The sequence below is a fragment of the Bacillus sp. V2I10 genome, assembly GCF_030817055.1.
In the GTDB taxonomy this organism is placed as follows: domain Bacteria; phylum Bacillota; class Bacilli; order Bacillales; family Bacillaceae; genus Bacillus_P.
The window spans coordinates 861,290-918,960 of sequence record NZ_JAUSYV010000001.1 but is presented as its reverse complement, the minus strand read 5'-3'; the positions used below and the strand labels follow the sequence as shown (position 1 = coordinate 918,960).

Genomic DNA, 57,671 nt, shown 5'->3' with positions numbered 1-57,671 from the left:
AGCTGCTTCTTCCAATTCTTTTGGAAAGTTGATAAAGAACTGGCGCATCATGAAAATGAACGTCGCATTAATCATGGCCGGAACGATCATTCCCTGATACGAATTCAGCCACCCGAACTCTTTTAAAATCAAGTAGTTTGGAATCATCGTGACTTGAGCGGGAATCATCAGCACGGCAAGAATCGTAATGAACAGCGCCTTTTTGCCGGGAAAGCTGAGTCTTGCAAGAGCGTACCCTGCCATAGAATTGAACAAAAGATTTAATACCGTACCTATAACAGCGATTAAAACACTGTTAAACATCCATCTTGGGAAAAGCTCCTGCTCTATAAAAATTTGCTTATAGTTATCAAACGTAAAGTTTTTCGGAATAAAGCTTAGGGTGCCGCTGACAATTTCCTGCAGCGTTTTGAACGAAGAGGAAAGAGCCCATAAAAACGGCACAAGTGTTGTAACAGCATAGAGTATTAGAATCGCGTATACAATCGCTTTTCCAATTCCAAATTTCTTTTTCATCTTTCCATCCTCCTTTTAGTAAAGTGACTCTTCTTTTGAAAATTTCCGCTGCAGCAATGTCGCCACAAGAATAACAATGGCAAGCAGAAGAACAAGAGCCGCTGCGTATCCCATCGTTCCGAGATTTTTAAACGCATACTGATAGACTAAAAGAACAACAGTTAAGGTTGAATTATCCGGTCCTCCTGATCCCGCTGAGAAAATGTAGGATTGATCAAACAGCTGGAACGTTCCGATTAAGCCCATAATCGCTACAAATGATGTTACCGGGCGCAATTGCGGTACCGTAATTTTCAAGAATTTCTGAATGGTATTTGCCCCGTCAAGCTCAGCAGCTTCGTAAAGAGAGTCCGGAATATCCTGCAGAGCAGCTAAATAGATAACCATGAAGAACGGTGCTGTCGACCAAATGTTCATAATCATAATCGCATTGAGCGCGATATTCGGGTCTCCAAGGAAGTTGTAAGTCGGCAAGCCAAGTGTGTCTAATACGTTGTTGATTAATCCATTTTTGTTGTACATCCACATAAAAATCAGGGTTAATACAGCAGACGATGTCAGGGTAGGCAGAAAGTAAACAATTCTAAAGAATGTTTGACCCTTTAAGCCTGCATTTAATGTTGCGGCAAGAATTAACGCGAGAATCGTCTGACACGGAACTACAATCACCACATATTTAAATGTGTTCCACAAAGCGATCTGCGCCCGGGTGTCATCTAGTATTCTCGTAAAGTTATCAAAAGCTACGAAATCGTAGCTTGCCGTTCCCAGCAGCTGTACTTTATGAAACGAAAGAAAGACAATATAAAAAATGGGACCGATGATAAATAATAGTAAGACAAACAATGCAGGCGACATGAAAAAGTAGCCTTGTCCAGCCTCTCTTAATGTTCGTTTGGAAAATAGATTTTTCATTTTGCTATCCAAGCCCCCCACTTTAAGTAAATCCTGCACGAACTCTTTCTGACGAAGTGATAAAGACTTCGTCAGAAAGAACCAGTGCAGATTTTAAAGAAGAAAAGGGAAACATGCATTTCCCTTTTCTCAGCCTCTTTTTCTTATTTCGAGTCAATCTCGCTGTTTGCCTGTTTTTCCGCTTCTTTTAATGCTTCTTCAAGCGGACGGTCTCCAAGGAAAGCACTCATAAATTGGTTGTTGAAATTATTCACGATAATAGGAAGGTTAGACCCTTCTGACCATACAGTTGCATAGGAAGCGCCTGCTACAAGCGGTCCGCGCAGCTCATCTTTGTCATAGCCAAGCTTTTCTGCAACTGATTTACGCGTCGGCAGAGCATAGCCTTTGCTGGTCCATGTCTCCATGCCTTCTTTTCCAGTCAAGTATGAAAGCAATTCCCATGAAGCTTCTTTCTTTTCAGAAGCAGCATTCATTACATAAGCAACACTGTATGCCATTGTAGATTTCTCACCGCCTATCTCCGGCAGCTCGGCAATTCCGTACTCAACATCAGGGAATGTATCAGCTAAGAATGGAATGGCCCAGTTGCCTTCAATCACCATAGCAGCTTTTTGCTGGCCGAAAATTTCTCCGCCCCAAGTTGCGCCTACTTCTTTAGCTTCAACGGCAGATTTATCGACGTTGTGCATATCAATAACCGGTTTTAATGCTTGTACTACTTCATCAGATGCAAAATTCGCTTTATCCTCTTTTACCACATCGCCTCCAAGTGATTCTGCAACCCAGTATTGGCGTGCAAGCTCAGGCGCAACGCCAAATCCGTATTGCCCGTCTTTCGTTAGTTTCTTTGAAGCCTCTCGGAACTCTTCCCACGTCTTAGGAACCTCTACGCCAGCATCAGCTAGCATTTTTTTATTGTAAAAGAGTGCTAAAGTTGAATAGTCTTTTGGAAAACCGTAAGTTTTGTCCTCAGAAACAAACGCTTCCAATAATGGCTTCTCGAAGTCTTCAACATCAAAATCTTCTGTTACATACTCATCTAAAGGCTCAATAACGCCAGTTTCAATCAGACCAGGAGCTTCAAATGCATCCAGATAAAAAACATCTGGTCCTTCTCCGCCGATCAAACGCGTTTTAATAACATCCATATATTGCTCTGTAATAACCTCGAGCTTGACATCAATTTTCGGATGCTTCGCTTCAAAGTCTTCAATCGTCTGCTTTAGCAGCTTTTCTTCAGTCGGATTTCCGCCCCATCCAGCCAGTGTCACTTCCACTTTCTCTCCGTCTGCGCCCTCTTTTGAAGTCTCGTCTGAACTGCATCCTGCTAAAGCCCCAGCAAATAACATAGAAGCAACTCCGAACCTCGTTAACCATTTTCTTGATTTCATTGCCATTTCCCCTTCCATTGCTTTTTTATGATCTAAAGGAAGCTGCCTTCCAAAAGATTGAAGTAAACCAGCTTATTTTTGAACAAGTGTACCGGATGATTTCAAAGCATATCCTGTAGTATTTTTTAGAACTTCCACAGTAAATGACACTCCGCTTCGTATGACTGCGATAGATAATTGTCCTTCTCCAATAGAGATATTTTGAACTTCCAGTGCATTCATGCCATCAAGTAAAACCGGTGAGAGTCTGATTTCCTTCTTTAAGCTGTCTGGAAATAACCCCAGCATCGACTGGATAAAGACGAGCGGTGTTCCGGCTGCCCATGCTTGAGGTGAACAGGCGACAGGATATTTCACAGCTTTGCCGGCCAAGCTGTCGTATCCGCAGAAAAGTTCAGGCAGACGGTCATATTCAAAATGGGATGCAGCGTTAATGAGCCCGTTCATCACCTTGCCTGCTTCTTGCTGATAGCCCGTTTTGCTCATTCCAAGAAGAGAGATGCTGTTATCATGCGGCCAGATGCTGCCATCATGGTAGCTCATCGGGTTGTAGCCTGCTTCGCCTTCAGCCATTGTCCGGATTCCGTATCCAGAGAACATCTTAGGTGAGACAAGCATCTCAGTCACAGCTTTCGCTCTGTCTTCATTCAGCATTCCTGAAAATAAAATATGTCCTGGATTTGAGGTAATCGTTCCGACCTGTTCTTTCTTTTCATCAAGTGCAATGGCATAGAACTGAACATCTTCCATCCAGAATTCTTCATCAAATCTTTGCTTCAGCGAATTTGCCTGTCTGCGAAGCTGTGCCGCACGTTCTGTTTGATTCATCGTTTCATAGATATCAGCGATTCCCATTTTGGCCTGATAGACATATCCTTGCACCTCTGCAAGTGCTATAGGCGTTTTTGCGTATTCGCCATTTCTGTGAACAACAGAATCGCCTGAATCCTTCCAGCCTTGATTTGCAATCCCTTTACTTGATTCCTGATGATATTCCACAAAAAGATCTTTGTCGCGGTCTCCATATTCATCAATCCACATTAAAGCGTTCTTAATTGTTTTCTCAAGACTTCCCGCGAACTCCGTGTCACCTGTCCACTTCACATATTCAGAGAGCAGGATTAAAAACAGAGGTGTTGCATCAACCGTTCCGTAGTAAGGAGTAAACGGAATTTGACCAGTAGCTGCAAGTTCGCCAAAGCGGATTTCATGCATGATTTTACCCGGCTGTTCATCTCTCCATGGATCCACAGTCTGTCCTTGATAATGCGCCATAGTGAGAAGTGTTCCTTTTGCGATTTCCGTTTGAAATGGCAGGATCTGCAGGGCTGCAATTAAACTGTCACGGCCAAATGGAACGCCAAACCAAGGGAGCCCGGCAACTGGAAATGGCCCAAATCCTGCATCTGTCAGTAAAACCCTCATATCATTCAATCCGCGGTCAACCAGACGCTGAAGCGGCGTAAAATCTGTTTTAATGCTTGCTGCTTGTTCATTCCACTTCTGATAGGACTCTTCAAGCTTTTGCATAGCTTCATCTTTTTTCGCAGCAGTTTTTACTTTTGCTTCACCAATCTGGGGCTTAATAGCAATCGTCACTGTGTCTGTTTCAGAATGAGTTAATTCAAACTCAAAATCGATTTTTCCCTTTTCATCGACTTTTTTAGCTTCTTTGTCCCAAGTTATCAATGTGCTGCGTTTTACTTTGTCTGCTCCAGCATAGTGAAAGGAAAGTGTATTTCCTTCGGCCGTTTGACCTGTTCGGCTGCCAAGATCTCCATTTTGAAATCCCCGGACAACAAACATATCAAGAAAATCTGCATCAGCATGGATACTGATTTCAAATTTTACAGGCTTCGGAAAGTAGTTTTTCACTTTTATTTCTTCATAAAGGACATCATCATAAATGAATCGTGACCGTTCAATCTCTACGGATTCTCTCCATAAAATCAGCTCTCCGTCTTCTTCCATATGGGGATTTGTTAAGAGAATGCAAGCTTTATAGTTTTGATCTGCGTCGGATGAGAGCAAGATAGGGTTTTCACCATTAATCTTCAAATCCAATTTACTTAAAAAACGCGTGTCTTTTGTATAAAGTCCCAAGCCGTAAGGATGATTTTCAGGTATATTTCCATTAGTATCTGTCAGCAAAAACAAGTCATTTTCTTTTATCACACGGTAATCCATCTTTGTCCTCCTTGATGTTCCGAAACGTTTCGGATTTACTGTAAAAAATATAGATTTTCATCAACACTCCCGAAACGTTTCGGATTTTATAGGTAAACCACTTATGATCTGTGGTTTTCTTTGGTTGATTCTCTAATGATCAAGTCCGTTTTAAGAGTTATGACATTCGATCCGCTTTTCCCTTCAAGCATATCGATCAGAGAATTTGCAGCCTGGTAGCCAAGTTCAAATTTATTCTGGGCAATTGTCGTTAATGCAGGATTTGAGTATGAAGCAAGCAGAATGTTGTCATAACCAATAATGGAAAGCCCGTCTGGAACATGTATGCCTGATGCTTTCGCACTTTTAATGGCGCCAAGCGCCATTAAATCACTTGCACAAAAAACTGCCGTTATTTCAGGGTGTTCTTTAAGAAGCTTTTCAGTGACCAATTCCGCTTTTTCCTCGGAAAAATCACCGCTGATGATCCAGTCTTCATTAACTTCAAACTTCGCTTCCATTAGTGCATCTAAATAGCCTTTAAGCCTTTGTTTACTCACATATGCCTGATCATGACCATTAATCAAAGCTATTTTTGTATGTCCTAAGCTGATTAAATGTTCAACAGCACGCTTTGCTCCGAGCACATTATCTGTCGTCACATAGCCAACACTGTTTGATGCAATAGGAATATCGATGAGCATACAGGGAATATCACTCTCAACAACCTCTTTTAAATAAGGATCATCGATTTTCATTCCTTGAAGAATGGCTCCGTCTACCCGCCGTTCCCTGCATAGCTGGGAATAGGTTTTCTCCCGCTGTTTTGTTGTCGTTGTACTGAAAAGCACCAGATCGTAATCCCGTTCAGAAATGCATTCATTAACGCCGGACAGCACTTCAAAGGTAAAATTATCCTTTGAACTGACGCGGTCCATCCCTGAAACGAGCATTCCGATTGTTCTTGACTTTTTCATAACCAATCCCCGCGCAAGCGTGTTAGGACTGTAGTTTAATTCTTTTGCGATTCTGAATATCTTTTGTCTTGTTTTTTCATTCACATCCGAATAGCCGTTCAATGCTCTTGAAACAGTCGTAACGGATACTCCTGCGGCCTTCGCAATGTCCTTAATTGTTGTCAAAATACTTTCCTCCAAAACGTTTCGGATACCTTTGATTGAAATCATACTGCATCTTGATAGCGTTTGCAATATTTTTTTTCTGAACAATTTGTTTTTTATAATCACAGAATAAAAAGAAGGAGGCTCCCCCCTTCTTTTAAACGTATCGAATCCCTATTCTGTTATTAAATGTCTGATTCTTATTTTTAAAGACAAAAAAATTGTTCAAATAATCGATAGTCAGCTCGTTGTCGTATGCATCTTCAAAGTCATCATCAACGATAAAATCCAGCTTTTCTGATGTAATCACTTTTTCATACGGTTCAGTTTCTCTTTTATTAATGACCTTTATTTCATACAGCGTATTCACAATATCACAGCTGCCCCGATCAAAAGAAAGCTGGATCATCTTATCATCAGGTATTTCACTTAATTTGCCTTTAGCTAGATCAGTAATCGTTATCTTCATATAACGAACCTCCTATCCTTCCTTCGGTACCAGTATTTCAATGTGTCTTTTTAAATTTTCTACTTTTATCGGAAGCTTATCCCCTTCGTCACCGTCTACGTTCGCAATCATTTCATAAGTGGAGGAAGCTTCAATCATTGGCACCTTTAAGTATTCAACATGCTCGCTGTTTCCCAGTTCACCTGTCATGATCTTAGGAAGCAGCAGCAGAAATTGCGGCAGGGCGATATCTTTAATAATCATGACATGAAGCATGCCATCGTTCACCTCTGCTTCAGGGGCGATCGTTTCGAATCCGCCGACTGAGTTTGTCAGAGCTGCAAGCATAAGCAGCGCCTCGCCCTCCCAGACGACATTATCTGATTGTACCCTGAGTTCAAAAGGCTGCTTCTCCTTCATTTTCTTTACACCTTCAATGATATAGGCAAGCGGTCCAAGCTTTGTTTTCTGCTCCACTGGCGTAGAGAAAGATGCTTCAGCTAAAGCACCTACAGCCACTATATTAATAAAATATCGATCATTGATTTTTCCTACATCCGTTTTTCTTGTGTTCTGCTGCTCCAGAATGGAAATGGCCTCTTCAGGATCGAGCGGAATATTAAGCGCTCTGGCAAAATCGTTCACCGTACCGAGAGGGATTAAACCGAATAAAGGCCGATGGTCCTGTTCAGCAATGCCGTTTATTGCTTCATTTATAGTACCGTCCCCGCCCATTGCTGCAACAAAATCAAGCTTTCTTTCACAGGCTTCCCGGGCAAACTCCATTGCATCTCCCTCGCCTTTTGTTTCATGGAGCTCTGTTTCATAGCCCATTTTATTCATTGTTTTTAAAGCATGTTCTGTATATTCAGTCCCTTTTTCCTTTCCTGAAGATGGGTTTACAATTAACATTGCCTGCTTCAAACCATTTTCCCCCTCGACTTAAAATGCCTATAATTTACCTTACCCCTAAAATAGACAAATTGAACCGCCGATACAAAAAAACATTACTCCTTTTACTGAAGTAATGTTCCTTATTACAGGATGGCAATCCGTTCATAAATATCCCTCAGAGTTCTGCAGCCGAGCCCTTTTACATCTTCTACATATTCACACCATAATTTCGCTGTCAAGATGGCATCGCCTAACGCATGATGACGGTCTATAACAGGAATCTGCTTATGATCGCACCAATCTTCAAGTCTTAAATACTCTGAACTCGGTTCAGCGATGCGGTATAAAAAAGAAGTGTCCACAATCCGGTGCTTAAAAGGTGCACGGAACAGTTTCCTGCTTGCATGCTGCATAAAGTTTTTTTCATGTGATGAGTGATGGGCAACAAGTGTATCTCCTTTTACAAACTTATAAAATTCGATCATGGCTTCTTCAAGGGAAGGAGCATCCTTTAAGTCATCATCACTAATACCCGTTAACTCACGGATTTCATCGGACATCCCATTTTCATGCCTGACAAGCGAGTAGAAACGTTCCTCTTCCTTCAGCGTGCACCCGCTTACCTTCACTGCTCCGATTGCAATGATTTCATTCCCCTGCTCTGGAAAAAATCCGGTTGTTTCAATATCAAAGACAACCACATTCAGATCGTCTAATGGAACCGACAGCGCCTCCTCTGCTTTCATTTCGCGCTGAAGCTGACGCAAAAACGCAATTTGCTGGGAGTTTTGCCCGCTTTGAGCAGTTCCAAAAACGCTCGTTTGAAACTTTCCGTGCACTTCTCTTATAAAATGAACGAACGGATTCGACTTCATTTATGAACACCCTTTTCAATGATTCCCTGTACAAAGTGATGCAGCTTTTTCCCGTTTTTTAGAATGGTTTTCATTTCTTTTCTCTCCGCACGGCTGAGCTTTTGAATGGGAAGGTAATGTACATCATCGTAATCTTGGATTCTCTTTAAATTAGACATCCGAAACTGCAGAAGATTTGCAAAGCTGGTTTTATAGTCTCTCAGCTCATTCCGATAAAACTCGTCTTTGCTGAGCTTATCAATCCGGTCCAAAGTTGATGCGGCTAGTACTCCTTCTTTAATGGCAAGGATTCTTACCGCATTCACATACGGCAAAAACGCAGCCTGCTTTAAATTCAATGATCCCTGATAAGGGCCGCTGTTTTCGGTAAAGATTTGCCCAAGAGGACCAACAGAAGGCTTGAGGTGCATGATATTATCCATAAACCGTTTTAATAGCTTCGGAGACTTTTTCTGGCAATCATCAATGACGTTTTTTAAATGGTTAATAAATGTTTCTTCTCCCTCTAATACTCTTGCATCAACAAAAATCTGCAGATACCGCATTGACTCGAAGCTGACTTCATCCATCCATTTTGACAGCTGTTTTTCAAAAACTCCAAGCGATTTGCACCAGACAGGATTTGAGCTCATGACTTTACCTTCGCAATAAGGATATCCTGCAATATGAAGACCTAAGGAAACTTCTTTTCCAAGTGCCAGAAAGTACTGATCTGCATCTATACCGCTTTTTTCATAAACCATTCCATGATCCTGGTCACTGATGACTCCCTGTTCATATCTCCCTGCACTCCCCATGACAAACCATGTAAAGGGTGAAGGAGGAGTTCCTTTTTCCTCCTTCACCCTTTGCAGAGATATGTTAAAAACCGCCCGCATGACTTGATCATGAAATTGATTTAATGAGTGCGTATCAGATGTATATTTATATATCTCTTCATCTTTCCATGCACGAATCGATTCGTAGCTTTCTCCCATTTACAGCACTTCCCTTTCGCTCCGGAATTAAGAGCTGATCTTATCCTCTTTTGATAAGAATACTTCAGGATAGCCGTAACTTCCATGCTCACTTATATCAAGCCCCATAATTTCTTCTTCTTCCGTTACACGAAGACCGCCCATCAGCTTTTTAGCAGCAAAGAGAATGATAAACGAAACGATAAAAGCATAAGCTCCGGATACGCCGACACCCATAACCTGAACACCTAATTGTTCAAAGCCTCCGCCATAGAATAATCCCGGCTTTCCAACTGTCGCTAGCTCAGGTGTTGCGAAAAATCCTGTTGAAATCGTCCCCCAAACCCCTGCTGCGCCATGAACGGATAAGGCGTAGATTGGATCGTCTATTTTTCTCTTTTCGAAAAATCTCACACTATAGAAAACCAGGATGCCAGCGATAAAACCGATGAGAACAGCTGCCCATGTATCAACAAACGCACATGATGCTGTGATTGCTACAAGACCCGCGAGTGCTCCGTTCAGCATCGTCGGTACATCTGATTTCCCAAGCACTGCCCATGAAACGATGAGAGCTGCGACAGCACCGGCTGCTGCTGCAAGATTAGTATTCAGCGCAACATATCCGAAAAATCCATCCTCTACTCCAAGCGTGCTTGCCGCATTAAATCCAAACCAGCCAATCCAAAGCACCAAAACGCCTAAAGCCGTAAACACCTGATTATGCCCAAAAATGTTATTGGCAGAACCATCCTGATTGAATTTCCCAATCCGGGGCTTCAGTAAAATTGTCGCTGCAAATGCAGCCATTGCACCCGTTAAATGCACAACTGTAGAGCCTGCAAAATCCTGTTTGCCATGCTCAGCAAGCCAGCCTCCGCCCCAGATCCAGTGTGCAACTACAGGATAGACAAGAGCTGAGAACAGCACCGTAAAGACAAGATAGATTGATAGCTTCGCCCGCTCTGCAAACCCTCCAAGGGCAATCGTAATCGCAATACCAGCAAAAGCAAGCTGAAATAAAAAGAATACAGTTGAAGAAAGATTCATCCCTTCAAGCTCATAGCCTGAATAGAAAAAGTGGGATAAACCGACAAGGAAATTGGCATGGTCGCCGAAAATAAACCCAAACCCCACTGCCCAAAACACAAGTGATGCAAGACCAAATGTAAAGATCGTCTTCCCGGCAATATGACCGGCATTTTTCATGCGTGTAGATCCCGCCTCAAGCAAAATGAACCCGCCCTGCATGAGAATAACTAAGATCGCCCCTAAAATCACCCATAAACTATTTAATAAATAGATAGAATCCAATTTAACGTCCTCCTATTGTTCTTTTCATAACATAGTATGTTATAAAATATAACACGAGTTAATTATTTTCTATTTTATCGTATATCTTTCTTTAGTCAACCAATTTTCTAAAAATTATTATAATTTTATGTCAAAAAACCTTACATGTTTTTTAAATGATAAAGAATATGAAAAATCATAGATAGGTTGTTTTTATAATAGACATTTCTTCAATAAGGTAAAATAATATTGTGAATTATTTCACAATTGGTGAAAGGGTGTTCCACAATGGCATAAGAAAAGATAAACCGTGTAGTCTTGGCTGGAACCGGTTTTGTCGGATCCAGCTGCGCATTTGCTCTCATGAATCAAGGAATGGCTGATAGATGAAATCTTTAAAAAAGTCAGGGATGCAGCCTATCAAATTCAATCGAAAGGGCGCAACCTATTAGGAATTGCAATGGGACTTGTCCAATCCATCATAATGAAAACTGTGTTCTGACCGTTTCTGCCCATCTTGACGGCCATTACGGAGAAAACGATGTCTATATCGGTGCTCCGGTTGTTAATTCGCGACATTATTGAGCTTGATCTGAACGCTGAGGAACAGGACAAATTTAAAAACAGTGCTGCGATTTTGAAGGAAATACCGGCTCAAAATTTTGGATAGAAAAGCAGAATCGGATGGGTAACTCCAATCGCCTCTCTTAACGGCTAGAAAAAATACAAACGGCTATTTATGCTCCGGCTTCAGAAGCTGGAGTTTTTCTTTTTAGCTGAAAAGAAGATTTTTATAGCCGTTTTTAGTTTTTTGTAGCCGGTTTACCAATTATTATAGCTGAATTCAAATTTTATTTAGCCGAACGATTTATTGATTTAGTCTAATCAAGCTGTTATTAGCGCATTTTATTCTAAATTAGCTTCCATTCTTTTTTCAAGCCGAAGTCATCCTTTTGTAGCCAGCTACATACAAAAAAGAAGCATGAACCCCTAAGGAGTTCACGCTTTCAATGTAACTGGCTATCTTTCTTTTCTTTTACTCTTAAAAGCCGTAATCCATTTAATGTAACTAGCAATGTAGCTCCCATATCTGCAAAGATCGCGATCCACAGCGTCAGCCATCCTGGAACGACCAGAAGTAAAGCAAGCAATTTGAGTCCTAAGGCGAAGGCAATGTTCTGCTTAATGATGACAAGCGTTTTGCGGCTGAGTTCAATCGCAAATGGCAGCTTTTTCAGATCATCCCCCATTAAGGCAACATCTGCTGTTTCAAGAGCGGTATCCGTCCCGGCTCCTCCCATCGCGATTCCAACTGAAGCTGCAGCCAGGGCAGGAGCATCATTTACGCCATCCCCAACCATTGCAGCTGCCCCGTATTCCCTTTGCATCTTTTTCACTGCATCCAGTTTATGCTGAGGAAGCAGCTCAGCATAAATCTCAGACACTTCTAACTGGTTACCGATCGCTGCAGCGGTATTTGCATGATCACCCGTCAGCATGATGGTCTTTTGAATACCGAGCTCTTTTAACTGCTTCACAACTCGGACACTGCTTTCACGGACCTCGTCTGCCACTGCTAAAACAGCAAGCAGCATTTCATTCGTTCCAGCGAGCATGACTGTTTTTCCCTGTTTCTGTAAAGAATCAACCTTGTTTCTTAAATCACCTTCAAATGTACGCCCCATTTCTTCAAACAGCGAGACATTTCCAACGTAGTACCACTCATGATCAATCTTTCCTTTGATTCCTTTTCCAGTTAAGGACGTGAAATCTTCTACAATCAGTGATTTATAATCGAGCTCCTGCTGCTCTGCTTTTTTTATAAAAGCAGAAGCAAGCGGATGCTGCGATCGATATTCAAGCGCACTTACCAATTTAAATAGGTCGTTTTCTGAAATGCCGGATTGTAATACTTCAAAATCGGTAACCACGGGAGCTCCTTTTGTTAAAGTGCCTGTTTTATCAAAGGCAACTGCCTTGATTCTGCTTAATTCTTCAAGGTAAATACCGCCTTTGATCAATACACCATTTCTCGCAGCGTTCCCAATTGCCGTAACAATGGAAACAGGTGTTGAAATAACAAGTGCACATGGACAGCCGACCACTAATACGGCAAGGCCCTGATAGATCCATGTGTCCCATGCTGCGCTGAAAAATAACGGAGGAAGAACGGCAACTAAAAATGCAATCGCCATAATGGCAGGAGTATAATATTTTGCAAACTTATCAACAAATGCTTGGGAAGGTGCACGCTCTGCCTGCGCCTCTTCCACCAGATGAATGATTTTGGAAATGGCCGCATCTTCAGCAAGCTTCGTGACTTCCACTTCAAGAAAACCTTCCTCATTCAGCGTTCCGGCAAAGACATCTGCCCCCGGGCTTTTTTCTGCAGGCATCGATTCACCTGTAATCGGAGCCTGGTTAACAGAAGAAAAACCTTTTACGACTCTTCCGTCCATTGCAATCTTCTGTCCAGGCTTCACAATCATCAAGTCGCCGACTTCAATCTCATCAACAGAAATCATCGACTCCGTTCCGTTCCGTCTGATAAGTGCTGTCTTCGGAGCAATTTCCATTAAGGAACGTATCGAGCGCCTCGCTCTGTCCATTGAATAAGACTCAAGCACCTCACTGATGGCAAACAGGATGACAACGACTGCCCCCTCGCTCCACTCCCCGATTATTGCAGCACCAATAACAGCAATTGTCATCAAGGTTCTCATGTCGAATTCGAGACGAAGCAAATTTTTAAAGCCTGTCAGAAATAAAGAGTACCCTCCAATGACGATCGCAGCCAGAAAAGCCAGAATAGAAGAGAGGCTGTTTTCTCCGTAAGCAAAAAGAGAATAGTAGCCGAAAGCAATGAATGCTGCCGATACGAGCAGCGATGCATGTTTCTTCAAAAAAGGTTCATCAGGCGTCTGCACAGCCCCTTTCTCGGGGAGGATTTTCAGATGCTCAAACGCACCGGCCTTTTCGATTTCCTTGATGCTTGCTTTTCCGATTACTGTCAGCTTAGCGGCACCGAAATTTACTTTTGCATCTGTAACTCCGTCCAGCTCCTTTACATTCCGCTCAAACTTTCCAGCACACCCTGCGCATGTAAATCCCTGAACACGGTACACATTTTTCTCCGCTGTTTGTTCAGCTTCCATTGACGCTCATCTCCTCTTGATGAACAAAAGCAGTCTGTATCAGCTGCTTTACATGATCATCATCCAGTGAATAATAAACCAGCTTTCCTTCTTTTCGGTACTTGGCAAGCCCGGTGTTCTTTAAAAGTCTCAGATGGTGGGAGGCTGTTGCTGATGTCGTGCCAACAATGGCCGCAACATCACATACACACAGCTCCTCCTCTTCCATAAGAGCATAGGCAATCTTCAGTCTGGTTTCATCAGCCAGCGCTTTATAGATTTTCACAACCTTGCTTGCCTCCTGCTGCTCGAGCTTTTTCTTTGTACGCTCTACTTTCACAGAGTGAACACAAACCGTTTCACATTTATCCTGAATTTTCACTTCTATCACATCCTGATCATTCAAATCTTCGTTTGAATAAAGTATATGCATGAACATATGAACAGTCAAACAATTATTTGAATGTTTGTATAAATAGACATTCTTTCCTATAATAAAGACACAATAGCCCGGTGAAGGAGAATACCTATGTCTAATGAAAACCGCGAACCCTATCAGGATTTGGATGAAGAAACGCTTTTTATTGCCTCGCAGACGTTCAAAGCTCTGTCTGATCCGACCAGACTTCGCATTTTAAACCTCCTCACCCAAGGAGAACGGTCCGTAAACGAAATTGCTGAAACCTTATCCCTCTTGCAGTCAACGGTTTCCCATCAGCTGAGATTTTTAAAGAACCTCCGCCTCGTCAAATTCCGGCGCGAAGGAACCACCTTATATTATTCGCATGATGACGAACATGTTATCGGGCTTCTCAAACAGATGATTGAGCATGCCCAGCATTAAAAACCTGAAACAGGGAGCAGCGGATCCGCTGCTCCCTTTGATCATGCTTTTGAACTGCAATTTCTTATCGAAAATGAAACCTTTTTTATCGAAAAATTGAATTTAAAAATTATTCGACAAAACCGTCCAGTAATAAATCATCTTAATTACAATGTTCATCACCGCAGCAGCCGGAACCTTTCCGGTCGATTTGAATCGTTGTATGGTGCAGCCCAAACTGGTCATGAAGCAGCCTGTTTGCTTCATTTAAAATCGTCTGATGCGCCTTACCTTCCTCTACTTCAAGATGACAGCTGAGTGCAGGAAAATCAGAAGTAATGGACCACACGTGCAGATCGTGCACTCCGCAAACATTCTCCATTTTCAGCAGGGCTGCTTTTATTTCATCTGTATTCAAGTTCCCGGGAACTCCCTCCATCAAGATATGAAAAGAATCCTTTGTCACGCGAAATCCGCTGATAATAATTAAAACAGCCACAATAATGCTTGCAACCGGATCCGCTATTCCCCAGCCAAAAAACATAATCAGCAGCGCGGCAATAATCGCCCCGACAGAACCAAGCATATCCCCGATAACATGAAGAAAAGCACTTCTGATATTCAAATTATCATCTTTGTCGCCCTGCATCAGGATAAACGCAGCCGCGATATTAACCAAAAGGCCAATGCTTGAAATGATCAGCATCCCCGAGCTGGCAACTTCAGGAGGATCCATGAAACGCTCATATGCCTCAAAGAAAATAAAGATCGAAATCACAATCAGCGTCAGCCCGTTGATAAACGCAGCCAGTATTTCAAACCGCTTGTATCCGAATGTTTTAGAAGAAGAAGCTCTTTTTGCCCCAAATGTCAGGGCAAGAAAACTCAGTCCAAGAGCTGCCGCATCACTCAGCATGTGCCCTGCATCTGACAGAAGAGCCAGACTGTTTGTCAGGAGGCCGCCAATCACTTCTGCAATCATAAAAAGAGTAATAATGGCAAACGCCCAAAGCAGCGCTTTTTTATTGCTCGTATGGTGATGATGATGCCCATCATGACCATGGTGGCTATGCGAATGTCCCATCGTATCCCCTCAGCTCTCTTTATATATGAATATATGCTCATATATATATATTATTTCAAAACTTCAGGTTTGTGCAAGATACAGTTATCATTTACATACCCGATCTTTTTCATGATGAATAATGGACATTAATCTCCTTCTTTTTCCAAGAAGGTCAAATGGAATAGCTGCCGCGGCCTTCCTTTTAGCGAAAGCTTTTCTACTCCTGCAAGTTCAATCAGCCCTTCATCAAGCCACCTTACTAGCTTGCGGTGCACACTTCGAGTAGAAATGCCCATAATCGCTGACAAGTCATTTGCTGTAAACGTATACTTTCCTGCGCGGGAGATTTGAGAACGCAATCGATTATAGGCTGCAGCTGAGACGCCCGCTTGTTTTGCTTCTTTCATCAGAACTTCACTCGTAATGGAAAGATCATATGTCAGAGGAATCTGTTTTTCCAAAGGAGACATTACCTGCTTACCTTCGTTTACAAGACAGCTTTTTTCGCCAAGAATGGCTGCCTCTGAAAGAGCAATCCTTGCATGAGCAGCTGCCTGATAAGCTGTAGCCCCGATGCCAATTCCCAATGAGAAAGACCCCTTTTTCTTTTTGGACAGTCTCCTGAAGCGGTTTCCGAGGTGTGGACTGGGTAGAATTCAACTCCCCTGATCTGCCGGGAAAAAGTCTTGTTACCATTAACTTCAGCGGCTATGTTTCCATTTTAAACTTAGAAACAAAAAAGACGGTAAAAACGCCTGTTCTTGCTCAAGGAACAGCCAATGTCATCAATAAAATTGAAACCGGTCCGGAAGGCAGCCTCTATATGAGCGGCATCCAGACCGGCAAGGGCGCGATCTATGATCCGGAGGCACAAACAAAAATAGCTTTTAATATGGGACAGGGCGACAGCATGGCGGCTTTTGGCAATAAGATCTATTTGGCGTATACCCTGATGGCGATATTAGAGAATATGATCCTGTACTCGAACCTTCAACTACAAACCCCAAGAAACTGTTTACGCTTGGTGAAGGACAAAACCGCATCAGCCATATTACAGCGGGGGACGGCAAAGCTTTTATTGGAAGCATCCCATTTTACGGCGAGCTTGGCGGAGGCTTGACGGTTTATGACCCTGAAGCTGAAGGCAGCATCAAACATAAAGTGTTTAGAAATGTGGTTCAGGATCAAAGCATCATCAGCCTGGACTATAAAGACGGTAAAGTCTACGGCTCAACCTCGATTAATGGAGGACTTGGGGCAGATCCAACGGCTGAGGAAGCAAAAATTTTCGTCTGGGATGCAAATACGGAAGAAAAAGTGAAAGAAGTATCCCTTTCAATTGAAGGTCTTGAAAAGCCTCCGGCGATCGGCGAGCTTTCATTCGGTCCAGACGGACTGCTGTGGGGCGCTGCAGTCAATACCATTTTTGCCATTAATCCTGACACTCTCGAAATTGTTAAAAGCAAGAAACTCTATGATTCTCTGCCTCTATCTGCCTGGCATGATATTGAACTTGAATGGTCAAATGGCCTTCTTTATGCAGACTTCAGCGGAAATTTGACAGCCATTGACCCTCAAACACTTGAAAGCAGACAGTTTGCCAGCATCTATAATTTCAGCATCAGCCCCGCTGGTGATATCTATTATGCAGCCCGCTCAAACCGAACAATGCTATACAAAATAAAAGTAAATGACATTACCGATATAAAGGATCTTCCTGTACAAAATCATCATTTTGAACGGCCCGTAAAAGAAGAAGTCATCCCCGGCTGGACCTCGATGTTCGGTACAGATGAGCAAGTCTCATACACCATTTCGGGCGAACAGCACTCCCAGGGAAGACAAAGCTTAAAGCTCACAGATACAGCCAGAAACAAATCCGTTGCCTTGATGAGTCAGCCAATTGAAGTCACTGGCGGAGACATCATCCGGGCATCTGCCAATCTATTTATCCAGGACGGAACAGCAAGTTTTATGATCCGGTTCTATGATGATTCTGGAAAAGAGGCCTACGCTCTGCCTGTTCACACTCAAACAGGCTATGGCAAATGGCAGAATATCGAACTTACCGCTAAAGCACCTTCGAATGCAAAAACCGCACGGCTTCTTGCTTATACAACTTCGTATTCCATGAGCACTGCCTACTATGATGAAATCCGGGCTCAAAAACTTATCATTGAATAAGCCGCTTGGCCGCCATTTTATATGGCGGTTTTTTCAAATGTGCCCGTTCTTAAAATTCTTGAAGGGATTTCATCCGCCATACCGAATTTAGTAAATTGTCCAACTATTTTATACACTGTTTATTTATAATAATTATAAAATAGTATTGATTTTTTACTGATAGATGTTATCATTGTAAATGGGTTAAATAATATGAAACTATGAGGTGATTCGATTTATGAGTAATGAGAGAAAAAATCTTACTACTAGTTGGGGTGCGCCTGTCGGGGACAACCAGAATTCAATAACAGCAGGTTCTCGCGGTCCAACGTTAATTCAGGATGTCCACCTTCTAGAGAAGCTTGCACATTTTAACAGAGAACGTGTGCCTGAGCGCGTCGTTCATGCAAAAGGTGCAGGAGCACATGGCTATTTTGAAGTAACAAATGATGTAACAAAATATACAAAAGCAAACTTCTTATCAAAAGTCGGTAAACGAACACCTATGTTCGTCCGTTTCTCAACTGTAGCGGGCGAAAACGGTTCAGCTGATACTGTGCGCGACCCGCGCGGGTTTGCTTTGAAATTCTATACAGAAGAAGGAAACTATGACTTGGTCGGAAACAACACGCCTGTTTTCTTCATTCGCGATGCGATTAAATTCCCGGATTTCATTCATACACAAAAGCGTCATCCGCAAACACATCTTAAAAACCCAGATGCAGTTTGGGATTTCTGGTCTCTTTCACCAGAATCTCTACATCAGGTAACAATTTTGATGTCTGACCGCGGGATTCCTGCAACGTTCCGTCATATGCATGGCTTCGGAAGTCATACATTTAAATGGACAAATGCTGAAGGCGACGGCGTCTGGATCAAATATCATTTCAAAACAGAACAGGGCATTCAAAACCTCGCTCCGGAACTTGCAGCTAAAATTGCCGGAGAAAATCCGGATTACCATACTGAGGAACTATTTAATGCAATTGAGAAAGGCGATTTCCCTGCATGGAAAATGTACGTGCAGATTATGCCTTTAGAAGATGCAGACACATATCGCTTCGATCCATTTGATGTTACAAAAGTTTGGTCTCAAAAAGACTATCCGTTAATTGAGGTTGGCCGCATGGTTCTCAATCGTAATCCTGAAAACTACTTTGCAGAAGTCGAGCAGGCTACATTCTCACCCGGAACACTTGTCCCTGGAATCGATGTATCCCCGGACAAAATGCTTCAGGGCCGTTTATTTGCCTACCATGATGCAGCCCGTTACCGTGTAGGTGCGAACCATCAGGCACTGCCGATTAACCGTCCTCAAAATGAAGTCAACAATCACCAGCGTGACGGTCAAATGCGCTTTGACAACAACGGCGGCGGCTCTGTCTACTACGAGCCAAACAGCTACGGCGGACCAGCAGAATCAGCTGTAAACAAGCAGGCTGCTTTCCCTGTACAAGGAATTGCAGACAGCGTCTCTTACGATCATAACGATCACTACACTCAGCCTGGAGATCTCTATCGTCTCCAAAGTGAAGAAGAGCGCGCACGTCTTGTTCAAAACTACGTTGAATCAATGGCTCCCGTCACAAAAGAAGAAATCAAACTGCGTCAAATCGCGCATCTTTATAAAGCTGATCCGGAATTCGGACAGCGTGTAGCTCAGGGACTTGGACTTCAGGTTCCGCAGCAGGTTTAAGTAAATTGAAGTAAAAGCTTTACAATTCGTTCTCAATTTTATTCTCATTTTTGCATCCGCTTTGTTGGCGGGTGCTTTTTTTGTAGGGGTAAGAGATTGTAGGAGCGAGATTTGTTGTTTCCGGTGAAGGGGAGGTTAAGGGATTGCAGCAGGTTTTTCGATATTTCACTTGATGTAATGTTGAGGAAGCTCCGAGCTTCTCGATTAGTTATAATTGGGCTTATTAGTAAAGAATAATCCAATAATGATTCTATGTGAGCTTCATTTGAATGATGATGACATGTTGTGCAGACCCATTTACCACGCTCTCTATTCATTGTTAACCTGCATCCTGTGCATAGCACACCCTTAATAAGTTCATTTTTCGAAATAGAAAATTGATTTAGTATATCTATTATTTGAGGAGTATGACATTTAACTATTTTTTTAGTAAGTTTTGCTAATGTTTTTTCATCCATAGCTGATTGCGGATGTATTTTAAGAAACTTATTTATTTGAGCTGGAAGCTTTGAACTTAAAATAACTTTTTCATAGACTTGTCTGTTATTAGGGGAAGTAGTTAGAATTGCATTTGATGAACTAATTACCACAAGAGTTTCAATTGGAATATGGTTGAATTTTTGGATACGAAGCCATCTTAATAGCTGATACTGTTGACGCTCTACTTGCGAAATAGGATCTGGAAACGGTTCTTCTTTTTCGTTTAATGTGCGGATTAACTGATTAAAGTCTGAGTCAAAATATAACGAGCCTGCAATATTCTTTACTTCCAGTATTAGAATAAAGCAATTCGAGAGAATTATAGTATCCATCTGAAAATAGTATGAACCATCAAATAGTCTTACATCGTGTAAGATGAAGTAGTCTTTTTCAGGTAAAAAGCTCAATGGATAATCAATTCGCTGTTCTCCTTTATAGCCTGCAAGTCTTTTTCCTAAATCCTCCTCAATTTTACTTCTTTTATGATGTGTATTTGACAATCTTCTTAATAAAGCTTCTAATTTTTGGATATGTACAGGGATAGATCGCTTTTTTACTATCATTTACTACCTCCTCATTTAATATATCGAGTTTATCTTGAGTTTACACTAAGACAAAAAAATATTTATCAGTCTATTTTCAAAATATATCAGTCAAATTTAGTGTTTTATCAGTTTAAAACACAAATTTATCAGTGTATTTTGCTATTTTATCAGTCTAAAATACAAATTTATCAGTTTAACAAAAAAACAGCCGCTCCCCAGCGGCTGCCAACTCAATAAATATCCCTGCGTGAAAATACTATAAACGAAACAATCAGCCCGGCTGCTGCCCAGATGCTGAGGACACTCATGGAAAATCCCAGTGTCATCCCGTTGATAGGAGGCGCCATACCGGCTACATAATCGGTCAGTCTTAGGTTGACCATGAAAAAGTACTTGGCTGATTCCCATGAAGAAACCATATTTGCAAGAATGGCTCCTGCAATTAATGCGGCGAGCATCACTCCCATAACAGAGGCGGTGCTTTTCATAAGCACGGAGAGAGTAAAGGTCAGGGTTCCGACGACAAGCGCCACGAACCACACTAGTCCGAGCTCCATCAGAATGTACTGCCACTGTTCAACCAACCGGACCTGATCGGTGTTCAAGTCCTCACCCTGGACTGTAAACCCAGTTAGAATCGGCATATTCCAGCCGCCATATCCAAAGACGATTCCTGATATGAGATAGGACAGTAATCCAAGTGATAAGACGATAAAAGAAACAGACAAAATTAATGTGATGTACTTGCTTAATAAAATCTTCCACCTTTTTACCGGCCTTGTTAACAGCAGCTTGATTGTTCCCCCTGTTGCCTCAGAGGAGACGAGATCGGCTGCGATGACCATGATCATCAGCGGCAGCAGGAGGTCAATGGAATTCTCCGCAAACATTCTCATAAAGGTTGGTGCTCCGGGAGCACTTGGATTAATGTCGTTATCCAGGTAATACTGCTGCTGTTCCATCCGGATTTGCAGATATTGCTTCCATTCAGCTGAGATGCCGCTTGAGCTTAACCTATTCTGCGCATTGATAATTTCCTGCTGCAATTGAGAACGCCAGTCGGTTGTTCCCAATTCTTCTTCAAGGGTTTTAGCTTCTTTCATTTGTGCATATGTGAAAAGTCCTACTAGTACGGCTAATATTCCGGCAATGATAAAAAGCCGCTTCTTCCGGATAATTTTGATCATTTCATTATAGACGAGGTTAATCAATGGTTTCACCTTCAGTCAGCTCGATAAATAAATCTTCAAGAGTGGGCAGTTTTGTCTGGATCTCCCGTACTTTTACACCTGCTCCAACTAATTTCTCATTCCAATCTGGAATGCTTTCTTCCTCATTATAGGTAACGATCCTGTCATCATAATCGGTAAGCAAGGTTGTTTCTGCCGCTAAGATGGCTTTTCCTTTTTCAAAAGGATCAAGTCTCCAGATGACTCGCTCTTTTTCAGCAAGAAGTTGCCGAACGGTGTCGATCTTAAGAATGGCACCTTTTGAAATAATCGCAACCCTGTCACACATTAATTGAATCTCACTGAGCAGATGGGAGGAAACAAGGACACTTAAGCCTTCTTTTTCCGCTAAAAAGCGAATGAATTCCCGCATCTCTCTAATGCCGACAGGATCAAGTCCGTTTGTGGGCTCATCCAAAATCAGCACGTTCGGCTTGCCTAATAATGCTTGCGCAATCCCCAGGCGCTGGCGCATTCCAAGGGAATAGGTGCTTACCCTGTCGCCAATTCGATTTTGCAGACCGACAAGCTCTACTACTTCACCAATCCGCTCCTTTGGAAGGCCGGGAACCATTCTCCAGAAATAGTGAAGGTTCTCAAGTCCTGTCAAATAAGGATACAGCTCCGGATTTTCAACAATACAGCCGATATTTTTGATCGCATTTGAAAAATCTGATTTAAGATCGTGGCCGCAGATGGTAATCCTGCCGGATGTTGCTTTAATCAATCCGACGAGCATGCGGATCGTTGTTGTTTTGCCTGCGCCATTTGGGCCCAGAAATCCAAATACTTCTCCCCTATGAAGCTGAAAAGAGATGTCTTTGATGATTTCTTTTTTGCCTATTTTCTTCCGGAGATTTTCAACAACCAATGTTTCATTTGAATTAGTCATCCTGATTATCCTCCCCGCTGAATACGATCAAAGATGACAGCCGTTCTCCTATCAGCTTGTAGCCTTCCGAATTGGGATGAAACTTGTCACTGTACAAATAATCGTTTACATTCTGCTCAAATAAATCAAATGTCGGGACCATGACAACTTTTGGATATTTCGCTGCAATTTCGGCAGAATCAAAATTCCATTGCCGCACGATGGCAGAAGTTGTTTTTGCATCCTCCAAATCATTAAAAGGATTGTAGAGGCCTACGTAATAAACGGCTGCTTCTGAATTCACCTTGCGTATTTCCTGAATGACTTTTTCTAAGTTCTCTAAATAACTCGCTTTAGCCTGATCATTTTTCGCAGAAGATAAATTTTCAAGTGCCTGTCCGCCTTGAAAAAGGTCATTTCCGCCAATGGTCATGACAATTGTATCTGCCGCTCTGACCTGTCTTCTGATCTCAGGTTTTTGCAGCTGCTCCACTGCCTGATCTGAGACTTGGCCTTTAATCGCTAAATTAGAAAGCTTAATCTCCCGCTCTGTTTTTTCTTTAAGCTCATCTACTAAATATCCAATATACCCTTTGCCTGACTGATCACCTGTTCCGCGTGTCAATGAATCGCCAAGAGCTACAATTTGATAGTCTTCATCCGTGCCGCTCACTTTTGCTTCAGCAGATGAATCCTGTTTCACTTGAGCATCCGGTTTGCTGAAAAAATAATTGTTTATCGTCCAGCCCAAGCCGAAAATCCATAAAACTGTCGCCAGTACGGATAAGATAGCAATAAACTTCGCTGTATTTATCTTCAAACGATCACCTTTTCTCAAAAACTTGTTACCCACCAATTTACATGAATTCAAAACAAATAAGCAACTATGAATGCTTCCATTTTCAGATAATCTGCAGGTTTGTTCAAGTAATTGCCATATTGGTTTTTGTCTGTACATAAAGAATTTTGCGGCTGGATCCCCTGATTAATCAATGGGGACTCTCCTCGTTATTTGATAAAGGAATCAGCGTAGATGAAGGAAAAGCAATATAAACCATCACCTGCCTCCTACACGCTTGTGCTGAAGGAACAACCAGATTTTTCGTTCGACAAAGCAAATAAAAAAGCCTGCCCGAATCCGAGCAGACTTTCAATCTCAATTATTAATATATTTCTCAAAAACTTCGCCGAAATCTTTAATATGATATTGCTCGCGTACAGAGGTCATCCACGTAAAACCGAAGTCGGTTAAATCTCTGTAAGTATCGGAGAGCTTGTTTTGATCCGTTCTTGAATTTTGAAGGATGTTTACAGCTTTATCAAGACTGCTTGATGCCATATCTATGTATATAGCATTTTCATGTGTTATTTCAGCAATGCGAAGGAGAGATTTATATAAGTCCTTCAGCTGTTCAATCTGATCTTTCCTTACATCAATATCAAACCTCTGGCTGCCGAGGCTGAATTTAATTTCTACATCCATATCGATTTTTCCTGCTGTTTCAAGCAGAACATCTGAAAATTTATACTGGGCGTAAGGATAGCGTTTTAATGTTCTTTTAGAAGAAACGGCATTTGCCCCGTCTACGTGAATAAAAGCGAGATTTGTAAAGCAGTATTCATCTGCCTTTGTCTTAATTAAAAAATAGATTTTCTCATTATCCTCATGCATCACATAATCATCTGCATCCGTTTTGTCATAATCAGCCGGACTAATAATTGTACCAATATCAGATAAACCTAATGCCTCTGAAGCTAGTTTTTTAAACATGGTTTTTCATCCTTCCTTGTTTAGCATCTCCCTAATTTTAACAAGAGACTGTAAGATTGAAAACTGTTATTTACTCTTACAAATATTTGAGTCCTCATTAATGGCTTTACTCCAGAAAAGGGCGCAATTCTACACCAAAAAATTGTGCTTTTTCTTTATGTTCTTTTTGTTAGGGTGCACTTTTAAAACAAAGTGTCCTTTTTCAATGTGATCCTATTTATTAAGCAGCTGAATTCCTTTGCATTTTATGTTAACCTAAAATAAAATTGGTTAACAATTAAAATATGACAATTTATGTTGATAATGGGGGGGATGATTTTGATAGATCATGAGAAAATGCATTGGGAAAAAGAAATCAAGTTAGAGTTAGCCCTTCTCGAGGAACTCTCTCAGAAACGTCAGCTCGTTACGACTGAATCGGCTGTTCAGCCTTGGATTAAACGCAATGGAAAAAACATGTTGAACCTTGCGTCAAATGATTACTTAGGGTTCGCAGGGGATGATCGTCTAAAAAAAGCTATGGTGGATGCAGTTAAAATTCATGGTGCGGGCTCAACAGCATCCCGTTTGATTGTCGGTAATCATTTGCTTTATGAACAAACCGAAACCGCACTTGTGAATTGGAAAAAGTCAGAAGCTGGACTTATTATCAATAGCGGTTATACAGCCAATCTAGGGATTATTTCAGCACTTGCTGGACGCGGTGATTATGTTTTTAGCGACAAACTCAATCATGCAAGTATTATAGACGGTATACTCTTAAGCCGCGCCAAAAACCAGCGATATCGCCATAATGATTTAAAGCATTTAGAGTCGTTGTTGCAACAAGTCCCAATTGAAAAAAGAAAGCTGATAGTGACGGACTCTCTTTTTAGTATGGACGGTGATTTCGCTAATCTGTCCGGGCTGGTTCAGTTAAAAAAGAAGTACAACGCCATCTTAATGGTGGATGAAGCCCATTCAAGCGGAATATATGGTGAAAATGGTGAAGGTTATAGTCGTCAATTGAATCTTCAACAGGAAATCGACATTCAGATGGGTACGTTCAGCAAAGCGCTAGGATCGTTTGGTGCATATGTGGTCGGAAAAAAGTGGCTTATTGATTATTTAACAAATAAAATGCGAAGTCTCATATTTACAACAGGGCTTCCTCCAGCAATCCTCGGTTCGGCAAAAGCTTCCATTGAACTTGTTCAATCAGAAGCAGAGAGACGAGAGCTGCTGAAATCACATGCGGCCTATGTAAGGGATGCACTTGCTGACTCAGGATTTAATCTTTGTGGAAGTGAATCTCAAATTATTCCGATTATGATTGGAAAAAATGATAAAGCCATGGAATTTGGAGCTGCATTACAAGACGAAGGAATCGCTGCTATTCCTGTACGGCCGCCTGCTGTTCCGGAAAATGAAGCGAGAATTCGCATTACCGTTACTGCTCTACATCAAAAAGAAAATCTGGATTGGGCTGTAGACAGAATTGTGGTCCTAGGGAAAAGGATGGGAATTATTTAGTGAAGAAACCTCATCTTATCATGCTGCCGGGCTGGGGAATGGAGAAGGCAGTATTTCAAACGATAACAAAGCCTCTTGCTGAAATTGCCCAACTTTCCTTTGTGGAATGGAGAAACGTTAGGGACACAGGCGATTTTAAAGAACGTATAAAAGAAACCGTACTCTTGATTAACGAACCTGTTTATATTCTAGGCTGGTCATTGGGTTCAATTGCGGCATTAGAATTTGCAGCAGAGAATAATGGACTTGTCAAAGAACTTATACTCATTAGCGCAACAAGCCATTTTACAGCAGCTGCAGAAGATCCAATTGGCTGGCAGCCTCGTGTTGTCGAACGAATGAAAAAGCAGTTGAGACGAAATAAAGACAAAATACTTTTAGATTTCTATGATGAGATGTTTTCAAGTTCGGAAAAGGAAGAATTTTCAACATTTACGAACCTCATCATACATGAATTTCAAGGAGATGATCTGGATTCCTTATGTATAGGGCTAGACTATCTGGCTGAAACCAATGTTAGAGAAAGCTTATCAAAGATAAAGGCAAATAGTTTATTGATTCATGGAACAAAAGATGCAATTTGTCCTTCAGAAGGGTCTTTATATATTGAGAAACAAATGAACGAAAAAGCCAAACGATATCTACTGCAAAACGCAGGGCATATCCCGTTTTTTACAAGACCAAGTGAATGCATGCAGATGATTACACAATTTATACAAAGGACTGATCAGGATGATAAATAAACAGCTTTTACGGAAACGGTTTAGTGATAATGCAAAGACATATGATCAGTATGCGAAGGTACAAAAAAAAATGGCCAATCAATTAATAAGTTCACTCCCAAAGTCAGATGAATTAATTAAAATACTAGAGATTGGTTGTGGTTCAGGTTATTTGACTCAGTTAGTATGTAAAGCTTTTCCGAATGCAAGATTGACAGCTGTTGATCTTGCACCAGGTATGATTGAAGTTGCGAAGAAAAGGGTGTTTTTGGAGCGAATTACTTTTTTATGCGGAGATATTGAAGAAATGGAATTCTCTCATACCTTTGATATCATCATCTCAAATGCAACGTTCCAATGGCTGAACCATCCTCAAAATGTCATTAAAAAGATGTATGGACTGCTTAATCAGGAAGGAACTCTTTCATTTTCAACCTTTGGAAAAGAAACCTTTCAAGAACTTCATTCTTCTTATAAAAAAGCGAAAGAGAAGTTCCAGATTGAAAATGCCAGCAGTCCAGGACAGGAATTTTACAGTGCTGACGATCTTGTCAAACTTTGTAAAAGTAACTTACCTCCATCTTATGAATTATTTGTTGAGAAATTTTATGAGCGAGAGCATTTTCGTGATGTACATGAATTCTTTACATCGGTCAGAAGAATCGGGGCTAATAATAGTAACAAAGCCAATTCTCTGCAGCGCCCATCTTTTATCAAAGAATTGATAAACCAATACGAAACCCACTTTCGTGATGAAAAGGGAGTAAAAGCAACCTATGATTGTTTGTTCTTAACCATTTTGAAAAAGGGGCATCAATAACCGTTCCCAAAAAAGGAGAAAGAAATAAAGGACGGTTTAATTGAATAAAAAAATTAATTGCTTAACAAGACGAAAAATATTCAATTATTATTTGCACAAAGTATATATGCGGAAAAGTATCCCTCCTGTTTTTTAGTTTCCTATAGGTTGTTTTAAGCCATTGATTAACTTGTCTTTTATTGTTGACCAGGTGAAGCACCACCTAGAATTCTGCGGTATAACAACGATTCATAAAGGGGTTCTTTTTTGGGAATTTCAACGTGTTTTGTATTTTTCGTATGATTTTGTAGTTCATATTATAATTAAAGCTACATTTAAATCGGAGAAAGTAGGTGAAGAAGAGAAGGGGTCATACTACATCTTTACTATCCTGCTGCCTTATTATTTTAGTATTCTATGAGGGAAGGTATTTCCGGCTTAAAAATGCAATAATAAAATACACGTACACGTTTTTCGAGCTCTGCATATTCTATTGAATGAACCTTTAGGGAGAACTTTAGAGTAGGCGGTCAAGCTATGAGCGATAAAGAAAAAGCGGTATTCGGAGCATGGATCCAGGCAATTGGAACAGTTACTGCAGCCGTTGGAAGTACACCCTCAAAAGTACTCACAGAGCAGCAGCTTGAAAATTTAAATTTATGGGGAAATGTTCTGCAGGGTACTGGCAACGCTATACTCGCCGATACAGAAGATACATTTACCTTAAATAAAATCGGAAATATGATTCAGGCAATCGGAAATTCAACTGTGGTCACAGGAATTATCATTGATTTCAGTGAACGCACTCAAACACTCCTGGAGGTTCAGGGCAATCTCCTTCAGGCAACAGGCGGCGGAACGGCTCTTGCAGATGCATTTGGAGAGGAAAGATCGATTGAACAGTTATATACTATCTACGGCAATCTTCTGCAAGTCATAGGGAATTCAATGCAGGCCATAGCTGGAGGCATGGAGCTCAGGAATGAAGATCCGGGAAATATCAACGTAGCCGGAAGCTGGATTCAGGCAATCGGTTCGATTATTTCAGCCATTGGAGAGACAAAATACTAATACTAAAAAGGACACCATTACCTGGTGTCCTTTGCCCCATTTTCCCCATTGCATTATGTTGCATAAATACCCGCTATTGTATTTAATAATGATAGAAGCTTACTAATGAGGTGTAAAGAATGAATAAGACAGTCAGTTCAAATTACATACAGCAGCACCTTGCGAATGAAAGGACTTACCTCGCATGGATCAGAACCTCTATTGCCATTATCGGAATTGGATTTTTGATGACAAACATCCATTTCACCTTCTTGTCTAAGCTCTCCTCTCTTGCTGATGCGATCACAATGGGTACTGGTATCGTTTCTATCATTTCAGGAATTGCGATTGTCATTTTTTCCACGTATGACTATCTGAAAAAGATGAAACAAATTGATGACCAGACGTTTGAGCCTTCAAAGAATATTGTTATTTTTCTCTCTTTTATTATTTTAATATTCATTTTGGGATTTGCATTTTATTTTATGATGATCATATAACAAAAAAAGCAGCGGAAAAATCCCGTTGCTTTTTTTATAAAATGTCCATCCAAATCTTCACCGAAGCAGCAAATATCAGTACCGCCAGAATGATTTGAAGAACCTTCGTATTTACCTTTTTCCCGGCTATCGCTCCAAGAGGAGAAGCGATTAAACTTGCGATAACCATGATTAGCGCAGGGTAATAGTCAATCTGTCCTGTAGTAATCTTCCCTACTGTTGCGCCAATGGATGAAATAAACGTGATGGCAAGGGAAGATGCAATCGTCATTCTTGTAGGAATCTTCAGCACAACAAGCATAATCGGCACCAATAAGAATGCTCCGGCTGCACCTACGATACCGGATCCTACACCTACAATTAAGGCAAGAACAGCAGCAAGCCATTTATTAAAGGTCACCTGATCAAGCGGAATATCATCAATCCCCTTTTTAGGAATAAACATCATAATGGCCGCAATCAATGCGAGGATACCATAGATGAGGTTTATGCCTTCCTCTGACATCGTCTTTGAACCAAATCCGCCAATAAAACTCCCGATCAGAATACTTGCGCCCATATAAATAATCAGCGTTTTATTTAAGTATCCGCCTTTTCTGTAGGCCCAAACCCCGCCTATAGTGGCAAAGAAAACTTGAACAGCACTGATGCCTGATACCTCATGTGCACTGAAAGCCGCTAAGCCAAATAACGGCGGAATATAGAGAAGCATCGGGTATTTGATAATGGAACCGCCAATTCCGAGCATTCCAGAGATGTATGAACCGATAAAACCGATTAAGAAAATGGCTATGATGAATGCAAAATCCATGGTTGTTTCTCTCCCTTATAAGAAAAGGGAACCCTGCCCGGTTCCCTACTATTTATCCTTTTTTTATCCAGAACTTGAATACATTGCTTTCTTCTTCGTGTTTTACAAGCTCATGTCCACCTGATTTTGTCCATGCAGTGAGGTCATTTTTAGCCCCTTTATCTGTTGCATGAATTTCGAGCACCTGGCCGCTTTCAAGGTCAGCCATTGCTTTCTTTGTTTTCACGATTGGCATCGGACATGCAAGCCCTTTTGCATCTAATACTTTTGCTGCTTCCATCTCTGAATTCCTCCTCTTATTTTGAATTAACGTACTGCACAGCGATTTGGTCCAATTTCCATTTCACGCTGTTTTTCTTCATCAGGATTGATTTTCCCAATATTTGTTTCACGGATTTCCTGATAAGCATTTGGCTGAGGCGGTAAATTCTCAGTGACAAGCTTTCTAAATTCGTTTTCGTCTTCAATGTTCAAACCGTGGTTCTTTGCAAACAGGACTCCCAATTTTTCAGAAACACCGCCATCATCATTCAATTCTTCAATAATCATAAAATGTGCCGGAAGAACAATTAACTCTTCAGACAGCTCTTTATAGCGGGTATAAAGACTTTCTCTCAAATCTCCCACCCAGTCTTCTGCCATGCCTGCAAGATCAGGTCTTCCAATTGAATCAATGAATAAGATATCTCCTGAAAGCAGGAACTTCTCATCAATCACAAAGGATGTAGATCCAATTGTGTGGCCAGGAGAATATAAAGCATGAATGTTAATTGTTGTGCTGCCGATTGTTACATCTGTTCCGCCTTCTAATGGCTTGTATTCAAATGTCACTTCTCCTGCATCTTTAGGAGGCAGCCAGTATGCTGCATTCGTTTTTTCAGCGATGATTCTGCCGCCTGAAATATGATCGGCATGAAGATGCGTGTCAAAAACATGCTTAATTGCTGCACCCTTTTCCTTTGCAAAATCAAGGTAAACGTCTGTCATCCGCGCAGAATCAATAACTGCCGCTTCATCATTAGAGATGATCATGTAAGAAAGACAGCCTTTGCCGATGCGGACGAATTGATAAATTTCGCCGCCTTCCTTTAAATCTCCAACTTTCACAGGCTCTAAATGCTCACTCCAGGCTTTCATTCCGCCCTTTAGATAAGAAACAGACAGCCCTTCCTCTGCAAGCATTTCGCCTACCATAATGGATGATCCTTCTTTCGCACATACAACTAACACTTCTTGATCCTCCGGAATGCTTCCTATAATTTCTTCTACTCCATCAAGCAAATCAAAATAAGGGACATTCAAATAGCTGAAGTTTTCACCTTCGATTTTCCAATCCTGAAAATCTCTTTCGTTGCGCACATCCAAAATAAATAAGGGTAATTTGTTAAACACTTTTTGTGTTACTTCTTTTGCGGTCATAGCTTGTAAAGTCATCTTATTTTACCCCCTACGGTATATTTTCAGTAAAAAAAATTTATTATTACATATTTTCCGTTTTTCCAGACCATTCGCTCATGCCCGGCACAACATTCACTACGTTCGTAAATCCATTGTCAGCAAGATTTTGAGCTGCAAAATCACTTCTGCTTCCTGTACGGCATACTACGTAGATTTCATCTTCTTTATTTAACTCGTTCAAACGGTCTTCAAGTTCTCCAAGCGGAATCGAGATGGCATTTGGAATGTGATGAAATACATATTCCGCTGCTTCACGAACGTCGAGTACGACAATGTTACCTTCTTCAAGCTTCTGTTCAAGCTCCCCATTGCTGCTTACATTTGGATACTTTCTTTCAATCGTTTCTTCGCTTGATGACTTTCTTAAATAATGCTTTAAGACGTCTCCATCTTCAATCGTGCCTAAATACTGGTGACCTGAACTTCCTGCCCATGCTTTTAAATCAGCCTTTGACCCTTTATCTGTTGCAAGAATCATAAGAACCTGGCCTTCTTCTAAATCCTGCATTGCTTTTTTCGTTTTTACGATTGGCATTGGACATGCAAGCCCTTTTGCATCTAATGTGATATCCGTTTTTAATGAGATCATGAATAACTCCTCCTATTTACCTGCTGGGGTATATTTTAAAGTAAAAAAATTTATTCCGTTTTCCCATCCCATTCAAGCATGCCGCCTGTCATATTAATGACCTTAAAACCTTGGCCTTCAAGAAATTGTGCGGCACGTCCGCTTCTTCCTCCAGAACGGCAGACCATTGTATATTCCTTTGATTTATCAAGCTCATGCATGCGGAACTCTAACAGGCCCAATGGAATGTTCACTGCTCCAGGGATTTTCCCTGATGCTGCTTCATCTGCTTCACGCACATCAATGACATTTAAAGAATCTAAAGCATTTTCTGCTTCTTTTGCAGTCAATTGTTTCATGTTCGTTTCCTCCTTAATTCCAGGCGTTCATGCCGCCTTTAACGTTTGTTACCGCTTCAAATCCTAACTTTTTCAGTATTCTGCTTGCTTTTTGACTTCTCATTCCGCTCTGGCAGATGACGATAACCTCTTTATCCTTAGAAAGCTGATTTGCTTTTTGTGATAATTGATGAAGAGGAATATTTGTAAATCCTTTTAGATGATTCCCTTTATACTCTCCAGGTGTTCGCACATCAATAAGCTGTTTGTTTTTATTCTTTAATTCGGACTTAAGCTGCTCTGCTGAAATCGTCTTAATTCCTTTTGCAGGAATGAAACGCTTGATAATGAAAAGCAGAAGCGAACCAATCAGAATATAATTAACAATTTCCAAACATATTCACGCCTTTCTGGGTTTATCTTAGATAAACAGGTTTACATTGCCGTCTTCTGCATCCGCTAAATAAGCAGCAACACCCGCATACTCAATATTATCTAAAAGTTCTTTTTCCTGCAGTCCAAGCAGATCCATTGTCATCGTACATGCAACAAGCTTAATGTCCTGTTCTTGTGCCATTTCGATAAGCTTGGGAAGAGGAATCGCATTGTGTTTTTTCATCACATCTTTAATCATCTTAGGACCCATTCCGGCAAAATTCATCTTTGAAAGCCCCATTTTATCTGTGCCTCTTGGCATCATTTTTCCAAACATCTTTTCCATGAAGCCTTTTTTAACGGTAATAGGTTCATCTTTTCGAAGAGCATTTAATCCCCAGAATGTGTGAAAGATAGTTACTTTATGATCGTAAGCAGCTGCACCATTTGCAATAATATAAGCAGCCATCGCTTTATCGTAATCACCGCTGAATAGAACGATTGTTGTTTTTTTTGTTTCAGTCATGTTGAAATTCCTCCTTGTTTATCCTTTTTTATATAAAAAACAAAAACATTGTCTTCTTCTTTCATATCAACCATTTCATTTCCTATTGCAGCAGCCCAGGCTGTTAAATCATTCTTGGCGCCTTTATCGGTTGTATGAACTTCTATGATTTTGCCTGTTTCAAGCTCAGCCATCGCTTTTTTTGTTTTGACGATCGGCATTGGACATGATAATCCTTTTGCATTTAAAACCTTATCAATATTCACTTCTTTTACCTCCCTTCCATTATTACATTTACCCCTATGGGTATAATACTGAGTAAAAATAAAGAGGGTGTCAACCCTTTTATTTTATCTGCTTCGTACAAGCAGATTTACTGCTTGTTTTACAAGTTCTTCTGTGTTTTCGCCTTCTTCATTGGCGGCACGTACACATTCAACCAAGTTTGAGCTGACAACAACTCCAATTGTACGGTCAATGGCCGCTCTTGTTGCAGAGAGCTGTGTAATAACATCTTTACATTCTTTTTCTTCTTCCATCATGCGCAATATGCCTCTTAGCTGGCCTTCAATACGCTTTACTCGGTTTTTCATTTGATCATTGTACTCCATTTTATGACTCTCCTTTCATTTATGCCGAATTCATCTCAGCACATTCTTTATTTGCAATCGTACATCCAGTGACCTGAAACCCTTTTTGCTTCAGCAAGCGAATGCCAAAATTTATTTGCACCCGATCCGACGCAATCACATGGATATTCTTATGACGAATTTCCATGTAGTATCTGTTTAAATAAGCAATTGGAATATTCATTGCACCAGGAATCGGATCTTTATATGACTCATTGTAGTCTCTTAAGTCTACAACATCTATTTTGCCCAATTCCTGTTCTGGCATATTGCTGCAGCGGATTCCCCGTACCGGAAAATACCGATTATATATAAAAATAAATGTAAGTACTATTATACTTGTAATGAAATAAATCATCTATACCCTCCACGATTCCCTGATAAGGGATGGATGTGAACAAGATTCATATTATACCCTTATGGGTATTTTGTCAACAAACTTAGATGCATTTTTTTCTTTCAATTGTTGTCTCAAAAATGAGGTTGCCGAATTTCGGATTTAAACAGATGGGAGTCGAAATTTCAAACGGTAAAAGAGATTTGAACAGAAATAAGAGGCAGTGTGGTTAACAGCGTTGATATTTAGGAAGTATCAGGTAAAAAAGAAAGTGTTTTTTCCAAACCGGCAAGTATTTATCCGGTTCCCGCTAGTAAAAGAGACATTCCGGGAAGTAAAAGTCCCTTTCTGGAAACTATCCGAAAATCTGACCCTTTATAACCCATTACGTCTTCTAAAAATACTCAAGCAGCATAACTGTAGTTGCAATACCCCGCAACCCCTAGTTGACATCTATAAATCCTAATTTAATCACCATTTGAAAACCAAATATATTCTAGTCGAACAAGCTTACCCATTTGGAGAAAAACAATAATCACCTGCGACTATATAAAAAAAGTGACCCTTTTCGTCAGGTCACCTTAAATTTAGTTAGTCTTATTCCATTAAACTTCCGGATAAATCGAAGAAAGAAAAAAGCTGCCATAAGACAGTTTGATCTTAAACTAACGCCACCGAGGTAGTGAAAGAAATTGAGTGAAAACCTTGAAACAAGGGAGATTATCATAAAATAATGGTGAAGGAATCTAAATCGAAATAAACCATTACTTTTGTTCTATTCACTCCTTTCCTCCTGAGCTAACATTACCTTTTATATTTTTTACTCTAAAGCAACATTTGACTTTCCTTTAAGCCATTTTCGGTAAATCAACAAAACGACTAGAATAAATCCTAAGTATAAAACAAGACCTTGCACAAATGTTTGAACAGAAGTAAATAATTGACTTCCTAAAAAGGCGTAAACGATCATTGCAGGAATCTGACCAATGGCAGTTGCAAAAAAATATGTTTTAAATGACATAGAGCTTAGGCCAGAATAGATGTTGATTACCGGAGGAGGGATGATATAAATAAGCCGTGCCAACAATACGGTTATAAAAGAACTCCGATTAATAATACTATTCAATTTTTCAAAACCTTTAAAGCGACTCACATATTGTTTAAATTCATTAATAAAAAAATAACGTGCCAAAACAAAAAAGATTATTGCGGCTCCTACCGTGCCAAACCAGTTAATCATACTTCCAATCCAAATCCCATATTTTGCTCCCATCATTCCAGCAAAAACTGAAAATGGAATAATAGGAACAACACTTAACACTACCGATAGAAAAAACATAAAAGGAATTTGTGAAAAATCAGTGTCATTCAGCCATTTAAGCAGTATTTCTCTATAATAAAAGGCTGTAAGGAGAATGACTCCATATATTATTGCAAAAAATAACACTTTTCTCATCGATGGAACCTCCCTGCTTGAATTTATAAGTTAAAAATTAAACTGCTTTTTTCGTTAATAAATATAATGTTCGTATTTGTGGATATAACATTATAGGCACAAAAATGAATAACAAAGTGGAATTAAAAGTACGATACACCAAAATTTTATTAGACGGTTTGAAGGATGCTATTAAAAAAGCATTTGCTTAATATATACTTATCCTCCTTAATGATAAGTCAGGAGGCTTTTCCTCGATTTGTAACAAAATCAGTCGTATATAGCCAACTGGATAAAACTACAAGTTTAGTTTTGGCTTAAACTTCAAAAAATATAATTGAAAAACCAGCCCAGAAAGGAGATTACAAAAATGACGGATCAATGCTTTTGTTGCGATTACGAGATTGAAGAAGGAAAAGTGTATCACGTTTCATTTTTAAAAGATCAAGATGAACATGAAAAATCACTTTGTTATGTTTGCTATTCAGAGTGGTTAGAGGGAATTAAAGGATAACACAAGTACGTGCTAGCTCTGTAAAGAGGAATTTAAAGGATGACATTTTTCATGATTACCCATCAGCTCTTTTATTTCACGCGTGTTGATTATCCAAATAGCTGAAACTGTTAATAATTACTCGATTAACGTTTAAACATCATACTTTCGCGCTGTGTCTTATTCAGTTGACAGATTTTTAAGGACTTATAATGTATCTTCTGAAACACTTCTTTCTCAACTGCTCCAATAAAATTATCTAACACTTGCAGACTTTTATAATAGATAAATTCTTCATTAATGTTTTTTATCCTTGATCTTTTTGTGTTGATTTTTAATAATGTGCAAATAGAGCACTCATCATTGTTTCTTAACAATTGACAAGTTTCTTTAATCCTTCCCAGCATTCCGGGATTCAAAGAAAAGAATGTTATTTTCAATCTTTATCCCATTTCATCAAATATGTAACTCATATTTACCTTTAGGCAGAAACTCAGATTGCTGACTAAATCAAAAATGCCCTCTCGATTAAGAGATGGGCTTTATTAATTATTCCAAACACGTTCCAAGTTTAAGGGTACATACACTTTATCTCCGTGAATTTCTCTGTGTATTATTGGGTTTGTAAAACTATGTTCTCTTTCATTGCTGCTGTTCCTTTTACGAACGGTGCTTGAATAAAATAATTTGCCATCGTACATTTTTCTAACCTTCCTTTTTAATGAATATGTATGACATAATAATGTCTTACTACTAAGATTTGCTACATAAAATGAATTTATACAATTAGATAGAGAACTTCAATTGGTTTGATTTACTTCCTCATATTTTTTTAATTCCACTTGTTAAAAGGGCTTTTTAGGCTGTGGCGAATATTAGTGACAGTCACCTTAAAAATTATTATTGCTGGAGCTACATGTTTGCCATAGTAATAAGTCTTTGGCAACTGAATTTGACCTCACTGAAATTAACCCGATAATAGGTCCTTAGATGGAAAGTCTTCCATCTAAGGACAGCATAATAACTTATCCAAGTTTTTGTGAAAAAATCACTTAATCTTTTGAGTTATATGTTTTTGTGGTATCTGGAACTAATTCTTCACTGAATTCTGCATTGGCTAAATTGAAGTTGTTACTTTGAAGGGAATTTCTATTTTGTATAGTATTTTGCATATTTCCCACAGTATTTTGAACCTTTCTATATCCATTTCGAACTTGTTGTCTAACTTGTGTATTCCGACTTCCTATTATCCCAAGTATGGCTGCTCCTAACAGGGGAAGCATAAGCCTGGTACCATTATTTCGATTTCTTTTAAACATACCGAGTAAGATATTATTTCTTCTTCCACCTCTAAAGATTGAAGAAAGCATTTGAAAATTGTTCATCCTGTATCCTCCTTGTCATACAATTACATTTGTAGACATTTTTATTGTGTGATAAGAGAGGGAAAATATAATTGGTAAATTAATGATCATTTTCGAATTAAAAGGAAAGCTATAAGGTGTTTTTATGAGATTAACGTCAAAAGCCATTCCTTAATATCTAAAATGCGCATATGCCTTGGAGTTGAATCGGTACCACTAACAATCATGGACACTAAAGAATCTTGTTTGTGCAAACCTCCGTGACTTGCCCCGCCAACATGTGTCGGAGAACTCTCCCCTAAGAATTCATTACCAGGTTTTGCGCTTACAATGATAAATTCACCCTCATGCGAGAAAAAAGATGAATATAATCTTGCTAAGGCATCAGGGTAATCACCATATTCGATTCTTTTATCTGTAATGGTAAGGCCTAAGATCTCCTTTTCTCCTTCTATAAACCATGATTGATCATACTCATCGGAATAATCCCCATCAGGATGAAATTGAAGATGCCCACTATGTAATCCAGATATGACGGTTATTGTTTTTTCTTTTTTTAATGCAATCACATCAATTCGACTATCTTTTTGCAGTATCCTCGCTATTTCCTCTAAAGGTGCCTTTTGAGTATCAAGTGTATATATGAAAGACATTCTTTCGTTAACACAAAGAACAATTTCGTCTTCCAAAGTAACTCCCTTTCTCAACTTTACTATTCGATATGAGCTCAAAAGCTTTCTAAGATCAATTAAGGCTTCCTTACGATTTTGATTGATCCACGCCTGTCCATTATCACCAAGAATAATCCAGATATTGTTGGTTAGAGCATCCTCCCACGATTGAAATTGATTTAATATTTTTTGTAGCTGTTTATCCACTTTTTCAATTCCCTTTATATCCGTTCTCCCATTTTTATGTACACTTTGATCTAAATCTGGAAAATAGCCAATCGTGAAGGCCGGTAGTTCATTTCGGTTTATAAGATAGGTCAGTTCATTTGCAGAAAATTTATCGTTGAATCCATACTTTTGCCAAAAGAAAGAGTTCTTTTTTAAAGGGTTTAGCTTGTGCATCACTCCATATGAGTACAAGTTCGGTGAGTAAGAATTCAGCTCCCTTTTTAAGCCTGTAAACAATGATAAGAGAAAGGGGATTTTCAATTGGGTAGGGTAACTTCCCCTATATATAAGAGCATTTATGGATGCGCTTTGAATTCCTTTATCTTTTAAAATTTCATGAAGGGTTTTATGCTGTTTGCTTAAATGCACATGATTTAAATTATAAAATATGTCTACCATGGATTGCTTTAGTCCCAGTTTAAAAAGTTCACTAACTTGACCACCATAGTCGATAATTCTTTTTTCCTTTTCGTTATACCAAAGTAAGCCTGGGATTTTGTGTTTATCACTATATACACCAGTTAATAAAGTACTATCAACATTGACTGACATAGTTGGAAACGGACTAACAAGATTTGATGTATAACGGCCATTTTTCATAAAAAATTGTAAAGCTGGAGCTTTTCCCTCCTTAATTGCAGCCTGTATAGACGGATCCATTAATGTATCGATCATGAGCATGATAATTCTTTTTTTCTGAGATTTGTCTTGTGCCATTCTTTCCTCTCCTCTCCTCTCCTCACAAAACTTTGCTTCCTTGTGATTATTATGGAATGTTTTTACAAAATTATTATTATTTATATAAGATAGTTGTATATTCTTTGTTTTGGATTCCTTCAACTGAATGATAATATTGCTTTTAACGGTAAATGGTCAGATGCAATTGGGAAGTTTGTTATAATTTCTGCTTCAATAACCCGAAAATGATGACTGACGAATAGATAGTCCAATCTTGATCTTGGTCGAATCGATGGATAAGTAAAGCCTGCCCCTTTGCCGGCAAGATGCCATGCGTCTTGAAATTCACCGGTTATTTTTCTCCATCCTTTTGATTCTGGCCTCATATTCCAATCACCCATAATAATCATTGGATGAGGCGCCTTATGACACTGATTTACAATAAAATCGGATTGCTTTCGATGCAGAATTGGATTAAGGCTTAAATGGGTTACATTGACTTGAAATAATTTTTCATTTATCTCAATCGTGGCTTCTAGCAATGACCTTCCTTCTATGAATCCTGGTATGAAATTAAAAAGATGCCTCTTTTCGTTTACGATTGGATAGCGAGACAGAAGGGCATTTCCATACTGTCTAACATTAGTTGAATTTTTAGACGTTATAGATAAAGAAGGGCTGAAAGTCTGATTCATGTTTAATTGTTTGGCAAGCCAGCTAATCTGGTCTTCATAATCACTTCTTTTTGAAAAATGCTTATCAACTTCGTTTAGACCAATGATATCGACATCGCTTTTTTCGATTACTTCAGCAATTCGGCAAAGATCCAATTGTTTATCCATGCCCTTGCCATGGTGGATATTAAAGGTCATTACTTTAAATTCCAAAATCTTCACACCCTATGATTTAAATTACAACAAAATATAAAGAGCTAGAGAGAATATTGAGCCCTTCTATTTGAAAAGTATTTCATGTTAGACATGGCCTATATTCCATGCTTAGTTAAAATTTTTTCAATCATGACTGATAGATCCTGCTTTGATAGTTGTTGATGATAGGCATTTAGTTGTTCATTTAACGAGTTTTGATGTTGTTCGCTAACCAAAATGGATAGTATTTGTTCTTCAAGATTTGATTGCGAATTCCAGTCTTCTAATTGAAACACGAGACCTTGCTTCTTCAAATTACATAAATTGATTTCCTCCTGTCCAGGCAAGGCATGATACACAAAAATGGGGATTTTTTTAAATAAACATTCGCTTATCGTGACTCCGCCAGGCTTCGTTATAATCGCATCCGCCTCATGATACAACTGATTCATTTCCTCTTTTGATGAAATGTATGATAATGGAATGATCATTGGATCATTCATCTCGGTAATAAATTGAAAAAGATTTTTGTTTTTTCCGCATAAAACCCGGTAATGAATATTACCTGCCGGATGAAGCTTTTGAATAAATGATTGGATGGCTCCTACGCCAAGGTTCCCCCCTGAAATTAGTACCGAGTATTGGTTTTGTTCTTTCGTTTCCTTTTTCTGTTCCTTTAACTTTGGATGGATAGGTATCCCTGTTACAAAAATCCGCTCTGATTCAATGCCTCTGTCTTTTAAATAGTCCAAAGATTCTATGTTTGGGACAAAATGATAATCGATCTCACCTACTCCCCATATATGATTAATGAAATAATCGGTATAAACATTGATGACAGGAATCGTATGCTTTTTCCTTCTTTTTAATTGGCTAAGCAAATAAGAAGGCAAAGCATGAGTGCATATAATGAGATGAGGTTTTTTTTCTTCAATTAATTTTTCCATCGAAAGTAAAAACAAGTGTTCATACATGCGGTATCGATTATGGTCCATTTCATTTTCATAAACGGATTTTAGATATATCCAGCTATACAACCTAGGAGAGAGATGGATCCATTTTAAATAAATTGATGACACTAAAGCTTCTATTTTCCCGAAACGATAAGATAAAATATCAATTTTTTCACAGTCAAATATGCCATTTTTTCCGGATAGGGATTCTATCATTCCATCTGCTACATGATGATGACCAGAGGATATCTGCAAGAATGGCAAGAAAAGTACCCTTATCATAAATAATCTTCCTCGCTCTTTTTTAAAGTAGTTTGTGTTATTCGCGAGGAATCATTCTCCCCACCCTCTAATTTCCATCATATTTGCGAGGAAGCTTAGCCACAATAAAAAAAGGTTAAAACCATTTACAAGGAGAAGATCTATGAGAATAAGGCTTTATATACTTTCAGCTTGGAGTATATTCGACCCATTGTACTATTCATTTACTCGTTTGCAATACTTAAAAACGAAAGAGCAGCCCGCTATATTCCGAGTAAGGCTGACACGTTACAAAGGCCGTGAAGTGGTTTTATCAGATGGAACCAAGATCAAAAAGAATGATGTCCTCGTGAAAATTCATCTTCATAATGTTCAATTATTAAAAGAGCTTCTAACTGTTAACAATGATCTAAAAAAAGCCATGATATTATATAAAAGGGTAAAAGAATCATTACCTCATTTAGCGTCATATGTTTACCAGCATAAAGATGTAGATGAGATTAAGGGGATTATTGGTATAACCTTGCTTAACAAGGGGTGTACAAGGTTAGGATTTGAGATTTTCACTATTTTGAGTCCAACCTATAATCGCTTTAAACAATTGGCACTTTTTCCTATATATTTTATTTCAACAACAAGACAATCAACAAAAGGGCAAAAAATTCCGTCTCCAAACTACTTATTTATGTCAAAGAAATCCTTATTAAAAAAATACGGAAACATATAAGAGAATTTCTAACAGCAGAGTTTTAATTGTCAGAAACTGATCCACTTGAGTGCATTGAAATGATTATGACAGTTAGTGTAGAAATAATGTCACTGGAAGTATCTCCATTAATTACAGGTTACAATATCCCCTCCTTTTGCCTATAATTGTTAGGAGGAGGGGATATAATTGTTTATTTTGTTACCACTCATTATTGCGATTTTCATATTTTTATTATTTTATAAAGGTTATAAAAATACTCAAACTGTTTTGATTAACAATATTTCAATAAATAACGCTAATTCTGAGCATTCAAAAGGGTTTCGTGTATTGCATATTTCCGATATGCATCTTGAAAATATATCGATTACCCCAGAAAAAGTATATGAAAGTCTTCGTAATCAATCGATTGACTTAATTGCTTTAACAGGTGATTTTTTAGACCGAAAACGGAGCATCTCAAAGTTAGTTCCTTATTTAAAAGTGTTTAATGAATTAAATCCAAAGCACGGAATATATGCGGTTTTTGGAAATCATGATTATGTACTGAGTCATCCCGATTTTCTTAATTTAAAGCACACATTACAGGAATATGGATGTAAAACCATGCAAAACCAGAATGATGTACTGATGATTAATGGCAAGCGATTGAACATTATTGGGATCGATGACTTTAGTACAAATCGAAGTGAGATTGACAAATCATATCGTGAAATTTTAAATGGCTATAATCTTGTATTAACGCATGATCCGAATATAGTTCTCAGCATGAAAAACTATCATTTTGATTACTTGCTTTCTGGTCATTTTCACGGTGGACAAATTCATTGGCCAAAACCATATCATTTAATTAAAATGGGGAAATTAGTTCGGATGAACATGGTAAAAGGTTTGCATCATCACGATGGAAAACCGTTTTATATAAGTGAAGGTTTAGGGCAAACCGGAGTGAATATTCGGGTAGGAAGCCGCCCAGAGATTACGATTCACAATTTAATTCTTACATCGATTTCAGATAAAGTTACAGAAAATATAGAAAAACCTGCGGAAGCAGTTTAAACCACCCTTGGAATATGCTTGGGTGGTTTTTATTCTAAAAATATGCTGGAGTTTGTTTATAAAGGATAAGATCTACTTGTAGACACAATTTATACTTCAAATAATTAAATACTAAAATTAAGATTACTTGAGGAGCATATTAAATACTTATTTGTTTCAGAAAACAAAAAAGCATCCTCATTGGATGCTTTTAATTTTCAAATGTAATTATTTAATTGAAATTAAAGCAAAATTTGGCCGAGTGTTTATTGAAGCATATCTTTGCCAAACCAGCAATATTATGGGTAAAGTCACACGCATAATTATTAGTCACCAAAATATGTATGGTGGAGACGGTGGGAGTCGAACCCACGTCCAGAAACATCGCCACTAAAGCGTCTACGAGTGTAGTTGATATATTCGCAGTTCGCTAACTCTTATGCCTATCAACGGGCGTCGGAGCAGCTAGTCTGATTGGTCTCTTCCTTTATCCCCAGACGGAGGCATCAGGCGTAGCCCACTTAGAGTGAGTCCCTTACCCTACCACATGGGCGATGGAGGGAGGAACCGCTATAGTCTGTTATTAAGCAGCTAAAGCGAAGTTGTTGTTTGATTTGCCAGTTATTATTGGCGTGACGTTTTAACGAGGACGATCCCCTCGACTCGCAACTAAAGCTCGAACTATCCCTGTCGAATCCGTAACGTCCCCATGATAGTAAGATCGGCATGGAAGTTAATCCAGCTTCACTATGGGAAGTCCCTTAAAGGGAAACGGAAACGCTCATGAAAGATCAGAGCGGATATGAAATTGTGCTGTTTGTCTTACAAGTTCTATTATATCAGATATGAACAAGAAATCAATTGTAAGTTATTGTCAATCAATAGTCCTTCTGACGATCGCGGAAAGCTCGTTCCACTTCGCGTTTCGCTTCTTTTTTCTTCAAGTCTTCACGTTTGTCATATTTCTTTTTACCCTTACCTAAGCCAAGCAAAACCTTAGCAAAACCGTTTTTCAGGTAAACTTTCAAGGGAACAAGCGCATAGCCCTCTTCTTTTGTAAGTCCGATCAGCTTGCTGATTTCTTTGCGGTGAAGCAATAGCTTTCTTGTTCTCAGGGGCTCATGATTATAGCGGTTGCCTTGTTCGTATGGCGAGATATGCATGTTATGAAGGAAAACCTCTCCCTGCTGCACTCTTGCGAAAGCGTCCTTTAAGTTAACACGTCCAGCACGTATGGCTTTAATTTCCGTCCCCTGCAAAACAATGCCTGTTTCATACGTTTCTTCAATCGAATAGTCATGATTTGCTTTTTTATTTTGAGCAACGACTTTACCAGATCCTTTTGGCATGCTGCATCCCCCTTTCTCTCTCTATAGCGATAGGCTATATTTTAACAAAATATGAATGGAAAAGGAAGCCTCAGAGGCTCCCATCCCAAATGTTTTCTATATAGCAACTGCAAAGATTAAGAATAGTGCTTAACGTTTTTTCTTTTTTACTTTTCGTTTGCTTGCAGGAGCATTTTGAAACGATTTTTTCTTCTTTTTCTTTTTATTCGGATTTTGATTGCTCCAGCCATCATCGACACTGCCGCTTCGCTCTGCAGGTTTCTTTCTTTCATCTGATGATTTTTTTCTGCCTCTGCCCTCTTTCGCACCGCTTCTTTTTCCGCGGTCTCCTTTAATTACTTTAGGAGCATCACTCGGCTGACGGCGTCTTGTTCCTTTCATGCCGACAATTTCGAAATCTACAGCGCGTTCATCTTTGTTTACATTCACAACGCGTACTGTAATCTCATCACCGATGCGGTAGACGTTTCCTGTCCGTTCGCCGATCATCGCATAATTGCGCTCATCATAACGGTAATAGTCGTCGGTCAGATAGCTGACGTGAACAAGACCTTCGATTGTATTAGGAAGCTCAACGAACATTCCAAAGTTCGTTACTGAGCTGATAATCCCGTCATATTCTTCCCCGACTTTATCCAGCATGTATTCTGTTTTTTTAAGGTCATCTGTTTCACGCTCAGCATCAACTGCCCTGCGTTCCATATTCGATGACTGATCTGCTATCATATCCATTTTTTCTGCCCATTTTGTTTTCGTTGCTTCATCCACTTTGCCTTCAATTAAGTAGGTGCGGATTAAGCGATGGACAATTAAATCCGGATAACGGCGGATCGGTGATGTAAAATGAGTGTAGAACTCAGTTGAAAGACCAAAATGCCCCAGACTTTCCGGATCATATTTAGCCTGCTTCATCGATCTCAGCATGACAGTGGAAATGACCATCTCCTCAGGCTGTCCCGCTACATCATCTAAGATATCCTGAAGAGCACGAGGGTGAATCGTGTTTGCGGTTCCTTTTACTGTGTATCCAAAGTTCGTTACAAATTCCAGGAAACGCTGCAGTTTTTCAGCATTTGGCTCTTCATGAATGCGATAAATAAACGGCACTTTCATCCAATGAAAATGCTCTGCAACTGTTTCGTTTGCAAGCAGCATAAATTCTTCAATCAGACGTTCTGCAACTGTACGTTCACGTATGACAACATCTTTAGGCTTTCCTTCTTTATCAACCAGCACTTTTGCTTCTTTAAAATCAAAGTCAATTGCCCCGCGGGTCATCCTTTTATTGCGGAGAATTTGCGCAAGCTTTTCCATCCTCTGAAACATCGGTACAAGCGATTCATATTTCTCAAGCAGTTCTGGTTTTTGATCAACCAGAATTTCCTTTACATCAGAATATGTCATGCGCTCTGTCGTTTTGATTACGCTCTGGAAAATTTCGTGCTTTACGACTTCACCTTGGCTGTTGATTTCCATCTCACAAGAGAGCGTCAGGCGATCCACCTTTGGATTAAGAGAACAAATGCCATTTGATAAACGGTGCGGAATCATCGGAATAACGCGGTCAACTAAATAAACGCTCGTTGCGCGCTCTAATGCTTCCTTATCAATTGGGGAGTTCTCTGTCACATAGTGACTGACATCCGCGATATGAACGCCTAATTTGTAATTTCCGTTTTCAAGCTCAGTTACGGTAACTGCATCATCAAGATCTTTTGCATCCGCACCGTCAATTGTGACAATGACTTCATTGCGAAGATCCCTGCGATCCTTGATATCTTCTTCACTGATTGTTTCAGGAACATCATTGGCCTGTTCTAATACCTCTACCGGGAAAGCCTGCGGAAGACCATGCTTATGAATAACAGATAGAATATCAACGCCCGGATCGTTTTTATGTCCAAGAATCGCAATGACTTCTCCTTCTGCACTCATTCTTCCTTCTGGGTATGTTGTCAGGTGAACAACCACTTTGTGTCCTTCAATTGCTCCATTTGAAGCTTTTTTAGGGATGAAAATATCATTTGGAATCTTTTTATCATCGGGGATGACAAAACCAAAGTTTTTACTTTCTGTATAAGTTCCGACAACCTCTTTCAGACCGCGCTCTACAATGCGGATTACTGTGCCTTCCTGTCTGCTCCCGCTCGATTCGGTGCTGATTCTGACCAGGACAGTATCCCCGTGCATGGCGTTATTTAGCTCACTCGGCGGAATAAACACATCTCCTTGATTTGGATCCTCTGTAATGACAAAAGCAAATCCTTTTGCATGTCCGCTGACTTTTCCGCGAATTAAATTCATTCGTTCGGGCAAGCCGTATCGGTTGCTTCTTGTGCGCACAATCAGGCCTTGTTCCTCCATCATCACAAGAGCTTTTACAAACTCCTTGAATTCAGAAGAATCCTCAATTCCAAACGCTTCTTCAAGCTCCTGGACGGTTAAAGGCTTGTATGCTTCTTCTTTCATAAAAGAATGCAGTTTATCAATATGTATCTTCATATTATTATCCATTTGCGTCCCTCCTTTTGGGATTATTGCCAATCAAGACTTTCTAAAAACTCATGCACATCTGCATGGAGCTGATCGCGCTCTTTATCCAGTGTGATGACATGTCCAGATTCTTCGTACCATTTTAAATGCTTGTTATCAGATTCTACTTCGTTATAAATAATATTTGCACTATCTGTATTAATCATGTGGTCATGTCTCGCTTGAGCGACAAATGCCGGTGAATAAACCATATCCACATTATTCCTTACATCTGCAATCAGTTCCTGAAGAGCCCTCAGTGTATTCATCGGCGTTTTTTCAAATTGCTTCATTTCCTCTTTGATTTCTGCTTCTGATTTTCCTTCGAATTTCTTAAAGTTGCGGGCATACTCTAAAATCCCCTTGTACATCACTTCTTCACTCTTGATATACATAGGGGCGCACATCGGAACAATACCCTTTACAGGTACAGTGTAACCCAATTTGACAGAAAACACACCGCCAAGGGATAAACCGGCAACCGCGATCGATTTATGCCCCCGCTCTTTCAGCAGATTATAGCCGTCCATCACGTCCTTCCACCAATCTTCAGGACCAGTGTGCACAAGCTCTTCAGGCGGTACGCCATGGCCTTTGTATTGAGGTGCATGGCAGGTATATCCTCTCTCATTCAAATAGCGTCCAAGCATCCTCACGTCAGCTGTATTGCCTGTAAAACCGTGTAGAAGCAGGACGGCACGGTCTCCGCCTTCAAATGTAAATGGTTTTGGCCATACTCTCTTCATTTTAAAACTCCTTTTATGTAAGTATCTATTTATAAGGTTCCATCATCTGTTCTATTTAAACAAACGTTTGATTAAAGGGCAAAAATGTTGATTCTAAGGGATTCTGGATAAATGACAAAAGGGAGTCTGATAAGAATCAGACCCCCGTTCGATCAATGTCATTTATTAAAATCCAGCGTACGAAACCGCAATCGTCAGTATAAAAAAGAGTACTGATAACACGACTGTCGCACGATGAAGCACCAAATCCATTCCGCGTGCTTTTTGTTTTCCGAAAAGCTGTTCAGCTCCTCCGGAGATAGCACCTGATAAACCAGCACTTTTGCCTGACTGAAGTAAAACAACAGTAATAAGTGCAATACTTACAATGACAAGTAATGTGATTAATAAAATGTGCATGGACGACACCTCCTAAAACCCGGTTAGCATTATTTTCAATTTACCATATTGAAGGCCAAATGTCACTATCATTCGAATGTATGTCCAATCTTAATTCTTAGCCTCGCGAAACAATTCTTTTGAGGGAAAAGCTTCCTATATGATATGCTACTTAGATAGTTTGGCAGAAAGAAGGGAAAACCTTGAAAAACACGCGCATCTATCTTATCTTGATCGGTGTTATGCTCATATGGGGACTTAACGTGCCTTTACTCAAAATCATCGTTGAAAGCTTTATGCCCGTTACGGTAACAGCCGTACGAATTTTCACAGCAAGTATTTGTGTACTCATTATCTTATCTTTTTTAAAACTTCTTCGCAAACCGACTGCCAAGGAAACAATGTATATTGCAGGCGGCGGCCTGCTGAACGTTGTGTGCCATCACTATTTCCTTTCAGTAGGACTGACAATGACCACTTCTACAAATGGAGGCTTGATACTTGGCCTTGGTCCTATGCTTACAGCCATCTTATCCATTCTCTTTCTGAAACAAAGACTGACAGTCATACGATTTACAGGTTTTGTGCTGGGACTGACTGGAGTAGGATTTACCATTTTAGCAGGAAGCAAAGGCATTAGCAGCATAAATGCAGGAGATATCTACATCTTCATATCCATTTTCACACAGGCCTGCAGCTTCATTATTATTAAAAAAGCGTGCCGGACACTTGATCCGCGCTTAATGACAGGCTATATGCTTTTCTTCGGCTCAATGATTCTATTTGTCATCAGTTTGTTTACTGAACCTGAAGGAATAAAGAGCCTCTTTCATGGAACACCTGCTGTATGGGGAGTCTTTTTCGCATCAGCCATTCTTGCAACCGCAATCGGGCATATGACATATAATTTTGCGATTGGAATGGTTGGGCCTGCAGAAACATCCATCTTTATGAATCTGAGCACATTTTTTGCTCTTGCAGGATCGGCTCTTATTTTAAAAGAAGCCATTTTGCCTTCTCATTTAGTTGGACTTTGCTTCATTGTTACTGGCGTCATTTTAGGATCAGGAGCTTATGAAGAATTCAGGTATCGTCATAAGCAAAACGAAGCTTCTTCACCTAGGTAGCACAAAAAAGAAACATTTCTTTTTTTATCTCAGGTTTAGAAGCCCCGGGTCCAATCAGCTACTATTTTTATCTGAAAGAGACATATTAATTTCTAAATCTGGAATAGTATAGTTTGCAGGAAGATTTTTTGAAATCTCCTTCCAGACTTTGGTGTATAAAGGAACATTCACTTCAAACATAAAAATACTTTCTGGGTTATTTCTTTTGTTTTCTACTTTATCAATCAGATTACTTTGGGCATTTACAGACGCTATTGCTTGATTATAGATGTTAATTGTGGATTGATATTTCGTTTGAACGGACCACTTTATTTCACTTGATTTTTTTGAATTATTTTTTAATTTTGTGCGAAGAGCGGAATCATCCAAAAGCTCAAGGATGCTTTCTGCCAGCTGCAGACTGTTTCTTTTTTCAAACAAAAGGCCTGTTTCTTTATGAGTAATCATCTCTGGAATGCCCCCAACCTCCGAAGCGGCAACAGGCTTCCCCGCAGCCTGCGCTTCCATGATGGCAAATGGGAGATTGTCCTGTAAAGAAGGCAGAACAACTATATCTGTTTTATTTAATAGAGCAGGTACGTCTTTCCTTTCACCCAAAAAGAAGATTATTTCGGATAATCCTTTCTCTTTTGCATATCTCTTGAGTTCGTTTTCCAGTTCACCATCCCCTATAAACCAGCAGACAAAATCACTTCGTTTTTCTTTTATAATACTCAAAGAATCGATAAGCGTTTGATGACCTTTGAGAGTCACTAATCGTGCAGGGCAAGAAATAATAAATTGTATATTTTCACTTAGTTCAGGAGTTTTTGGGGAAGGTTCATCATTCATCTTTTGCAGAAAAGAAGATATATCCATTCCATAGGGTATTATGTTCATCTTATTATAATGAGCGCCAATATTTTCACTGCTTAATTGCTTTGCAAGCCATTGTGAGGGAATGATTACGTGATCTGCAGAGGATACACCGAGGTACTCTTTTACTGAAAGGTAGTGATTCCACTTCTTTGCCAATTTTCTATTCTCACTTAAAATATCTTCATTTACGATCATTTCTTTAGCAAGTAAGCCATGAATAGTGGCCACCAGCGGAACATGATCTGGTTTGACTCTGGATATTGCCCTTGATGTTATTACATCCTGTGAGTGAATAAGATCGTATTGACTCAAATCAAATAACGAAGCAGACAATTCAAAGGTGTAACGTTCAATTTCCTGCCAATGGACCCATTGATCAACATAAGGCAATTGTTGATGGTAATAGCCTCTCATTAAAGGGGAAACAAAATCCATAATTTTTGCTTTTGGAGCGGATTTTCCGTTAATTACTTCGTCCCTGCTTATCAAATAATAATTATCCGAATTTGGTTTTTGTGCAAGTATGTCCACTTTGTGATCATTTTGTTCCAGTATTTCCCGAAGTAATGTGATATACGTGTTCACACCGCTTAGTTGAGGATATGTCCAAAAAGTAGCTAGAAGAATTTTCATTTAAACCAACCCTTTCTTATATAATGCTTCCGGCATTACCACTTAAGGTCACTTTCATATCCTAAATAGATTAATAGTTCTCCTGCTTCTTCCTTGAATATCTCTTTAATTTCCTCCGAAAAATATTTTACCCATTCATTGGAAGTATCTTTTTTTATATTTTTATAAAATTGAGCATCCTCGAATAGTCTTAAATAATCCTCCTTCGAAAAACCTTCCTCTTTGATGTCTTCCCATAAATAATCGATTATTTTATTCAACTCACTGGATTTGGAATTATCATCAATTAGATTCTCATAGCGGATCACACAAGTATTTGGATCTTCCAGCCACCTTAAATATGGGAGGTAATGGTCATTCATACTTCCGTATCCAATTGCCTCCTGACCGTACTGCTTGGCAATCGTTCCGGATTCATAAAAACCGGTTATCATTTTTTTTATTTGTTCATCCAAGCAGTCTAAATGCTCAGTGAAATACTTATGATGGATATGTTTATCGTCATTTAAAATGTAAAACAGATAAGACAATATCATATCTCTTGGATCCCTATAGATAAAAATTCTCCGGATTTGATTATCTTCTAAATACCGCATCACTTCCCCACTGTAGTAAACGTATCCTGTCCAAACTTCTCCTGAATTCAATCCTTTCAAAGCCCCGCAAACTTCTTCTTCCCATTGGTTTAACCATTTTCCTGAACGTAAAAAAGGTATTCTATGCACAATTTCATTCAAAGTAGAAACACCGCATTCTGGAATACCCAGCAACAGCACTTTTGGTAGTTTTTTCATTCATTTGCTCCTTACTATTTATTTATTAATAATATATGAAAGTTTCTATTAAAAGGTTCTACCATTTTTTAAAGGAGCTAATATAATTTTATTTATTTTTTGAACACTTGTTTTTTCATAGATTTTTCATAGAATCAGTAAGTAATGCAAGAGGGCAATACCTTAATTTTCAACTGCGATAAACAATTTTAGGATTCATCCAAACTAGAAAAGTACGTTAAAACGTACTTTTCAGGTAAGGTTAAGTCACATTAATTCTTTTTATTTCTTAACTAATCTTTCAAGATAAACAATTTGATTGGAATGGGTTTTCCATACTGGTGTGTATTCATTTCCCCATCTTCTTATCATCTCTTCATAAAAAGATCGCCTTAAATAGCTGTACATTGGGTACTTTTTTTCGGCTTTCTCATAATCAATCAGCACATTGTGGAGAACTTCATTAATATGAATCCAGGCAAATTGTTCAGCCAAACGAATAATCATTCTAGCATCTTCAAAGTATCTGCCATCCCATGGATCATCCGTTATCCACCCGCCAACATGGCGAATACATGAAGTTCTGTAACAGCGCGGATTTACCATATATCCCAGCTTTAATAAGAAATCATATTTACTCGCATATACAGGCTGAATCAAGTTTTGGATAAAAACTAATTCATTACGCTGATTATATTGCCATAGTCTATGATCTCCAAAAGCAAAAGCGGCGGACGGATTTTTGTGCATGGCAGTTACAAGCCTCTCTGCTGCAAAACGCTCCAGCCAATCATCGCCATCCAATTGAATGAAATATGGTGTTTTGATGTGTTTCAAAGCTTCATTCAATACTTTGGATATCCCTGAATTCTTCTTTAATTGGATAATTTTAAGCCGGGAATCTTGAACGAAATCTTTTATTTTCATCATGGAATTATCTGTAGAACAATCATCTATCACGATAATGGAGGCAGGGGGAAGAGATTGATTAAAGGCACTTTGAATTGCTTTATATAAATGAGCCTCTTTATTATAAACAGGTATGACTATTGTATATTTCATTATGTTTCACCTCACTATGTTCATTTTCATTTTCAATTATTTAAAAATGTCTTCTTACTATCATTTTATGTTGATAGAAGAAGACAAGTTCCAGGAATAATCTACTTTCAAGAAAAAATTCATCTGCTGTTCAATTAAAATCAGAAACTAATTTAGTCTGATGATCTAATTTGAACATATTGGCATGATAAAGATTTTTAAGTTTCTATCAAAATCAGCATCTTTTTTCAGCTGCACGGCAAACAGTTCAATTGGTTTTTGCATTTTCAAAATCCTATTAATTTCGCATCTAATTTTTTTCAGAGTCACAATTGGCCTCTTCTTTACTTATAGACATATCTTTTATTTTTTTTTGTTGTAATGTAAATAAGTCTAATTGTTTATTCATCTGTTCTATGCGCTTTTGCATCTCTTTAATTTGATTTTCTTTTACTTCCAAACGCTGTTTTCTGTCTTTAAACAATTTCTCATTTTTCTTCTCGATCTGAAGGAAGTTCTCCTCATCTAATTTTATCCATTTTTTAAGCTGCTCCGGTGTATATTCAATTTCAAAATTAGATTTGATTCGTTCTCTATTCCGTCCGACATAGCAAATATATTTATAATGAACCTCAATCTTTATTTCTTCAAAATAGAGATCAAGAAGATACGCTAGATTTCCAATGTAAAACGTTTGCTTATGGTCGTGAAAAGGGTGTAAACCAAAGGGAACTGTGACAAGGACACGTCCTTTATCATTAAGAGAAAGATGGACTCTTTTTAAAATTTTATGGGGATGAGAAAAGTGCTCAAGTACCTCCCCTAAAATAACGGTATCAAATTTCCCAAGACTTTTATCTAATGTGGTAGCATCATGCAAGAGAAATTTCACTTTGTCTTGGACAAGTTTCGATTCCTTTTTTAACTCTTCATTCGCATAATTGATACTTGTTTCCTCAAGATCTACCCCTGTAACATCAAAACCTTCTCTTCCTAGTAAAATAGAGGTGATTCCTTGGCTGCATCCTATATCCAGTACCTTTTTACCTGCAGCCTGTTTACACATCCAATGCACTCTAAATTGTGTAGCCTTATGGGACTCCTCCGTATTAATTAATCCATAGTAACGCAAATTAACTTGATCATGATTGGCCATAAAAAAATTCCCTTTCTAAAATGTCTTCTTGTGTTCGTCATCGTCACGTATATTGGTAGATTCCCTTTTTTCTGGAATCCATCCATCCTTTTAATTCTGCCAGCATTTGTGAATATGAGGATGCCTTATATAAAAAATCAGATCTTGTATTTAATAGACTCTTGTCTGATTTGACTTGATCATATGCTTTAATCACTATAGAATCCCGTTTAAATTCTTTTTTAATAAGATTTAACAGTTCAAATTTTGATATTTTCTTAGCTCCTGTAAGTTGAACCAGTCCGCTGATGCTGCGAGGTATGAGCCATTCTATCGCTTTAGCCAGTTCTAGAGTTGTGACACCATTCCAATAAACACTCTGGTATCCTAATATTTCCCCTGACTGGTGCATAAACCAATGAAAGAGTCCAGTTCCCTCTTTTTTAAGTTCCGGACCAATGATGGATGTTCGAATCGTAATATTGCTATTGTCTATAATCTCTCCTAGGCTTTTCGTTTTTGCGTAAACGGACGTTCCGTCTTTACGTTCATTTTCCGTATAGTCACCTCTATCCCCAGAAAAAACGCAGTCCGTACTGATATGAATAACCTTAAAACCATACTGTCGGCCGTATAGGGATAATTTATGCGGAAAGAGACTGTTTACATAAATGGCCTCCATGAAGAGACTGGCAGCATTGTCATTCAACAAGCCGGTCGTATTAATGACGAGATCAGGCTTTAGCTGTTTTAACAATGCTTCCACACTTTGCTCATCTAACACGTCTAAAGTAAAACACCGCTCTTCCTCTGAATTTCCCCTGATGGTATAGTAGATTTCATAAGAAGTAGCTTCAGTCAAATAATCTTTTATCATATGCCCCGCCATACCGTTACCGCCTAAAACAAGAACCTTCAATCTAAAACTCCTCCCCTTTTCAAAAGACTAGTGATGTTTTCGGAGTTCATGAGATCATCATCAGATTGGTATTTTTGAAAGGAAACTTTGGGAAGATGTTGATAGTGCTTATAGAGTTCAGGAGAAGTGTGCGAAGGAAGAATGACAAAATATTGATCGCTGAATTGATAGGTATAAGGTGATTCGGCTATCGAAACAAGAACCTCATGAAGCTTTTCCCCGGGCCGTATCCCAACCTCCTTATGTGCGATCGTTTTTTTCAATAGATGCTCACCTAGGACATTTGCTAGATCAGTGATAAGACAAGCATTCATCTTCATAACAAACGTTTCTCCGCCAATTGCAGCGGTTGATGCTTGTAAAAGTAAGTCAATCGCTTCTGATACGGTTAGAAAGAAACGAGTCATATCTTTATGAGTAATGGTAACACCATTTGTTTCCAAAATCTGCTTTTTGAAAAGAGGGACTACACTTCCGTTCGTTCCGAGCACGTTACCGCCCCTAATACAAACAAATCGGGTGTAATCGCTAAGATGATTGGCCCTGATCATCAATTTTTCACCAATCGCTTTTGTCATTCCGTAAAAGTTAATCGGATCTACCGCCTTATCACTGGAAACATCAATGACCTTTTTCACCTTTTGTAAGATACTGGCCCGGATGATATTTTCTGTGCCCAGTACATTCGTTTTTAACGCTTCTTGTGGATAATCTTCACATACAGGCACGTGTTTAAGTGCAGCTAGGTGAAAAACATAATCAACCTGTTGACAAGCTTCATTTACCGCTTCAAAATCTCTAACATCACCTATAATATATTTGATGCAAGAATTATTATTAAATGTTCTCCGCATCAATACTTGAGAGAACTCATTACGAGAAAAAATACGAATTTCTTTTGGTTGGTAGGTTAATAGTTTCCTTGTTAATTCGTGGCCCCAAGACCCAGTTCCACCTGTAACCAGAATCGTTTTATCTTTAAACATTAGAAACGCCTCCTAAAATAAAATGAATAACTTTGGTCGAAACATTTACATCGTCATATCCTTTGGGAATTTTCCAATTGTTGCTTGATTCCATCATTAAGTCTAAACATTCTGCTATCCGTTTTGATTCTAGACCAGACACAACGTTGCTGCCGCATAAAACCGTTTCAGGTCTTTCTGTACTTTTTCGTATTGTGACAGAGGGAATACCTAGGATGCAGCTTTCTTCCTGAACGGTACCGCTGTCCGTAACCACACAACGGGCGTTTTTTTGCAATTTGATAAAGTCTATAAACCCAAAAGGTTCACAAAATTTCACTAACGTATGAGGTGAATTTATGCCGAATTTCTTCATTCGATCTTGAGTCCGCGGATGTACACTAAAAACAATCGGAATTTGGTGCTTTTTAACTGTCGAGTGTAACCCTTCAATGATATTTATAAGCCGATTTTCATTATCAACATTTTCTGCACGATGGGCAGTAACCAATATATAACCTCCAGGCTTCAAATCCAGCTTTTTTAAAATGTCGCTCTTGTCTATTTTGTCTTGAAAATGATGGACCACTTCATATATTGGATTTCCTGAAACCCAAATTCGATTGGTCGGAATTCCTTCTAGCAGTAAATTATCTCTGCTGTTATCCGTATAAGGTAAATTAAAGGAAGAGATAGAATCTATGATTTTTCTATTAATTTCTTCCGGTACACTAGTATCAAAACAGCGGTTTCCCGCTTCCATATGGAAAACAGGTATTCCCATTCGCTCGGCAATAATTGCGCAAAGGGCGCTGTTTGTATCCCCGAGTACAAGGATTCGATCCGGTTTTTCTTTATTTATAATTTTCTCAATTTCTGGAAACATATTACCCAGCTGTTCGCCCAATGAATGAAAAACCGATTGAATAAAGTAATCCGGCTGACGAACTTCCATCTCTTCAAAGAAAATATCGCTTAAATTTCGATTATAGTTTTGTCCGGTATGAACGAGAATGTGCTTATCTGCGAAAAGATCTAGCTTTCGTATAATAAGGCTTAGCCGGATAATTTCCGGGCGCGTTCCAAGAATTGTCATTATTTTCATATCCAATCTCCTTTACATGAACCCATCCAATATTTTTTTCATAACCTCAGGTGCAAATCCAATGCCTTTCGGTACTCTTTTCTTTGAAGTAATAGAAGGATGAACAATATTTACGTAATTTCGATTCTTTAATATTTCGTGAGGTAATCTAATAGCATAACCATGGCCGCCCGGCAGGATATATCTTTTACCATCCAAGTAGTCTTTTGCAGTATAGACGAAAGTATAGTATTGCGGAGATTCAAAATGAATGTGGATCATCCTGTTATCGACTGTATCCCACATGTAGCCGTCTTGATTAATTAATACCTCTGTGGATGGTTTGTGTCTGTAATTGTGCAACTGCTGAACGAAAGATTTGTGGTACAAATCGTCCGAATCCTGCCTTGCTACATATAGTTCATCGTAACCTTGAATATAAGCTTCAATTCTGCGTTGGGATTCAATACTTGTTCCAAATTTAATATTATCAGGAAGCGGTTCATATTTTTGAAGAGCTCGATTAATGATTTCACTGCATCCTTCTGCCAGTTTAACTACAGTTAGAAAATTTTGATTCGTCTGTTTCTTCAAACTTTTAAGAGTATACTTTTGAAATATAGAAATCCTATTTTCAATCCACTCCTCTGTTGTTCGTTGTGGATTCATTCCATAATTATTAAAGTTGATTTCTATTACTATTCTCCTTTTTGTCATATCATAATATCCTTTCTATTTTTATTTAAAAAACTTAGTATTACTCTTTCATAAACTATCTTATGATTTTTACTAGATTATGGAATGGACAAAATCATCGAATTTCTAAAAATAGGTGATAATAGAAGATTTAAGTGAAAGAGTTTTAAAATATATACTTTATCAAGATTAAGGATGAGTATTAGCATGTTCAATTAGGCTTTTGCTGAAAAAATCAAAAAACGTAGATTTGATCTTTTGAGAAAAGCCTCAAAATAGTAAGCAAATTATTAATAAATAAGTTGATGGCCCATCTGATAGGGAATGTACTAGAGATAAATTAGATTTTTAATTGTTGAAAATAGAGGATGGAGAGGATTGAAAAATGAATCAAAAATCCAAACTCGTTCCAGAACGAGTTTGGAAGATATCAAAAAGGTACCATTGGTGCTGATACTATTATTCTTATTTTTTCAGATGAATTTTTCTAAGATTCTTTTTATTTCCTTTTTATCAGTAATCTCAGGTCCAAAATGAGCGCGAGGTTTTTCGCTGTCGGTCCAAGGATCTAAATTACAGTCACCGATATAAGCTTTTACTTGCCACGATAAAATTTTGTTAAAACTAATACCTGTATTTTTTGAATGAATATGATTAATCCAAATAGGTTCTTTCACACATATAAATTCATAAGGTAATTTAAGTGCTCCTCTCCAACCTAGTTCATATCTTTTTCCTTTTAAATAATCATTTACATTGTAAATAAAAGCCCCAAAACT

General features: G+C 39.1%; 62 protein-coding genes and 1 other RNA gene (2 of these 63 running past the window's edge). 14 read left to right on the top strand and 49 right to left on the bottom strand.

The annotated features are described in order from the left end of the window. The 10 genes from QFZ72_RS04685 to QFZ72_RS04640 form a co-directional block, all read right to left on the bottom strand. On the bottom strand, positions 1-516 hold the 5' portion of the coding sequence (locus QFZ72_RS04685) for a carbohydrate ABC transporter permease (protein ID WP_307430054.1). 312 nt of this gene lie to the left of the window's left edge; 516 of the gene's 828 nt are visible here — the first part of the coding sequence; the start codon lies at positions 514-516; its stop codon lies beyond the left edge, outside the window. A gap of 15 nt (positions 517-531) precedes the next feature. Further along, complete coding sequence (locus QFZ72_RS04680) at positions 532-1,431, bottom strand: carbohydrate ABC transporter permease (RefSeq protein ID WP_307430051.1); 900 nt, start codon at positions 1,429-1,431, stop codon at positions 532-534. 143 nt (positions 1,432-1,574) lie between these two features. Then, entirely contained in the window at positions 1,575-2,825 is a 1,251-nt protein-coding gene (locus QFZ72_RS04675; RefSeq protein WP_307430048.1) for an ABC transporter substrate-binding protein, read from the bottom strand. A gap of 72 nt (positions 2,826-2,897) precedes the next feature. Further along, complete coding sequence (locus QFZ72_RS04670) at positions 2,898-5,012, bottom strand: amylo-alpha-1,6-glucosidase (protein WP_307430045.1); 2,115 nt, start codon at positions 5,010-5,012, stop codon at positions 2,898-2,900. 101 nt (positions 5,013-5,113) lie between these two features. Then, positions 5,114-6,133, bottom strand: coding sequence for a LacI family DNA-binding transcriptional regulator (locus QFZ72_RS04665; protein ID WP_307430042.1), 1,020 nt, complete (start codon positions 6,131-6,133; stop codon positions 5,114-5,116). 136 nt (positions 6,134-6,269) lie between these two features. Beyond that, the gene (locus QFZ72_RS04660) at positions 6,270-6,581 is read right to left on the bottom strand and encodes an iron-sulfur cluster biosynthesis family protein (protein ID WP_307430039.1); all 312 of its coding nucleotides are present in this window, start codon (positions 6,579-6,581) and stop codon (positions 6,270-6,272) included. Between the two features lie 12 nt (positions 6,582-6,593). Next, positions 6,594-7,484: a YegS/Rv2252/BmrU family lipid kinase gene (locus QFZ72_RS04655; RefSeq protein WP_307430036.1), complete on the bottom strand. Its 891-nt coding sequence runs from the start codon at positions 7,482-7,484 to the stop codon at positions 6,594-6,596. 113 nt (positions 7,485-7,597) lie between these two features. Beyond that, positions 7,598-8,329, bottom strand: a complete 732-nt coding sequence (locus QFZ72_RS04650; RefSeq protein WP_307430033.1) for an exonuclease domain-containing protein — start codon at positions 8,327-8,329, stop codon at positions 7,598-7,600. Next, positions 8,326-9,306, bottom strand: coding sequence for a DUF294 nucleotidyltransferase-like domain-containing protein (locus tag QFZ72_RS04645; RefSeq protein WP_307430031.1), 981 nt, complete (start codon positions 9,304-9,306; stop codon positions 8,326-8,328). The genes QFZ72_RS04650 and QFZ72_RS04645 overlap by 4 nt, the downstream gene beginning before the upstream one ends. Positions 9,307-9,333: 27 nt before the next feature. Continuing rightward, on the bottom strand, positions 9,334-10,599 hold the full coding sequence (locus QFZ72_RS04640; RefSeq protein WP_307430028.1) for an ammonium transporter: 1,266 nt from the start codon (positions 10,597-10,599) through the stop codon (positions 9,334-9,336). Between the two features lie 520 nt (positions 10,600-11,119). Here QFZ72_RS04640 and QFZ72_RS29390 point away from each other — a divergent pair. Further along, positions 11,120-11,248, top strand: a complete 129-nt coding sequence (locus QFZ72_RS29390) for a hypothetical protein (protein ID WP_373464421.1) — start codon at positions 11,120-11,122, stop codon at positions 11,246-11,248. Between the two features lie 337 nt (positions 11,249-11,585). Here QFZ72_RS29390 and QFZ72_RS04630 read toward each other — a convergent pair whose 3' ends face one another. Together QFZ72_RS04630 and QFZ72_RS04625 are read right to left on the bottom strand one after the other, a co-directional pair. Next, the gene (locus QFZ72_RS04630) at positions 11,586-13,733 is read right to left on the bottom strand and encodes a heavy metal translocating P-type ATPase (RefSeq protein WP_307430026.1); all 2,148 of its coding nucleotides are present in this window, start codon (positions 13,731-13,733) and stop codon (positions 11,586-11,588) included. Next, positions 13,723-14,094, bottom strand: a complete 372-nt coding sequence (locus QFZ72_RS04625) for an ArsR/SmtB family transcription factor (protein ID WP_307430024.1) — start codon at positions 14,092-14,094, stop codon at positions 13,723-13,725. Before QFZ72_RS04625 ends, QFZ72_RS04630 begins: the two co-directional genes overlap by 11 nt. A gap of 147 nt (positions 14,095-14,241) precedes the next feature. Between QFZ72_RS04625 and QFZ72_RS04620 the strand changes: the two genes are divergently transcribed. After that, positions 14,242-14,556 carry an ArsR/SmtB family transcription factor gene (locus QFZ72_RS04620; RefSeq protein ID WP_307430021.1) on the top strand — a complete coding sequence of 105 codons (315 nt, stop codon included), beginning with the start codon at positions 14,242-14,244 and terminating at the stop codon, positions 14,554-14,556. 142 nt (positions 14,557-14,698) lie between these two features. Here the strand turns inward: QFZ72_RS04620 and QFZ72_RS04615 are convergent, their stop codons facing one another. Together QFZ72_RS04615 and QFZ72_RS04610 are read right to left on the bottom strand one after the other, a co-directional pair. Beyond that, on the bottom strand, positions 14,699-15,619 hold the full coding sequence (locus QFZ72_RS04615; RefSeq protein WP_307430017.1) for a cation diffusion facilitator family transporter: 921 nt from the start codon (positions 15,617-15,619) through the stop codon (positions 14,699-14,701). A gap of 128 nt (positions 15,620-15,747) precedes the next feature. Beyond that, the gene (locus QFZ72_RS04610; protein ID WP_307430014.1) at positions 15,748-16,188 is read right to left on the bottom strand and encodes a helix-turn-helix domain-containing protein; all 441 of its coding nucleotides are present in this window, start codon (positions 16,186-16,188) and stop codon (positions 15,748-15,750) included. A 53-nt stretch (positions 16,189-16,241) separates the two neighbouring features. On the opposite strand from QFZ72_RS04610, the gene QFZ72_RS04605 reads away from it, so the two are divergent. The 3 genes from QFZ72_RS04605 to katA all read left to right on the top strand — a co-directional run bounded on the left by QFZ72_RS04605 (position 16,242) and on the right by katA (position 19,460). Next, positions 16,242-16,721 (top strand): hypothetical protein, encoded by a 480-nt coding sequence (locus QFZ72_RS04605; RefSeq protein ID WP_307430011.1) that lies wholly within the window; start codon positions 16,242-16,244, stop codon positions 16,719-16,721. After that, positions 16,718-17,785, top strand: a complete 1,068-nt coding sequence (locus QFZ72_RS04600; protein ID WP_307430008.1) for a PQQ-binding-like beta-propeller repeat protein — start codon at positions 16,718-16,720, stop codon at positions 17,783-17,785. The genes QFZ72_RS04605 and QFZ72_RS04600 overlap by 4 nt, the downstream gene beginning before the upstream one ends. 217 nt (positions 17,786-18,002) lie before the next feature. After that, the gene (katA, locus tag QFZ72_RS04595) at positions 18,003-19,460 is read left to right on the top strand and encodes a catalase KatA (RefSeq protein WP_307430004.1); all 1,458 of its coding nucleotides are present in this window, start codon (positions 18,003-18,005) and stop codon (positions 19,458-19,460) included. Between the two features lie 44 nt (positions 19,461-19,504). On the opposite strand, the gene QFZ72_RS04590 is transcribed toward katA, so the two are convergent. From QFZ72_RS04590 to QFZ72_RS04565, 6 genes are all read right to left on the bottom strand, one after another. Next, positions 19,505-20,503, bottom strand: a complete 999-nt coding sequence (locus QFZ72_RS04590; protein ID WP_307430001.1) for a nuclease-related domain-containing protein — start codon at positions 20,501-20,503, stop codon at positions 19,505-19,507. 212 nt (positions 20,504-20,715) lie between these two features. Next, positions 20,716-21,696: an ABC transporter permease gene (locus QFZ72_RS04585; RefSeq protein ID WP_307429998.1), complete on the bottom strand. Its 981-nt coding sequence runs from the start codon at positions 21,694-21,696 to the stop codon at positions 20,716-20,718. Continuing rightward, positions 21,689-22,606 carry an ABC transporter ATP-binding protein gene (locus QFZ72_RS04580; RefSeq protein WP_307429995.1) on the bottom strand — a complete coding sequence of 306 codons (918 nt, stop codon included), beginning with the start codon at positions 22,604-22,606 and terminating at the stop codon, positions 21,689-21,691. Before QFZ72_RS04580 ends, QFZ72_RS04585 begins: the two co-directional genes overlap by 8 nt. Further along, positions 22,599-23,405 carry an SGNH/GDSL hydrolase family protein gene (locus QFZ72_RS04575; RefSeq protein WP_307429991.1) on the bottom strand — a complete coding sequence of 269 codons (807 nt, stop codon included), beginning with the start codon at positions 23,403-23,405 and terminating at the stop codon, positions 22,599-22,601. Before QFZ72_RS04575 ends, QFZ72_RS04580 begins: the two co-directional genes overlap by 8 nt. A 47-nt stretch (positions 23,406-23,452) precedes the next feature. Continuing rightward, complete coding sequence (locus tag QFZ72_RS04570; RefSeq protein WP_307429988.1) at positions 23,453-23,578, bottom strand: hypothetical protein; 126 nt, start codon at positions 23,576-23,578, stop codon at positions 23,453-23,455. 163 nt (positions 23,579-23,741) lie between these two features. After that, positions 23,742-24,356 (bottom strand): PH domain-containing protein, encoded by a 615-nt coding sequence (locus QFZ72_RS04565; RefSeq protein ID WP_307429985.1) that lies wholly within the window; start codon positions 24,354-24,356, stop codon positions 23,742-23,744. A 336-nt stretch (positions 24,357-24,692) separates the two neighbouring features. Between QFZ72_RS04565 and bioF the strand changes: the two genes are divergently transcribed. The 5 genes from bioF to QFZ72_RS04540 all read left to right on the top strand — a co-directional run bounded on the left by bioF (position 24,693) and on the right by QFZ72_RS04540 (position 28,939). Continuing rightward, on the top strand, positions 24,693-25,868 hold the full coding sequence (gene bioF, locus QFZ72_RS04560; protein WP_307439584.1) for an 8-amino-7-oxononanoate synthase: 1,176 nt from the start codon (positions 24,693-24,695) through the stop codon (positions 25,866-25,868). Then, positions 25,868-26,611, top strand: a complete 744-nt coding sequence (locus tag QFZ72_RS04555; protein WP_307429983.1) for an alpha/beta fold hydrolase — start codon at positions 25,868-25,870, stop codon at positions 26,609-26,611. Before bioF ends, QFZ72_RS04555 begins: the two co-directional genes overlap by 1 nt. Then, entirely contained in the window at positions 26,601-27,410 is an 810-nt protein-coding gene (gene bioC, locus QFZ72_RS04550; RefSeq protein WP_307429981.1) for a malonyl-ACP O-methyltransferase BioC, read from the top strand. Before QFZ72_RS04555 ends, bioC begins: the two co-directional genes overlap by 11 nt. Before the next feature lie 516 nt (positions 27,411-27,926). Beyond that, positions 27,927-28,460 (top strand): DUF6944 family repetitive protein, encoded by a 534-nt coding sequence (locus tag QFZ72_RS04545; protein ID WP_307429979.1) that lies wholly within the window; start codon positions 27,927-27,929, stop codon positions 28,458-28,460. Positions 28,461-28,579: 119 nt separating this feature from the next. Continuing rightward, on the top strand, positions 28,580-28,939 hold the full coding sequence (locus tag QFZ72_RS04540; RefSeq protein WP_307429976.1) for a YidH family protein: 360 nt from the start codon (positions 28,580-28,582) through the stop codon (positions 28,937-28,939). A 34-nt stretch (positions 28,940-28,973) separates the two neighbouring features. On the opposite strand, the gene QFZ72_RS04535 is transcribed toward QFZ72_RS04540, so the two are convergent. The 11 genes from QFZ72_RS04535 to QFZ72_RS04485 form a co-directional block, all read right to left on the bottom strand. Then, a complete protein-coding gene (locus tag QFZ72_RS04535) occupies positions 28,974-29,750 on the bottom strand; it encodes a sulfite exporter TauE/SafE family protein (RefSeq protein ID WP_307429971.1) in 777 nt (258 codons plus the stop codon). 52 nt (positions 29,751-29,802) lie between these two features. After that, entirely contained in the window at positions 29,803-30,030 is a 228-nt protein-coding gene (locus tag QFZ72_RS04530) for a sulfurtransferase TusA family protein (RefSeq protein ID WP_307429968.1), read from the bottom strand. A gap of 26 nt (positions 30,031-30,056) precedes the next feature. Further along, a complete protein-coding gene (locus tag QFZ72_RS04525; protein ID WP_307429965.1) occupies positions 30,057-31,184 on the bottom strand; it encodes an MBL fold metallo-hydrolase in 1,128 nt (375 codons plus the stop codon). A gap of 46 nt (positions 31,185-31,230) precedes the next feature. Further along, the gene (locus tag QFZ72_RS04520; RefSeq protein WP_307429963.1) at positions 31,231-31,797 is read right to left on the bottom strand and encodes a sulfurtransferase TusA family protein; all 567 of its coding nucleotides are present in this window, start codon (positions 31,795-31,797) and stop codon (positions 31,231-31,233) included. 50 nt (positions 31,798-31,847) lie between these two features. Then, positions 31,848-32,135, bottom strand: coding sequence for a rhodanese-like domain-containing protein (locus tag QFZ72_RS04515; RefSeq protein WP_307429962.1), 288 nt, complete (start codon positions 32,133-32,135; stop codon positions 31,848-31,850). 13 nt (positions 32,136-32,148) lie between these two features. Further along, positions 32,149-32,508, bottom strand: coding sequence for a rhodanese-like domain-containing protein (locus QFZ72_RS04510; RefSeq protein ID WP_307429960.1), 360 nt, complete (start codon positions 32,506-32,508; stop codon positions 32,149-32,151). A gap of 27 nt (positions 32,509-32,535) precedes the next feature. Further along, complete coding sequence (locus tag QFZ72_RS04505) at positions 32,536-33,015, bottom strand: DsrE/DsrF/DrsH-like family protein (RefSeq protein ID WP_307429958.1); 480 nt, start codon at positions 33,013-33,015, stop codon at positions 32,536-32,538. Then, entirely contained in the window at positions 33,012-33,260 is a 249-nt protein-coding gene (locus tag QFZ72_RS04500; RefSeq protein ID WP_307429957.1) for a sulfurtransferase TusA family protein, read from the bottom strand. Before QFZ72_RS04500 ends, QFZ72_RS04505 begins: the two co-directional genes overlap by 4 nt. An 84-nt stretch (positions 33,261-33,344) precedes the next feature. After that, entirely contained in the window at positions 33,345-33,605 is a 261-nt protein-coding gene (locus tag QFZ72_RS04495; RefSeq protein ID WP_307429954.1) for a metal-sensitive transcriptional regulator, read from the bottom strand. A gap of 19 nt (positions 33,606-33,624) precedes the next feature. Next, positions 33,625-33,981: a rhodanese-like domain-containing protein gene (locus QFZ72_RS04490; RefSeq protein ID WP_307429951.1), complete on the bottom strand. Its 357-nt coding sequence runs from the start codon at positions 33,979-33,981 to the stop codon at positions 33,625-33,627. Between the two features lie 799 nt (positions 33,982-34,780). Continuing rightward, a complete protein-coding gene (locus QFZ72_RS04485; protein ID WP_307429949.1) occupies positions 34,781-35,416 on the bottom strand; it encodes a TVP38/TMEM64 family protein in 636 nt (211 codons plus the stop codon). 349 nt (positions 35,417-35,765) lie between these two features. Between QFZ72_RS04485 and QFZ72_RS04480 the strand changes: the two genes are divergently transcribed. Beyond that, positions 35,766-35,909, top strand: coding sequence for a hypothetical protein (locus QFZ72_RS04480; RefSeq protein WP_307429946.1), 144 nt, complete (start codon positions 35,766-35,768; stop codon positions 35,907-35,909). Between the two features lie 1,031 nt (positions 35,910-36,940). On the opposite strand, the gene QFZ72_RS04475 is transcribed toward QFZ72_RS04480, so the two are convergent. The 4 genes from QFZ72_RS04475 to QFZ72_RS04460 all read right to left on the bottom strand — a co-directional run bounded on the left by QFZ72_RS04475 (position 36,941) and on the right by QFZ72_RS04460 (position 40,933). Then, complete coding sequence (locus QFZ72_RS04475) at positions 36,941-37,273, bottom strand: hypothetical protein (protein WP_307429943.1); 333 nt, start codon at positions 37,271-37,273, stop codon at positions 36,941-36,943. A 122-nt stretch (positions 37,274-37,395) separates the two neighbouring features. Next, positions 37,396-38,868 (bottom strand): alkaline phosphatase family protein, encoded by a 1,473-nt coding sequence (locus tag QFZ72_RS04470; protein ID WP_307429942.1) that lies wholly within the window; start codon positions 38,866-38,868, stop codon positions 37,396-37,398. Between the two features lie 119 nt (positions 38,869-38,987). Then, entirely contained in the window at positions 38,988-39,725 is a 738-nt protein-coding gene (locus QFZ72_RS04465) for an endonuclease/exonuclease/phosphatase family protein (RefSeq protein ID WP_307429940.1), read from the bottom strand. A gap of 89 nt (positions 39,726-39,814) precedes the next feature. Next, a complete protein-coding gene (locus QFZ72_RS04460; RefSeq protein ID WP_307429936.1) occupies positions 39,815-40,933 on the bottom strand; it encodes an MGDG synthase family glycosyltransferase in 1,119 nt (372 codons plus the stop codon). Between the two features lie 142 nt (positions 40,934-41,075). Between QFZ72_RS04460 and QFZ72_RS04455 the strand changes: the two genes are divergently transcribed. Then, complete coding sequence (locus QFZ72_RS04455; RefSeq protein ID WP_307429933.1) at positions 41,076-41,639, top strand: YkoP family protein; 564 nt, start codon at positions 41,076-41,078, stop codon at positions 41,637-41,639. 168 nt (positions 41,640-41,807) lie between these two features. Continuing rightward, complete coding sequence (locus QFZ72_RS04450) at positions 41,808-42,677, top strand: metallophosphoesterase (RefSeq protein ID WP_307429930.1); 870 nt, start codon at positions 41,808-41,810, stop codon at positions 42,675-42,677. Between the two features lie 324 nt (positions 42,678-43,001). Here QFZ72_RS04450 and ssrA read toward each other — a convergent pair. From ssrA to secG, 5 genes are all read right to left on the bottom strand, one after another. After that, positions 43,002-43,365, bottom strand: a transfer-messenger RNA (tmRNA) gene (gene ssrA, locus QFZ72_RS04445). A 169-nt stretch (positions 43,366-43,534) separates the two neighbouring features. Continuing rightward, on the bottom strand, positions 43,535-44,005 hold the full coding sequence (smpB, locus tag QFZ72_RS04440) for an SsrA-binding protein SmpB (RefSeq protein ID WP_223438251.1): 471 nt from the start codon (positions 44,003-44,005) through the stop codon (positions 43,535-43,537). 129 nt (positions 44,006-44,134) lie between these two features. Beyond that, a complete protein-coding gene (gene rnr / locus QFZ72_RS04435) occupies positions 44,135-46,507 on the bottom strand; it encodes a ribonuclease R (RefSeq protein ID WP_307439581.1) in 2,373 nt (790 codons plus the stop codon). Between the two features lie 32 nt (positions 46,508-46,539). Further along, positions 46,540-47,283, bottom strand: a complete 744-nt coding sequence (locus QFZ72_RS04430) for an alpha/beta hydrolase (RefSeq protein WP_307429927.1) — start codon at positions 47,281-47,283, stop codon at positions 46,540-46,542. Between the two features lie 165 nt (positions 47,284-47,448). Beyond that, entirely contained in the window at positions 47,449-47,682 is a 234-nt protein-coding gene (gene secG / locus QFZ72_RS04425; RefSeq protein WP_070874455.1) for a preprotein translocase subunit SecG, read from the bottom strand. Between the two features lie 182 nt (positions 47,683-47,864). Here secG and QFZ72_RS04420 point away from each other — a divergent pair, with 182 nt between their 5' ends. Next, positions 47,865-48,788 carry a DMT family transporter gene (locus QFZ72_RS04420; RefSeq protein WP_307429923.1) on the top strand — a complete coding sequence of 308 codons (924 nt, stop codon included), beginning with the start codon at positions 47,865-47,867 and terminating at the stop codon, positions 48,786-48,788. A 54-nt stretch (positions 48,789-48,842) separates the two neighbouring features. On the opposite strand, the gene QFZ72_RS04415 is transcribed toward QFZ72_RS04420, so the two are convergent. From QFZ72_RS04415 to QFZ72_RS04375, 9 genes are all read right to left on the bottom strand, one after another. Further along, a complete protein-coding gene (locus QFZ72_RS04415; RefSeq protein WP_307429920.1) occupies positions 48,843-50,279 on the bottom strand; it encodes a glycosyltransferase family 4 protein in 1,437 nt (478 codons plus the stop codon). Between the two features lie 35 nt (positions 50,280-50,314). Then, on the bottom strand, positions 50,315-51,073 hold the full coding sequence (locus tag QFZ72_RS04410; RefSeq protein ID WP_307429917.1) for a sulfotransferase domain-containing protein: 759 nt from the start codon (positions 51,071-51,073) through the stop codon (positions 50,315-50,317). A gap of 261 nt (positions 51,074-51,334) precedes the next feature. Then, the gene (locus QFZ72_RS04405) at positions 51,335-52,114 is read right to left on the bottom strand and encodes a glycosyltransferase family 2 protein (RefSeq protein ID WP_307429914.1); all 780 of its coding nucleotides are present in this window, start codon (positions 52,112-52,114) and stop codon (positions 51,335-51,337) included. 289 nt (positions 52,115-52,403) lie between these two features. After that, positions 52,404-53,249 carry a class I SAM-dependent methyltransferase gene (locus QFZ72_RS04400; RefSeq protein WP_307429911.1) on the bottom strand — a complete coding sequence of 282 codons (846 nt, stop codon included), beginning with the start codon at positions 53,247-53,249 and terminating at the stop codon, positions 52,404-52,406. A gap of 43 nt (positions 53,250-53,292) precedes the next feature. Next, positions 53,293-54,147 carry a dTDP-4-dehydrorhamnose reductase family protein gene (locus QFZ72_RS04395; RefSeq protein ID WP_307429908.1) on the bottom strand — a complete coding sequence of 285 codons (855 nt, stop codon included), beginning with the start codon at positions 54,145-54,147 and terminating at the stop codon, positions 53,293-53,295. Further along, positions 54,144-55,133, bottom strand: a complete 990-nt coding sequence (locus tag QFZ72_RS04390) for a polysaccharide biosynthesis protein (RefSeq protein ID WP_307429905.1) — start codon at positions 55,131-55,133, stop codon at positions 54,144-54,146. The genes QFZ72_RS04395 and QFZ72_RS04390 overlap by 4 nt, the downstream gene beginning before the upstream one ends. Then, positions 55,126-56,217 (bottom strand): non-hydrolyzing UDP-N-acetylglucosamine 2-epimerase, encoded by a 1,092-nt coding sequence (gene wecB, locus QFZ72_RS04385; protein ID WP_307429903.1) that lies wholly within the window; start codon positions 56,215-56,217, stop codon positions 55,126-55,128. The genes QFZ72_RS04390 and wecB overlap by 8 nt, the downstream gene beginning before the upstream one ends. 12 nt (positions 56,218-56,229) lie before the next feature. Beyond that, on the bottom strand, positions 56,230-56,913 hold the full coding sequence (locus tag QFZ72_RS04380; RefSeq protein WP_307429900.1) for a glycosyltransferase family A protein: 684 nt from the start codon (positions 56,911-56,913) through the stop codon (positions 56,230-56,232). Between the two features lie 452 nt (positions 56,914-57,365). Further along, positions 57,366-57,671 carry the 3' portion of a hypothetical protein gene (locus tag QFZ72_RS04375; protein WP_307429898.1) on the bottom strand. Its footprint extends 459 nt past the window's final position, so the window shows 306 of its 765 coding nt (coding positions 460-765); its start codon lies beyond the right edge, outside the window; the stop codon is at positions 57,366-57,368.

Excerpts from the sequence above, each read along its gene's own strand:
- QFZ72_RS04485 (WP_307429949.1), bottom strand. The coding sequence starts at position 35,416 with ATGAGAAAAGTGTTATTTTTTGCAATAATATATGGAGTCATTCTCCTT.
- QFZ72_RS04660 (WP_307430039.1), bottom strand. The coding sequence starts at position 6,581 with ATGAAGATAACGATTACTGATCTAGCTAAAGGCAAATTAAGTGAAATA.
- QFZ72_RS04615 (WP_307430017.1), bottom strand. The coding sequence starts at position 15,619 with ATGGGACATTCGCATAGCCACCATGGTCATGATGGGCATCATCATCAC.
- QFZ72_RS04630 (WP_307430026.1), bottom strand. The coding sequence starts at position 13,733 with ATGGAAGCTGAACAAACAGCGGAGAAAAATGTGTACCGTGTTCAGGGA.
- QFZ72_RS04410 (WP_307429917.1), bottom strand. The coding sequence starts at position 51,073 with ATGAAAAAACTACCAAAAGTGCTGTTGCTGGGTATTCCAGAATGCGGT.
- QFZ72_RS04520 (WP_307429963.1), bottom strand. The coding sequence starts at position 31,797 with ATGATCTCATTAAAAACGGATATCACATTAGATGCAAAAGGGCTTGCA.
- QFZ72_RS04415 (WP_307429920.1), bottom strand. The coding sequence starts at position 50,279 with ATGAAAATTCTTCTAGCTACTTTTTGGACATATCCTCAACTAAGCGGT.
- katA (WP_307430004.1), top strand. The coding sequence starts at position 18,003 with ATGAGTAATGAGAGAAAAAATCTTACTACTAGTTGGGGTGCGCCTGTC.
- QFZ72_RS04680 (WP_307430051.1), bottom strand. The coding sequence starts at position 1,431 with ATGAAAAATCTATTTTCCAAACGAACATTAAGAGAGGCTGGACAAGGC.
- QFZ72_RS04525 (WP_307429965.1), bottom strand. The coding sequence starts at position 31,184 with ATGACTTTACAAGCTATGACCGCAAAAGAAGTAACACAAAAAGTGTTT.
- QFZ72_RS04490 (WP_307429951.1), bottom strand. The coding sequence starts at position 33,981 with ATGATTTATTTCATTACAAGTATAATAGTACTTACATTTATTTTTATA.
- QFZ72_RS04580 (WP_307429995.1), bottom strand. The coding sequence starts at position 22,606 with ATGACTAATTCAAATGAAACATTGGTTGTTGAAAATCTCCGGAAGAAA.
- QFZ72_RS04590 (WP_307430001.1), bottom strand. The coding sequence starts at position 20,503 with ATGATAGTAAAAAAGCGATCTATCCCTGTACATATCCAAAAATTAGAA.
- QFZ72_RS04475 (WP_307429943.1), bottom strand. The coding sequence starts at position 37,273 with ATGAACAATTTTCAAATGCTTTCTTCAATCTTTAGAGGTGGAAGAAGA.
- QFZ72_RS04455 (WP_307429933.1), top strand. The coding sequence starts at position 41,076 with ATGAGAATAAGGCTTTATATACTTTCAGCTTGGAGTATATTCGACCCA.
- QFZ72_RS04675 (WP_307430048.1), bottom strand. The coding sequence starts at position 2,825 with ATGAAATCAAGAAAATGGTTAACGAGGTTCGGAGTTGCTTCTATGTTA.
- QFZ72_RS04645 (WP_307430031.1), bottom strand. The coding sequence starts at position 9,306 with ATGGGAGAAAGCTACGAATCGATTCGTGCATGGAAAGATGAAGAGATA.
- rnr (WP_307439581.1), bottom strand. The coding sequence starts at position 46,507 with ATGAAGATACATATTGATAAACTGCATTCTTTTATGAAAGAAGAAGCA.
- QFZ72_RS04470 (WP_307429942.1), bottom strand. The coding sequence starts at position 38,868 with ATGGCACAAGACAAATCTCAGAAAAAAAGAATTATCATGCTCATGATC.
- QFZ72_RS04670 (WP_307430045.1), bottom strand. The coding sequence starts at position 5,012 with ATGGATTACCGTGTGATAAAAGAAAATGACTTGTTTTTGCTGACAGAT.
- QFZ72_RS04505 (WP_307429958.1), bottom strand. The coding sequence starts at position 33,015 with ATGACTGAAACAAAAAAAACAACAATCGTTCTATTCAGCGGTGATTAC.
- wecB (WP_307429903.1), bottom strand. The coding sequence starts at position 56,217 with ATGAAAATAATGACAATTCTTGGAACGCGCCCGGAAATTATCCGGCTA.
- QFZ72_RS04545 (WP_307429979.1), top strand. The coding sequence starts at position 27,927 with ATGAGCGATAAAGAAAAAGCGGTATTCGGAGCATGGATCCAGGCAATT.
- bioF (WP_307439584.1), top strand. The coding sequence starts at position 24,693 with ATGCATTGGGAAAAAGAAATCAAGTTAGAGTTAGCCCTTCTCGAGGAA.
- QFZ72_RS04480 (WP_307429946.1), top strand. The coding sequence starts at position 35,766 with ATGACGGATCAATGCTTTTGTTGCGATTACGAGATTGAAGAAGGAAAA.
- QFZ72_RS04460 (WP_307429936.1), bottom strand. The coding sequence starts at position 40,933 with ATGATAAGGGTACTTTTCTTGCCATTCTTGCAGATATCCTCTGGTCAT.
- bioC (WP_307429981.1), top strand. The coding sequence starts at position 26,601 with ATGATAAATAAACAGCTTTTACGGAAACGGTTTAGTGATAATGCAAAG.
- QFZ72_RS04650 (WP_307430033.1), bottom strand. The coding sequence starts at position 8,329 with ATGAAGTCGAATCCGTTCGTTCATTTTATAAGAGAAGTGCACGGAAAG.
- secG (WP_070874455.1), bottom strand. The coding sequence starts at position 47,682 with ATGCACATTTTATTAATCACATTACTTGTCATTGTAAGTATTGCACTT.
- QFZ72_RS04380 (WP_307429900.1), bottom strand. The coding sequence starts at position 56,913 with ATGACAAAAAGGAGAATAGTAATAGAAATCAACTTTAATAATTATGGA.
- QFZ72_RS04540 (WP_307429976.1), top strand. The coding sequence starts at position 28,580 with ATGAATAAGACAGTCAGTTCAAATTACATACAGCAGCACCTTGCGAAT.
- QFZ72_RS04430 (WP_307429927.1), bottom strand. The coding sequence starts at position 47,283 with ATGAAGAGAGTATGGCCAAAACCATTTACATTTGAAGGCGGAGACCGT.
- QFZ72_RS04405 (WP_307429914.1), bottom strand. The coding sequence starts at position 52,114 with ATGAAATATACAATAGTCATACCTGTTTATAATAAAGAGGCTCATTTA.
- QFZ72_RS04530 (WP_307429968.1), bottom strand. The coding sequence starts at position 30,030 with ATGGAAGCAGCAAAAGTATTAGATGCAAAAGGGCTTGCATGTCCGATG.
- smpB (WP_223438251.1), bottom strand. The coding sequence starts at position 44,005 with ATGCCAAAAGGATCTGGTAAAGTCGTTGCTCAAAATAAAAAAGCAAAT.
- QFZ72_RS04495 (WP_307429954.1), bottom strand. The coding sequence starts at position 33,605 with ATGGAGTACAATGATCAAATGAAAAACCGAGTAAAGCGTATTGAAGGC.
- QFZ72_RS04390 (WP_307429905.1), bottom strand. The coding sequence starts at position 55,133 with ATGTTTAAAGATAAAACGATTCTGGTTACAGGTGGAACTGGGTCTTGG.
- QFZ72_RS29390 (WP_373464421.1), top strand. The coding sequence starts at position 11,120 with ATGTCTATATCGGTGCTCCGGTTGTTAATTCGCGACATTATTGAGCTT.
- QFZ72_RS04515 (WP_307429962.1), bottom strand. The coding sequence starts at position 32,135 with ATGAAACAATTGACTGCAAAAGAAGCAGAAAATGCTTTAGATTCTTTA.
- QFZ72_RS04620 (WP_307430021.1), top strand. The coding sequence starts at position 14,242 with ATGTCTAATGAAAACCGCGAACCCTATCAGGATTTGGATGAAGAAACG.
- QFZ72_RS04565 (WP_307429985.1), bottom strand. The coding sequence starts at position 24,356 with ATGTTTAAAAAACTAGCTTCAGAGGCATTAGGTTTATCTGATATTGGT.
- QFZ72_RS04400 (WP_307429911.1), bottom strand. The coding sequence starts at position 53,249 with ATGGCCAATCATGATCAAGTTAATTTGCGTTACTATGGATTAATTAAT.
- QFZ72_RS04535 (WP_307429971.1), bottom strand. The coding sequence starts at position 29,750 with ATGGATTTTGCATTCATCATAGCCATTTTCTTAATCGGTTTTATCGGT.